The organism is uncultured Acetobacterium sp., from assembly GCF_927416815.1.
In the GTDB taxonomy this organism is placed as follows: Bacteria; Bacillota; Clostridia; order Eubacteriales; family Eubacteriaceae; genus Acetobacterium.
The window spans coordinates 1-57,671 of the sequence record NZ_CAKMJU010000006.1; the positions used below are offsets into that span (position 1 = coordinate 1).

The 57,671-nt window shown below is 43.0% G+C and carries 55 protein-coding genes; 35 read left to right on the forward strand and 20 right to left on the reverse strand.

The window, feature by feature from the left end; genetic code table 11:
- Positions 1-322 precede the first annotated feature (322 nt).
- Entirely contained in the window at positions 323-523 is a 201-nt protein-coding gene (locus tag QZ998_RS16825) for a zinc ribbon domain-containing protein (protein ID WP_366512365.1), read from the forward strand.
- A gap of 312 nt (positions 524-835) precedes the next feature.
- Positions 836-1,603: a DUF4143 domain-containing protein gene (locus tag QZ998_RS00860; RefSeq protein ID WP_296557261.1), complete on the forward strand. Its 768-nt coding sequence runs from the start codon at positions 836-838 to the stop codon at positions 1,601-1,603.
- 89 nt (positions 1,604-1,692) lie between these two features.
- On the opposite strand, the gene QZ998_RS00865 is transcribed toward QZ998_RS00860, so the two are convergent.
- The 9 genes from QZ998_RS00865 to QZ998_RS00905 all read right to left on the reverse strand — a co-directional run bounded on the left by QZ998_RS00865 (position 1,693) and on the right by QZ998_RS00905 (position 8,958).
- Entirely contained in the window at positions 1,693-2,907 is a 1,215-nt protein-coding gene (locus tag QZ998_RS00865; protein ID WP_296557263.1) for an OFA family MFS transporter, read from the reverse strand.
- A gap of 21 nt (positions 2,908-2,928) precedes the next feature.
- Positions 2,929-3,771 (reverse strand): thiamine pyrophosphate-dependent enzyme, encoded by an 843-nt coding sequence (locus QZ998_RS00870; protein WP_296557264.1) that lies wholly within the window; start codon positions 3,769-3,771, stop codon positions 2,929-2,931.
- Positions 3,772-3,773: 2 nt separating this feature from the next.
- Positions 3,774-4,922, reverse strand: coding sequence for a transketolase C-terminal domain-containing protein (locus tag QZ998_RS00875; protein ID WP_296557266.1), 1,149 nt, complete (start codon positions 4,920-4,922; stop codon positions 3,774-3,776).
- Positions 4,923-4,949: 27 nt separating this feature from the next.
- Positions 4,950-5,135 carry a 4Fe-4S binding protein gene (locus tag QZ998_RS00880; RefSeq protein WP_296557267.1) on the reverse strand — a complete coding sequence of 62 codons (186 nt, stop codon included), beginning with the start codon at positions 5,133-5,135 and terminating at the stop codon, positions 4,950-4,952.
- Between the two features lie 15 nt (positions 5,136-5,150).
- A complete protein-coding gene (locus QZ998_RS00885) occupies positions 5,151-5,819 on the reverse strand; it encodes a 2-oxoacid:acceptor oxidoreductase family protein (protein WP_296557269.1) in 669 nt (222 codons plus the stop codon).
- Positions 5,812-6,669: a thiamine pyrophosphate-dependent enzyme gene (locus QZ998_RS00890; protein ID WP_296557271.1), complete on the reverse strand. Its 858-nt coding sequence runs from the start codon at positions 6,667-6,669 to the stop codon at positions 5,812-5,814. Before QZ998_RS00890 ends, QZ998_RS00885 begins: the two co-directional genes overlap by 8 nt.
- Positions 6,669-7,811, reverse strand: a complete 1,143-nt coding sequence (locus QZ998_RS00895) for a transketolase C-terminal domain-containing protein (RefSeq protein WP_296557273.1) — start codon at positions 7,809-7,811, stop codon at positions 6,669-6,671. The genes QZ998_RS00890 and QZ998_RS00895 overlap by 1 nt, the downstream gene beginning before the upstream one ends.
- Positions 7,808-8,389 (reverse strand): carbon monoxide dehydrogenase beta subunit family protein, encoded by a 582-nt coding sequence (locus QZ998_RS00900; protein ID WP_296557274.1) that lies wholly within the window; start codon positions 8,387-8,389, stop codon positions 7,808-7,810. Before QZ998_RS00900 ends, QZ998_RS00895 begins: the two co-directional genes overlap by 4 nt.
- Positions 8,390-8,625: 236 nt before the next feature.
- Positions 8,626-8,958: a DUF2294 domain-containing protein gene (locus QZ998_RS00905; protein ID WP_296557276.1), complete on the reverse strand. Its 333-nt coding sequence runs from the start codon at positions 8,956-8,958 to the stop codon at positions 8,626-8,628.
- Positions 8,959-9,024: 66 nt separating this feature from the next.
- On the opposite strand from QZ998_RS00905, the gene QZ998_RS00910 reads away from it, so the two are divergent.
- From QZ998_RS00910 to QZ998_RS00930, 5 genes are all read left to right on the forward strand, one after another.
- On the forward strand, positions 9,025-9,198 hold the full coding sequence (locus tag QZ998_RS00910) for a hypothetical protein (protein WP_296557279.1): 174 nt from the start codon (positions 9,025-9,027) through the stop codon (positions 9,196-9,198).
- A 562-nt stretch (positions 9,199-9,760) separates the two neighbouring features.
- A complete protein-coding gene (locus tag QZ998_RS00915) occupies positions 9,761-10,006 on the forward strand; it encodes a hypothetical protein (RefSeq protein ID WP_296557281.1) in 246 nt (81 codons plus the stop codon).
- Between the two features lie 247 nt (positions 10,007-10,253).
- Positions 10,254-11,537: a mechanosensitive ion channel gene (locus QZ998_RS00920; RefSeq protein ID WP_296557282.1), complete on the forward strand. Its 1,284-nt coding sequence runs from the start codon at positions 10,254-10,256 to the stop codon at positions 11,535-11,537.
- Between the two features lie 418 nt (positions 11,538-11,955).
- Positions 11,956-13,428, forward strand: coding sequence for an ice-binding family protein (locus tag QZ998_RS00925; protein WP_296557284.1), 1,473 nt, complete (start codon positions 11,956-11,958; stop codon positions 13,426-13,428).
- A 264-nt stretch (positions 13,429-13,692) separates the two neighbouring features.
- Positions 13,693-15,156: an alpha-amylase gene (locus QZ998_RS00930; protein WP_296557286.1), complete on the forward strand. Its 1,464-nt coding sequence runs from the start codon at positions 13,693-13,695 to the stop codon at positions 15,154-15,156.
- Between the two features lie 100 nt (positions 15,157-15,256).
- On the opposite strand, the gene QZ998_RS00935 is transcribed toward QZ998_RS00930, so the two are convergent.
- The 3 genes from QZ998_RS00935 to QZ998_RS00945 form a co-directional block, all read right to left on the reverse strand.
- Positions 15,257-15,484 carry a CsbD family protein gene (locus tag QZ998_RS00935; protein ID WP_296557287.1) on the reverse strand — a complete coding sequence of 76 codons (228 nt, stop codon included), beginning with the start codon at positions 15,482-15,484 and terminating at the stop codon, positions 15,257-15,259.
- A 42-nt stretch (positions 15,485-15,526) separates the two neighbouring features.
- On the reverse strand, positions 15,527-15,667 hold the full coding sequence (locus QZ998_RS00940; protein ID WP_296557288.1) for a lmo0937 family membrane protein: 141 nt from the start codon (positions 15,665-15,667) through the stop codon (positions 15,527-15,529).
- A gap of 411 nt (positions 15,668-16,078) precedes the next feature.
- The gene (locus QZ998_RS00945; RefSeq protein WP_296557290.1) at positions 16,079-18,013 is read right to left on the reverse strand and encodes a diguanylate cyclase; all 1,935 of its coding nucleotides are present in this window, start codon (positions 18,011-18,013) and stop codon (positions 16,079-16,081) included.
- 269 nt (positions 18,014-18,282) lie between these two features.
- Between QZ998_RS00945 and QZ998_RS00950 the strand changes: the two genes are divergently transcribed.
- From QZ998_RS00950 to QZ998_RS00960, 3 genes are all read left to right on the forward strand, one after another.
- Positions 18,283-18,813, forward strand: coding sequence for a DUF2284 domain-containing protein (locus QZ998_RS00950; protein ID WP_296557291.1), 531 nt, complete (start codon positions 18,283-18,285; stop codon positions 18,811-18,813).
- A 66-nt stretch (positions 18,814-18,879) separates the two neighbouring features.
- Entirely contained in the window at positions 18,880-19,365 is a 486-nt protein-coding gene (locus QZ998_RS00955) for a hypothetical protein (RefSeq protein ID WP_296557292.1), read from the forward strand.
- Between the two features lie 217 nt (positions 19,366-19,582).
- Positions 19,583-21,535 (forward strand): FAD-dependent oxidoreductase, encoded by a 1,953-nt coding sequence (locus tag QZ998_RS00960; RefSeq protein ID WP_296557294.1) that lies wholly within the window; start codon positions 19,583-19,585, stop codon positions 21,533-21,535.
- 130 nt (positions 21,536-21,665) lie between these two features.
- Here the strand turns inward: QZ998_RS00960 and QZ998_RS00965 are convergent, their stop codons facing one another.
- From QZ998_RS00965 to QZ998_RS00975, 3 genes are read right to left on the reverse strand one after another with little or no spacing between them, the layout of a single operon-like run.
- The gene (locus tag QZ998_RS00965; protein WP_296557296.1) at positions 21,666-21,815 is read right to left on the reverse strand and encodes a hypothetical protein; all 150 of its coding nucleotides are present in this window, start codon (positions 21,813-21,815) and stop codon (positions 21,666-21,668) included.
- Positions 21,796-22,986: a GGDEF domain-containing protein gene (locus QZ998_RS00970; protein ID WP_296557300.1), complete on the reverse strand. Its 1,191-nt coding sequence runs from the start codon at positions 22,984-22,986 to the stop codon at positions 21,796-21,798. Before QZ998_RS00970 ends, QZ998_RS00965 begins: the two co-directional genes overlap by 20 nt.
- The gene (locus QZ998_RS00975) at positions 22,970-23,374 is read right to left on the reverse strand and encodes a hypothetical protein (RefSeq protein WP_296557302.1); all 405 of its coding nucleotides are present in this window, start codon (positions 23,372-23,374) and stop codon (positions 22,970-22,972) included. The genes QZ998_RS00970 and QZ998_RS00975 overlap by 17 nt, the downstream gene beginning before the upstream one ends.
- Before the next feature lie 354 nt (positions 23,375-23,728).
- On the opposite strand from QZ998_RS00975, the gene QZ998_RS00980 reads away from it, so the two are divergent.
- Positions 23,729-24,829 (forward strand): ATP-binding protein, encoded by a 1,101-nt coding sequence (locus QZ998_RS00980; protein ID WP_296557304.1) that lies wholly within the window; start codon positions 23,729-23,731, stop codon positions 24,827-24,829.
- Positions 24,822-25,583 carry a hypothetical protein gene (locus tag QZ998_RS00985; protein WP_296557306.1) on the forward strand — a complete coding sequence of 254 codons (762 nt, stop codon included), beginning with the start codon at positions 24,822-24,824 and terminating at the stop codon, positions 25,581-25,583. The genes QZ998_RS00980 and QZ998_RS00985 overlap by 8 nt, the downstream gene beginning before the upstream one ends.
- A 249-nt stretch (positions 25,584-25,832) precedes the next feature.
- On the opposite strand, the gene QZ998_RS00990 is transcribed toward QZ998_RS00985, so the two are convergent.
- On the reverse strand, positions 25,833-27,035 hold the full coding sequence (locus tag QZ998_RS00990) for an ATP-binding protein (RefSeq protein WP_296557308.1): 1,203 nt from the start codon (positions 27,033-27,035) through the stop codon (positions 25,833-25,835).
- A 724-nt stretch (positions 27,036-27,759) separates the two neighbouring features.
- Here QZ998_RS00990 and QZ998_RS00995 point away from each other — a divergent pair.
- From QZ998_RS00995 to QZ998_RS01065, 14 genes are all read left to right on the forward strand, one after another.
- Positions 27,760-27,927: a hypothetical protein gene (locus QZ998_RS00995; RefSeq protein WP_296557309.1), complete on the forward strand. Its 168-nt coding sequence runs from the start codon at positions 27,760-27,762 to the stop codon at positions 27,925-27,927.
- Positions 27,928-27,956: 29 nt separating this feature from the next.
- Positions 27,957-28,934: a WYL domain-containing transcriptional regulator gene (locus tag QZ998_RS01000; protein ID WP_296557311.1), complete on the forward strand. Its 978-nt coding sequence runs from the start codon at positions 27,957-27,959 to the stop codon at positions 28,932-28,934.
- Between the two features lie 272 nt (positions 28,935-29,206).
- Positions 29,207-30,700: a hypothetical protein gene (locus QZ998_RS01005; protein WP_296557313.1), complete on the forward strand. Its 1,494-nt coding sequence runs from the start codon at positions 29,207-29,209 to the stop codon at positions 30,698-30,700.
- A gap of 288 nt (positions 30,701-30,988) precedes the next feature.
- Positions 30,989-32,008 carry a hypothetical protein gene (locus tag QZ998_RS01015; RefSeq protein WP_296557315.1) on the forward strand — a complete coding sequence of 340 codons (1,020 nt, stop codon included), beginning with the start codon at positions 30,989-30,991 and terminating at the stop codon, positions 32,006-32,008.
- A gap of 70 nt (positions 32,009-32,078) precedes the next feature.
- On the forward strand, positions 32,079-33,347 hold the full coding sequence (locus QZ998_RS01020; RefSeq protein WP_296557316.1) for a hypothetical protein: 1,269 nt from the start codon (positions 32,079-32,081) through the stop codon (positions 33,345-33,347).
- A complete protein-coding gene (locus QZ998_RS01025; RefSeq protein WP_296557318.1) occupies positions 33,289-33,903 on the forward strand; it encodes a hypothetical protein in 615 nt (204 codons plus the stop codon). Before QZ998_RS01020 ends, QZ998_RS01025 begins: the two co-directional genes overlap by 59 nt.
- Position 33,904: 1 nt before the next feature.
- On the forward strand, positions 33,905-34,771 hold the full coding sequence (locus QZ998_RS01030; RefSeq protein WP_296557319.1) for a hypothetical protein: 867 nt from the start codon (positions 33,905-33,907) through the stop codon (positions 34,769-34,771).
- Positions 34,768-35,541 (forward strand): hypothetical protein, encoded by a 774-nt coding sequence (locus QZ998_RS01035; protein WP_296557321.1) that lies wholly within the window; start codon positions 34,768-34,770, stop codon positions 35,539-35,541. The genes QZ998_RS01030 and QZ998_RS01035 overlap by 4 nt, the downstream gene beginning before the upstream one ends.
- Before the next feature lie 213 nt (positions 35,542-35,754).
- On the forward strand, positions 35,755-36,165 hold the full coding sequence (locus QZ998_RS01040) for a hypothetical protein (RefSeq protein WP_296557323.1): 411 nt from the start codon (positions 35,755-35,757) through the stop codon (positions 36,163-36,165).
- The gene (locus tag QZ998_RS01045; protein ID WP_296557325.1) at positions 36,131-37,003 is read left to right on the forward strand and encodes a hypothetical protein; all 873 of its coding nucleotides are present in this window, start codon (positions 36,131-36,133) and stop codon (positions 37,001-37,003) included. The genes QZ998_RS01040 and QZ998_RS01045 overlap by 35 nt, the downstream gene beginning before the upstream one ends.
- A 1-nt stretch (position 37,004) precedes the next feature.
- The gene (locus QZ998_RS01050) at positions 37,005-39,038 is read left to right on the forward strand and encodes an AAA family ATPase (protein ID WP_296557326.1); all 2,034 of its coding nucleotides are present in this window, start codon (positions 37,005-37,007) and stop codon (positions 39,036-39,038) included.
- Positions 39,035-40,543, forward strand: coding sequence for a hypothetical protein (locus QZ998_RS01055; protein WP_296557327.1), 1,509 nt, complete (start codon positions 39,035-39,037; stop codon positions 40,541-40,543). The genes QZ998_RS01050 and QZ998_RS01055 overlap by 4 nt, the downstream gene beginning before the upstream one ends.
- Positions 40,544-40,968: 425 nt before the next feature.
- Positions 40,969-42,111 (forward strand): GTPase, encoded by a 1,143-nt coding sequence (locus QZ998_RS01060; protein ID WP_296557328.1) that lies wholly within the window; start codon positions 40,969-40,971, stop codon positions 42,109-42,111.
- Entirely contained in the window at positions 42,104-43,213 is a 1,110-nt protein-coding gene (locus QZ998_RS01065) for a GTPase domain-containing protein (RefSeq protein ID WP_296557330.1), read from the forward strand. Before QZ998_RS01060 ends, QZ998_RS01065 begins: the two co-directional genes overlap by 8 nt.
- A 108-nt stretch (positions 43,214-43,321) precedes the next feature.
- On the opposite strand, the gene QZ998_RS01070 is transcribed toward QZ998_RS01065, so the two are convergent.
- The 3 genes from QZ998_RS01070 to QZ998_RS01080 are packed head-to-tail and all read right to left on the reverse strand — an operon-like array spanning position 43,322 to position 46,544.
- Entirely contained in the window at positions 43,322-44,488 is a 1,167-nt protein-coding gene (locus QZ998_RS01070; RefSeq protein WP_296557332.1) for an ABC transporter permease, read from the reverse strand.
- Positions 44,475-45,602: an ABC transporter permease gene (locus QZ998_RS01075; RefSeq protein ID WP_296557334.1), complete on the reverse strand. Its 1,128-nt coding sequence runs from the start codon at positions 45,600-45,602 to the stop codon at positions 44,475-44,477. Before QZ998_RS01075 ends, QZ998_RS01070 begins: the two co-directional genes overlap by 14 nt.
- A 9-nt stretch (positions 45,603-45,611) precedes the next feature.
- Positions 45,612-46,544: an ABC transporter ATP-binding protein gene (locus tag QZ998_RS01080; RefSeq protein ID WP_296557365.1), complete on the reverse strand. Its 933-nt coding sequence runs from the start codon at positions 46,542-46,544 to the stop codon at positions 45,612-45,614.
- A 231-nt stretch (positions 46,545-46,775) separates the two neighbouring features.
- On the opposite strand from QZ998_RS01080, the gene QZ998_RS01085 reads away from it, so the two are divergent.
- The 9 genes from QZ998_RS01085 to QZ998_RS01125 all read left to right on the forward strand — a co-directional run bounded on the left by QZ998_RS01085 (position 46,776) and on the right by QZ998_RS01125 (position 56,502).
- Positions 46,776-47,846 carry a histidine kinase gene (locus tag QZ998_RS01085; RefSeq protein ID WP_296557335.1) on the forward strand — a complete coding sequence of 357 codons (1,071 nt, stop codon included), beginning with the start codon at positions 46,776-46,778 and terminating at the stop codon, positions 47,844-47,846.
- Positions 47,847-47,896: 50 nt separating this feature from the next.
- The gene (locus tag QZ998_RS01090; RefSeq protein ID WP_296557337.1) at positions 47,897-48,520 is read left to right on the forward strand and encodes a response regulator transcription factor; all 624 of its coding nucleotides are present in this window, start codon (positions 47,897-47,899) and stop codon (positions 48,518-48,520) included.
- A 42-nt stretch (positions 48,521-48,562) separates the two neighbouring features.
- The gene (gene cls / locus QZ998_RS01095; RefSeq protein WP_296557339.1) at positions 48,563-50,089 is read left to right on the forward strand and encodes a cardiolipin synthase; all 1,527 of its coding nucleotides are present in this window, start codon (positions 48,563-48,565) and stop codon (positions 50,087-50,089) included.
- Between the two features lie 66 nt (positions 50,090-50,155).
- A complete protein-coding gene (locus QZ998_RS01100) occupies positions 50,156-50,944 on the forward strand; it encodes a carbon-nitrogen family hydrolase (protein ID WP_296557340.1) in 789 nt (262 codons plus the stop codon).
- Positions 50,945-51,181: 237 nt separating this feature from the next.
- Positions 51,182-52,354 carry a leucine-rich repeat protein gene (locus QZ998_RS01105; protein ID WP_296557341.1) on the forward strand — a complete coding sequence of 391 codons (1,173 nt, stop codon included), beginning with the start codon at positions 51,182-51,184 and terminating at the stop codon, positions 52,352-52,354.
- Positions 52,355-52,549: 195 nt separating this feature from the next.
- Positions 52,550-53,818, forward strand: coding sequence for a hypothetical protein (locus QZ998_RS01110; protein ID WP_296557343.1), 1,269 nt, complete (start codon positions 52,550-52,552; stop codon positions 53,816-53,818).
- Positions 53,819-54,101: 283 nt separating this feature from the next.
- Positions 54,102-54,650: a TetR/AcrR family transcriptional regulator C-terminal domain-containing protein gene (locus QZ998_RS01115; protein ID WP_296557345.1), complete on the forward strand. Its 549-nt coding sequence runs from the start codon at positions 54,102-54,104 to the stop codon at positions 54,648-54,650.
- A gap of 218 nt (positions 54,651-54,868) precedes the next feature.
- Positions 54,869-56,017, forward strand: a complete 1,149-nt coding sequence (locus QZ998_RS01120; protein ID WP_296557347.1) for an iron-containing alcohol dehydrogenase — start codon at positions 54,869-54,871, stop codon at positions 56,015-56,017.
- A 77-nt stretch (positions 56,018-56,094) separates the two neighbouring features.
- Positions 56,095-56,502 carry a heme-binding protein gene (locus tag QZ998_RS01125; RefSeq protein WP_296557349.1) on the forward strand — a complete coding sequence of 136 codons (408 nt, stop codon included), beginning with the start codon at positions 56,095-56,097 and terminating at the stop codon, positions 56,500-56,502.
- Positions 56,503-56,680: 178 nt separating this feature from the next.
- Here the strand turns inward: QZ998_RS01125 and QZ998_RS01130 are convergent, their stop codons facing one another.
- Entirely contained in the window at positions 56,681-57,550 is an 870-nt protein-coding gene (locus tag QZ998_RS01130) for a polysaccharide deacetylase family protein (protein ID WP_296557351.1), read from the reverse strand.
- Positions 57,551-57,671: the final 121 nt, after the last annotated feature.

Sequence of the window (57,671 nt, forward strand, 5' to 3'; positions counted from 1 at the left end):
GGATGGACAGGTAAAGGTTTTTCCGGCACGCTTGCCGAAACTGCCGCAGTGATGGCAGATGCTGTCTTACTTACTTAATAGCCAAGGCCTAGTAAAAATCACCATATAAAGCTTCATTACTCGCCTTAACTTTTTCTTGCATTCCCGTTTTATCGCTAATTTTTAGTGCGAAATATTTTTACCTTTCAGGGCTGTTATTTAATGGATAGTGCGCCGTTTCTCTTTGAAGTAACACAGGAAATGTATGAAAAAGTTAAGGCGAGTAATGAAGCTTTATATGGTGATTTTTACTAGGCCTTGGCTATTAAGTAAGTAAGACAGCATCTGCCATCACTGCGGCAGTTTCGGCAAGCGTGCCGGAAAAACCTTTACCTGTCCATCCTGTGGCACTATGGATGCTGATATCAATGCGGCCCATAATATCCGCGACCGGCTCACGGATCCGAATATTCGGCTTACCACCTCCTATGAAAAAGTAAAACTTATTCTTGAAAAACGGCAACCGGCAAAGCCGGCTGCGTAACATAGATAGCAGAACAATCGGTTTTGACCTTTTTAAAACAACACTCAAGGTATTCAGCCATTACAAGCCTTGCTACCTTGACCGGGATGTGAACGTTACGTTCACACCGGCCAGAGGCAATGCTTTACGGAACCTCCGGGGTGGCACCGCGTTACGTTTTTATTCACGGTTGTGGGAAGGCTTCACTCTGATATTCATACCCAGCCAATCAGAGCGGCCACTGGCTCAACCAGGACCTTCTACGGAAGGAGCGAATTATTCATACACCTATCTCTGGCATTGCTTCGGCTTTTGCTATGTTTTGATAGGGTTATGGAACCAGCACAAGACTATGTCGACTCCATTGTTCAGTTTGATGTCTCACGAGTTGATGGTATCGAGAAAAATCCAAATAAGATGTTTGCTTTACTACGATCTTTATCCCGCAATATTTCAACAGAGGCTAATTATTCAGTTTTAATAAAAGATATGGAAGGTGGGGAGAATGAATCAATTTCTAGACCAACGATTCAGTCATATCTGAATGTACTTCAAAGATTGTTTGTTGTGGAAGACTTAGAGGCTTGGAATCCGTCTATTCGTTCTGCTACTCCACTAAGGGTGTCACCAAAGAGACAATTTGTTGACCCTTCGATTGGCATCGCAACATTAGGTATTACTCATGAGCGCTTATTATCGGATTTTAATGCATTTGGTTATTTGTTTGAATCTCTATGTATAAGAGATCTGAGAATCTATGCTGAAGCATTGGGGGGGAAGGTTTATCATTACCGAGACAAGAGTGGTTTAGAATGTGATGCAGTTGTTGTGCTTAGGGATGGACGATGGGGTGCAGTAGAGATTAAACTCGGGTCGAATGAATTTGATAAAGCAGGAACAACTAATGATTCAATCGGGAGAGCGCCTTTTTTTTTGAATTCAGTATTTACTTTTCGGTCTATCGCCAACACTATCAACCGGATTATTCGATTCGCATCTCAGGCAAAAATTTTGGATTTGAAAATGATATCTTGTCGATTCCGTTATATGCGGTGTTTTGTTTATAGGCTTAAAGTGCAGCCTAAGAAATTTACGAAATGATTTGCATAAAGCAAATCATTTCGTAAAACAGAGAGCATTTTATCGTGGGGACTCAGGCCCTTCAAATCATCTCGGTCATATCGGCGTAATTAAGCTTTTACTGGTTTGAAAAAGATGCTAGAAAGAACAATTCCCAATACGGCGAGGACTAGAACCAGATAGAAAACATTCAGATAACTGCCAAATAGATCACGGATAAATCCTGAAGTGCTTACACCTAAAACCGCGCCAATACCGTAGGAGGTGAATACAAAGCCATAGTTTTTACTGTAGTATTTTTGCCCAAAAAGGATCGAAGTGGTAGTCGGTGCGATGGCCAGCCAACCGCCAAAAGTAAACCATAGGAGTGAGAAGGAGATCATGTAGATGACGACTGAACCGTTACCAGCTACCAGCATCAGAACGGCGGCCACAATCATGAGCAGATAAGTAATAACCGTCGTTTTATAGACGCCAATGCGATCGGTAAGCCAGCCAAAAATTGGTCTGCCGATGCCGTTAAAGACCGAAAACATGGCAACCGCCCAGGCGGCCACAGCGGCATCCAGCTTGATGATTTCAATTCCGACCAAACTGGTAATGCCAATGCACATCAAGCCAACCATTGTGCTGATTCCAAAGCAAATCCAGAGGCCCAAGAATTGCCGATTTTTAAGCATTTGCTTTGTGTCAATATCCTCAGTTTGGGGAATAGTTGCATTTATCTTATCGGCAGAAATTGGCTTTTCAGGAAAACGGAAAGGCAGTGCCAAAATAAGAATGACCAAAAGAAAAACGATGCCGATCAGTTTAAATGTTTCAATAGGGCCGTAAAGGCCAATCAAATAGCTTGCAAGAGGTGCCGTAACAAAAGGTGATAGGCCAAAACCCATCAGAATAAGCCCGACGGCCAGCCCTTTTTTGTCAGGAAACCACCTTGCGACCACGGCCATTGGTACGCCGTAAAGAATCCCGACACCGCCACCGGCAATAATGCCGTAGGTAATGGTCAAGGCAGTAATATTTGTTGTGAAGCCGGATAGGATCCACCCCAGTCCAACCAGAATTCCGCCGGCCATAATAACCGTTCGGGGTTTGAATTTTTCAAGAAGCAAACCGCCGACCGGCATAAGCAAGGCATAGGTGGCCAAGAAAAACATGTATGGCAATCCGCTCTGAACCGAGCCGATTTGAAAGGCTTCTTCGAGGGGCTTTCGAAAAACACTCCATGAATAGACCGTACCTAGACAGATGTAGATTAATATGCCCCAAATAATAAATTGCCATCTTAATATGCTGTTTGATGTTTTATTTGCCTGTTCCATCGCGAACCACCTTTCTTGGGATTATTCTTGTAATTTGAGATACTGAGCCGCTTCTGCAGAAATAAACTCATCAAAGGAATAATCGTTTTTTTCTGCGTCTCTTGCCACATGGAGGGTCTGATTCGGTGGGAATTTTAGGTTTGTTGGGCAAGGGGTATAAATTTGAACAAAAGACGGTCCAATTTCCCGGGCGATGAGTATCGCATTGCGGACAGCTTTTGCCAATTTTTGCGGACTTGCTACGGTTACCCTGGCTGCATAGGCACAGCCGGAGGTTTTTGCCAATTCAAGGATGGGAATTTTGGGAAAGCTTTTCCCTTTGGGAGCCATATGTAAAACTTTTCCGGCGGGACTCATGCCACTTTCCTGCCCGCCGGTATTGCCATAAACCTCATTGTCGACCATGATTGTTGCGATTTTTTCCCCTCGAAACCAGGAATGTAGTGTTAAGTCAAGTCCAATATCTACAATGCCGCCATCTCCGACAAGGACGAGAACGTCCTTGTTGTGATCAGGGTGACGAATCGTAAGCATTCGTTTCAGACCCGAAGCTACCGCATTCTGATTTCCGAAGGCGGTATTGGAATAGTTTAATGCAGTTTGAGAAAGTGTGAAAAAAGAACAGCCCGGCGTCCCGACAATGATGGTATCGCGAGGGGCGGGTAAGGATGCGGCAATCAGCCGGATGCCAAGTGCAACACCGCAGCCAGCACAGTGAGGATGTTCCTCAATAATTTCTTTGAATGTGCCAAGTTGATCAATTCCCACGGCCTGATTGTAGGGGCCATTCTCAACTAAATCCAGGTATTCTGGGGGCAGCAAGTCTGCAAATGCAGGGACCGGTTTGAATGTCCAATTCGACATGGTTAATCCTCCTGATAAAGCGCTTTTTTTATTTCAGCTACAATCAATTCCGGTGGCATGGTCATACCACCAAATACTTTTGGACCGGATATCACGCGGTTATTTCTGTCAAGTGTTGCTTTAATTTCCCTTGCCAGCCATCCGCCAGCATTGAATTCAGGAACCACAATCAAGTCAGCGTGGCAAGTCGCGCTAATCAGTTCAGCGGTTGGGAATGGACGAATCACTTTGATCTTAATGAGACCCGCCACGATGCCCTGGTCGGTTAACAATTTTAAAGCTTGACGGCTTTGTGAAACGGCGGTTCCAGACGCGGCAATCATTACTGGAGCATCGGGATTCTCGACCTCGATTAAACCATTGAGATAAAAATCAATCGGTTTTCGGGCTCTTTCGGCAGCAGCAAGTACCTCTTGATGCCAACTTGCATTGGCTGCGTAGCTGATAAAATTACTTTTATTCAATAACGGATCACGGACAATTCTTAAAGGTGGTGTTTCCATATCGAATGCCGGAACGGGAGAAACTGCCGGATTATATTCCGGCAACTTCATGTTTTCCGGCGGAAGCATCACCTCATCGCGGGTATGGGTCACAAAGAAGCCGTCGACAAATACACCTACAGGTAAATGAACTTCAGTACGCTCGGCAATGAGATAGGCTTTTAGAATCATATCGAAAAAATCTTGGGCAGTTTCGGCATGAAGCATGAGCATGCCACTGTCAAGTAGCATGCCCATTTCAATATTTTCGGGTTGGATGGATGGCGGTAGTGAGACACCTCTGCACATGAAAGCGCAAACCACTGGCTGTCTTGCTCCGGCCCAAACTGGAAACATTTCCATGGCGCGTAAGGTTCCCGGTCCGCTAGTCGCTGTGAAGACACGGCCACCGCCAAGAGCCACACCATGAATGCTTGCCATGACTGCGAATTCATTTTCAGCACGATAAAAGTCTTTAAGGAAACCCTGATCATAAAGCTCGCCGATCAGGTGCATGCTTTCGCTTTGAGGTGTGATGGGATAGGCCACAGCCATGTCGATATTGGCTCTTTTGACTGCTTCAGCAACTGCTTCGCTGCCAGTTATGAAAACTGATGCTCTTTCCGCTTCGAACAATAAATGTTTTGCATCAACGATCTGTTGTTTCATGCTTGCACCTGCGTATTCGCTAACATATCAATCGATTGACAGTGCATTTTTGGGACAGTTGGCAACACAGAGACCACAGCCCTTGCATCGCGCCTCATTTACAGAAATTTTCTTATTATCAGTATACCATAGAACATTCGGGTCTGGACAGGCGAAAATACACAGCTTACATCCAATGCATTTCTCGTCATCTACTCTAACTTTTACATACATAATTGACTATACCTCCTAGATAAATTGATGTTCGATGATTTGTAAACGGGCTTCATTGACAACGTCAAGGTTCTTTTCAATTAATTGCGCAACTTTATCATACTTGCCCTTTAAAGCATCATCGAGGGCTGCTGTCGTACCAGAGGCAACAAAATTCCCGCCGCTAAAGCGTTCCTCAAGTGCTGCCTGAAAAGAACATTGTGATACAATTTGTGTAACACCCAACAAACCGCCAAGCATGGACATGTTGGTTGCAAGCTCGGTGCCACCGATATCACTGGCAATTTGAGTTGCTGGGATATAGTAAAGTTTAGCATCAAGCTCGGTCATTTTCCTAAGATCATCGTCACCAAGCGTTAGCGGTTGTTCAGAGTTGACAATAATAATACCGTTACGCTGAAGACCATCATAGAAAGGCATGGTATAACATTTTCCTAGTGTAATTACGTGAGGATGGAAGATCATGATGATATCGGGAAAAAGAATTTCACCCCGCTCATGAATTTTTTCATCAGAAATACGGACATAGCTTTCGGCTGGAGCCAATCGCTTCTCGGCTCCGAAAAAAGGATTGACGGTACTTTTCTTTCCTTCTTTAGTGGCCGCTGATCCCAGAATATGGGCAGCGGTAACAACTCCTTGTCCACCCAAACCAGACATTCGGACGTTGATTTTATTACTCATTTTTCTCCTCCTCAAGACAAGCAAAAAGTTCCTGCGCCTCTTCGGAGACGAACTCTGTGGTTTTATAGGTGCCTTCTTTTTGTCGTTGTTTGATTATTGATATGGTCTCGCTTGGTTTGAATTTAAAGTTTGTTGGACACGGTGCGAACACTTGAACATAGCTAGGGCCTAATTCTCTGGCAGCAAGAATTGCGCGCCGGATCGATTTCGCCAGTTTATTGGGATTGGCTGGCGTAACGGTAGCAACATATGGACAACCGGACTCACGGGCTAAGTTGGGCATTGAAATTTTTGCAAATTTTTTCCCCTTCGGTGCCATATTGAGAACGGCTCCTTCCGGTGACATCCCACTTTCCTGACCACCGGTATTTGCATATGCTTCGTTATCAAGCATGATTGTGGTAATATTTTCCTGCCTGAACCAAGAGTGCATAACCATGTCCAGTCCAATATCAGCGGTTGCGCCATCTCCGGCAATCACAACAACATCTTTCACCTGATCTGGAAAACGCAACGATAAGGCCCGCTTTAAACCTGAAGCAACGGCATTCTGATTGCCAAACAGAGAATGAATATTATGGATGGCCACTTGCGGGAAGGCTAGTGCACTACAGCCTGTGGAGCCAACAATGATGGTATCTTCTGGATTTGGCAGCGCAGCCAGAATCAGTCGTAATGACAGCGCCAGACCACACCCGGCGCACAAGGGATGTTCTTCTAATAGCTCCTTGTATGTACCCAGGTCCAAAACACCTTTGTTACTGTGAAACGGACCGTTTTCGATCAGTTCCTTATATTCGGCCGGCATGATATCTTCAAATGCTGGCGAGATCTGAAATATACGCTTCATTATTCTGAACACCTCCTGATTTCATCGATAATTAATCCGGGTGGCATTGTCATGCCCCCGTAAACCCGTGGCCCGGCAATAATTTTAGTGGTATCCTCAACGACTGACTTAATTTCGCGGGCAAGCCATCCAACGCGATTAAATTCAGGGACAATAACATACTTGGCATGTCGCACAAGTTTACGTATTTCTTCTTCTGGAAAGGGACGAACGCTCTTGATTTTCACAAGACCGACATCCATCCCGCTATTACGGGCGGCAAGCATTGCTTCACGTCCCTGAGAGACAGCTGTTCCAGAAGCGATAATTAGAATTTCAGAATTGGGATATTCGGTTTCAATCAAATCGCCAAGATATTGTTTGATATACTTTCTCGAACGCTCAGCGGCAGCAAGAACCTCCTGCTGCCAGGAAGCATGCGCTGCATAGCTGATAAAATTGCTCTTCATTACAAAGGGATCTCGCATTTGACGAAATGGCACATTCTCCATGTCCATAACTGGCACGGGGGCACTATAGGGATTATAGGGTGGCAGTTTCAAGTCAGCTGGTGTGATCTCGACGTTATCTCGGGTGTGGGTGACAAAAAATCCATCGACAAATACGCCTACCGGAATATGAACATCAGTTTGCTCAGCAATCATAAAGGCACTAAGAATCATATCGTAGACATCCTGGGAGTCTTCGGCATGAAGCATCAGAATTCCGGTATCTAGCATACAGGACATCTCGATCGTATCGGGCTGTATTGTCAGCGGTGAATTCACACCTCTGGTCATAAACGCGCAGACGATTGGTAGTCGTGCTCCCGACCAGGTTGAAAAGGCCTCAAAAGCTCTTAGTGTTCCCGGTCCTCCGGTTGCCGTAAAAACCCGTACCCCGGCCATTGCGGCACCTGCGACAGACGACATTACAGCAAACTCGTTCTCGCCTCTGAAATAATCTTTGATGTAACCTTCGGCGAAAAGATCACCAACAAGGTGCATACTTTCTGATTGCGGGGTAATGGGATAAGCAATTGCCATCTCGACATTTGCCCTACGAATGGCTTCCCGTATGGCTTCGCTGCCAGTAATGAATTGTGTCTCTCTTTCGGATTCAAACAAAATTTGAATTGGATCTGCTATTTTTTGTTCAATCATTTCTGCTCATCCTTTCGCTTCCTGATGATTTCTGTAAGCTTGATGATTTGCAATAATCCGACGTCGCGCATCGAAATCATCGCATCCTCATGTCCGGCTTCGGCACAAAGTGCAACAGTATAACAGTCGGTACCGCCGCGGATGATTTTTAGGGCAACATTTGCATAATGACAATGGACACCAATAAATACACAGACATCAATCTTATTATGCCAAATTGTCAAGTTCGGATGGTTGGGATTAATCTCGACTTCCGGATTGATCATGGGATACTTTGGTCGATAATCGGGCATGGGAATAATTTTTGCCCCCGCCAATTCGGCCAGGTCTTTGACAGCTTGTGCCTTTTCAGCAACACCATCTTTCCACGCCCAGAGCAGCAGGGGGCCGGGAAAGAAAACTGGATTCTTGGCATTTAAAAGTTTATCGGCAATTTTTTCCAGCGCATCATCGGCTAAAACACAAGATCCTTCAATTAATGCAAAACCCTGATCGGGGAGCATAACTCCCATCGAGGCAGCAGCAGGCGGTAGGTAACCCTCTGGTCCATTAAGAACCTGGTATTCATTTGATAACATTTTTCGTATCCTTTCTATTGATACTATTTTAATTTGGATGGCCTTACTTCATGTTTGCAAATGATCACGGCGGAGTTTTATTTAAAAATTCTCACAGTGATTTTAAAAGCTACTTACGCGGAGAAGGTTTCCAATTAAAAAACAAAAAAACCGGTACCAACTGCTATTGCAGTTGATGCCGGACACACATGTAACTGATAGAAAACTACCATTTAAAGTCTTTCCAACGAATTATTTTATTGAATGTCACGATCCATCACAAATACAAAGATACGCTCACCTGTTTTTGTGCTGATGTCGGTATGTAGACTAACGACACTGGCGCCGGTAATCCGGTTGACGATTTCCTCCAGATCAGGACGCCCCTGTTCAACTAATTGCCTGCGCAATGCTTTGACCAAAGCCATCCCTTCCGAACTTTTTGATACAGCCAGCTCGGCACGAGAAAGTACGCCGCAGAGAGAAACGATTACCATATTACGGATAATATCCGTTCTGGCTTCTGTTGGTCCTCGTCCTTTGTATTCTTTTTCCCATTGAATCAAGGCTTTTGTGATTTCGTCTTCCATCTGTCCTTTTGTATAAATTATGAATTCCCCCTATTGTTACTTCAATTAAATTAAAATTTAATTTAGATGAGTATACTAGAAGATGATACAGAAGTCAACAATAATTTTGATGACAGACCTGATCAAAGGGGGATGTACTTAAATTTATCTGATTATAAAGCATTAAAATCTGACTGGAACATGGTTGGAAAAGATTTTAAGGAGGCGACAAAGATATATGAAGAATATCGAAGAAGATAGAACTGATGAAGAGAAAAAGCCGAATTAGATGTTATTGATGATCCTGAAGAAGATTGTATTTGGGACGAAGAATTAGGAGATATATCTAAAGAAGAGTTGATCTCTATTACAAGGTGCGGTGTTTTGTTTATAGGAGTTTCAGTGTAATGTAAGACATTTAAAGAAATGGTTTGCATTTTTATAATACACTTTCATCTGAATGAAAAAGCCATAATCTCGCAAATGCTTGAGGTTATGGCTTTATTTTTCTTGCACAAGGTTCTCCTCATTTGGACAACAACACCAAGAATCGATACACCGACATCTTCGGGGCGGTAGGTTTTGGGGGAGTACTCGGGATTATAAGGTTTGAGGGTAAGCGATCCGAACAGTTTGATTTTTGCGGTGTCCGGATTAGTTTCTATCTCGGTGCATTCCAAAATGCTACTTAATAGATACATTGGCAATATAAATCTACTTTGCTGCATAAAAAATGTAAATATAGCATCGGATGATTAAACACGACACAAGGGGGTACATAATTAGAATAATAAAAAAATCTTAATTAAAGGAGGATTTAATCATGGCAGATCCAAAAGGTAGAATTGATCAAGCCAAAGACAAGACCGTCGGCGGAATAAAGGAGGCCGCTGGGAAAGTTACTGGTAACGAAGAGTTGGAATTAAAGGGTAAGGTTCAGTCATTAAAAGGTGACGCAAAAGGAAAAGCGATCGATGCCGGTGATAAGGTAGACGATGCAAAAGAAGGCGCAGCAGGTAAGGTCAATGACTTTATCGATAAAAAGAAAGACCAAAAAGAAGAAAAGTAAAAGGACTAGGCATAAGGTATAAGAAAGCAACTTTTGCGAGATTGTTTTCTTATACATTATAAAACAAAATAATGAAAAAGGAAGTCCTGATTTTCGTTCTTTAGGAACCGAATTTATTAGAATTTGTTGATGCTAATGGTGTTTTACGTATTCACAATTATGGTTAGAGTGTCAAAATCAATATACTGTATGCTTAGTGACTTAAATTTAGTTTTGACACCTCAACCAATTATTGAAAGGAAAAAAAATGGATCCGATTCAAAATACTACAAATAATTTATGGAATTCCTTTAATACGGCTTTGCCAGGGGTAATCGGTGCAATTGTCTTATTGATTATAGCAATACTGGTTGCGACCCTGGTAAAATTTCTAATTAACAAGGGTTTACACGCAATAAAATTCAACGAAACACTTGTAAAATGGAAGGTAGCGGCAACGGCGGAGGATGGCTCCCGACTAATCAAGACGATCGCCAAAATATTGTTTTATTTAGTATTGTTGTCGTTTGTTCCAGCCATTCTAGTACGTATTGGCCTAGGTCAAATTTCTGCGCCAATCATCAACATGTACAATAACTTTTTAGCTTTCCTGCCTAATTTATTTGCGGCGATTGTGATCCTTGTTATTGGCTATTTTGTAGCAAGATTTGTTAGAGAATTAGTTCAAAACGTGCTGGAAGCAATTAACGTTGATCGCTTTATCAACAAATATACGGTCGATGAAGATACCACGCCACAAGAACTGAGAAAACAAAAAAATACGATCGCAAAAGTCCTTGCTAATACAGTTTTTGTGATTATATTAATACCAATCGTCACAATAGCTTTGGAAACATTAAGAATCGCTACGCTTTCGACACCAATCGTAAATGTGTTAAATCAGATTCTAACGGCGCTGCCTTTTATTGTCGTCGCGGTAGTTATACTAGTTGTCGGTGGATACATTGCCAAAATTGTCGGCAATTTAGTTGAAGGTTTATTGGATAATTCTGGTGTAAATAAATATTCAAAGTACCTGAATATGTCTGGGACGGCAAGTATTACAATATCTGAATTAGTGGGAACAATCGTCAAGGTTGTGTTGATGACCTTCTTTATCGTGGAAGCAATCAATACACTTAATCTGGAAGTTTTAAATACAATCGGGATAGCGATTATTGCTTATTTACCATCGGTTCTTATTGCCATCATTATTATTGGCGTTGGAGTTTTTGGCGGAAATGCGCTTTCGGTATTTATTAAAAATACAACCGGCAGTGCTTTAACCGGTGAATTAGTGAAGTATATTATTTATGTCTTGGCTATCTTTATGACATTGGATCAATTGAAGTTTGCCTCTACAATTGTAACGACCACCTTCTTGTTTATTATCGGCGGTTTATCAATTGCCTTTGCATTAGCATTTGGCCTTGGCGGAAGAGAATTTGCCAAATATCATTTAGCTAATTTAACGAAAAAAATTGATGAGGAAAACTCAAAAACCGGTACAAAAAACCCAACTGATGAACCTACAAAGTTGAAAATTACATAAAAATTTTCCGTTCATCGTCCTTGTGGGTTGCACCCAACTGAAATGCTTGATATGACGTGAAACAAAGCTCTATAGAAATCTGCTGCGCAAGTAGCAGGTTTCTTGTTTATACATCGATCAGAAGCGGAGATTCAAATGGCTGAAACAATGTTGAGTCACCTAATAGGCATTAGTCTGTTTAGGTTGAGTTTTCTTTATTGAAAGAGGTGTTTATGGGTTATTTTCAATAAAAATGAAATATAGTAGATTAGCATGATATGATGCTTTGCAATGAAGGGAGTAAAAAAATAATGTCCGGGAAAGTTAAGATAGTTTTCTATCATAAAAAAGTGGGATAATCACTGTCTTTTCATGTTGGCAAGACTAAAATACAAGACTAGAATACTAGACTAAAATACAAAATTCTAAGGAGAAGAAAATGAAAAATTTAAAAAAAAGTAAAGCCTGGTTATTCGTGACCATGCTGTTAGTTGCTAATTTATTTCTGGCTGGAAACGTTTTTGCACAGGAAGATCAGGTTAGTAACGAGGTAACAAGTGACGTTGGGGTTACCTACCAAACCCATGTTCAAAATCAAGGTTGGCTCAGCTGGGTCTCTGATGGCGTAATCTCAGGGACAGAAGGTCGGGGTCTTCGGATGGAGGCGCTAAAAATTCAACTGGTTGATGCGCCTGTCGATGCCAGGATTGAATATAGTGTCCATGTGCAAAATGTCGGAGACCAGAGCGTTCGAAAGGATGGCGAACTGGCCGGTACTGAAGCTCAGGGCTTACGTTTAGAAGCAATCACCATTAATCTGATCAATATGCCTGGGTATTCGGTTGAGTATCGTGTCCATATTCAAAATCAGGGCTGGACCGAGGGTTGGCTTGCTGATGGCGCATTAGCAGGAACCAGAGGAAAAGGTTTAAGATTAGAAGCCGTGCAAATCAGAATCATCAAAACCGATGTTATCGTTCATCCGGAATCGATCAGCCTGGACAAAGAAACCGCCAGTCTTTTAGTTGACGAGACAGAAACACTGACAGCAACCGTCTTACCAGCGGATGCTACCAATAAGAGTGTCATCTGGTCATCTGACAATGATGCCATCGCTACGGTTGATGAAAACGGTATCGTTACTGCTGTGAGTGCCGGAATCGCCACGATCGTGGTAACAACAGTCGATGGCGGTCTGACTGACAGTTGCATCGTCACCGTCGAAGAAACACCAATCCCAATCGTGACCGAGCCGGTCAACCTTGGGACAGCTGCTAATTATGCAATCTTAGCAAAAACAGGCATTTCAACAGTGCCAGATTCTGCCATTACCGGCGATATCGGTGTCAGCCCAATTGAAGCCGCTGCCATTACCGGATTTTCGCTGACCGCTGATGCCACAAACGTATTTGCGACTTCGCCACAAATTACTGGCAACGTATACGCAGCAGACTACGCCGCTCCAACTGGTGAGAACCTAACAACAGCAGTAGGCGACATGGAAACGGCCTACACCGATGCGGCGGGAAGAGCGATCAATTATACGAATGTATTCACCGGAGACCTCAGTGGTCAAACACTGACAACAGGCGTTTATAAATGGGATAACGATGTTTTAATAAATTCGGATCTTACCCTTGCTGGCGATGCCAACGATGTTTTCATTTTCCAAATTGACAAAGGAATCACTCAAGCTAGTGATACAAAAGTTATTCTAGCTGGCGGCGTACAAGCCAAAAATATATTCTGGCAGGTATCAGAAACCGTTTCAATTGGAACCGGTGCCCATTTTGAGGGAATTGTCCTTGCCAAGACAAACATCGCTCTAGAATCTCAAGCATCGATCAATGGTCGCTTATTGACCCAGACAGCTGCAACCTTGATTCAGAACACCATTGTAGCACCTGTCTAAATCAGCTGCGAATACAGTGATTTAGAAGAAAAGATAAAATGTTAAATAATTTTAGTCGAGCCTTATAATTTGCTCCCTTCGTGCCAGACCGTTTAAAAAACGGTCTGGCTATGAAGGGAGTATTTTTTATTGAAAACTTAAGGATGATATTATTTTACGTCGTTTTGGGTATTAATTAGTTATAGGGAAAAATTGCAAAGCAAAAGCGAAAATTTTCTTGGTTATGTAGATGTTACATAGCGAATAAGAATACGAGGGGTTATAATGAGCAAAAATGGAGCAATGATCCAGTACTTTGAATGGTATTTACCAGATGATGGTAACCATTGGCAAAGACTGAAAGAGGATGCAAAACACTTAAAAGAAATCGGCATCAGCTTAGTCTGGATGCCCCCGGCAACAAAAGCAACCGGAACCAATGATGTTGGTTATGGGATCTATGACCTGTACGATTTGGGCGAATTTGATCAAAAGGGCGCAGTGCGAACAAAATACGGAACCAAGGAAGAATACCTGGCAGCGATTAAGGCGCTCCATGATCAGGGTATTTTGGCAATTGCCGATATTGTCTTAAATCATAAAGCCGGCGCAGATCAATCGGAAAAGTTTCCGGCCTATGAAGTCGATCCCGATGATCGACAGAAAAAAGTTTCCGATGACTATCAGATTGAAGGCTGGACAAAATTTGTCTTTCCCGGCAGACAGGGCAAATACTCCGAATTCCAATGGAACTGGACCCATTTTTCAGGCGTCGATTTTAATCAGGAAAATGGCAAAAAAGCAATTTACATGATTAAAGGAATTGCCAAAGGTTGGGCTGAAAATACCGAGGTTGACACGGAATATGGTAATTATGATTACCTGATGAATGCCGACGTGGATTATGATCATCCCGATGTAAAAGATGAGGTGAAAGGCTGGAGTGAGTGGTACATCAATGAAACCGGCGTTGATGGTTTTCGCTTGGATGCAGTTAAACATATTGAAGGCGAGTTTATTGATGCGTTTATCAAAAACATCCACGAAAAAATAGGGGGTAGCTTTTATACGGTCGGGGAATATTGGGAGCAGAATTACCCAGTATTGGAAAATTATATTGAGGATACCACATACAATGTCGATTTGTTTGATGTTGCATTGCATATGAAATTCTCAGAGGCCAGTCACTCGGGAAATCGTTTTGAGATGAGTAAAATATTTGACAATACCTTGATGGAAAAAAATCCCACCAAGGCGGTAACATTTGTCGATAATCATGATTCGCAACCCGCACAAGCGCTGGAATCTTGGGTTGAAGATTGGTTCAAGCCGCTCGCCTACGGCATGATCTTGTTGCGCGAAAACGGGTTTCCCTGCATTTTTTATGGCGACTATTATGGTATTGGTGGAGAAAATCCAATTCAGGGTAAGCAGGAGTTAATCGATACGCTGTTGTTTTTACGGTTGAATTATGCCTATGGTAAACAAAACGATTATCTTGATCATCCCAATTGTATCGGCTGGACCCGAGAGGGAGACGAGGAACACGCTGGCGGGATGGCAGTTTTGCTGACAAATAGTGATGCGGGTTATAAGGATATGTACATTGGCAAGCAACATGCAGGAAAAGAATATCGCGACTATTTAGGGAATCGTGACGAAACAGTAACCATCAATGAAGATGGCATCGGCACATTTTTTTGTGCCCCAGGATCGATTTCAGTCTGGACACAAGAGCAGTCAAGGTGATCATCAAAATAAGATAAATTACAAGCTTAAAAAAAGTGCCGCAATCCAGCGCATTGCTGGTTTGGGGCACTTCTTCTATGAATCGCTGTAGCTTGCTATCTTATTTGTCTTTATCGAGGGTATCATTGATATTTTCGGCGATATCGTCGGTTATTTCGCCGACCTTGTCAACCATATCGATGGTTTTTTCTTCGAGCTCACCCTTTTTATGCTGGATCTTACCCTTTAACTCCAGCTTTTCGTTGCCAGTTACTTTTCCAACTTTTTCCTTGACGCCGCCGACCAGCTTATCTTTGGTCGCTTCGATTTTACCTTTTGCATTTGACATACTTAAACCTCCTTGAAAATTTTACTTGGTTAAAATCTTATTCTATCGACGCCGAATAAGATTAAGAATTACTACGATGACCGCGAGTACCAGCAGAATATGAATAAACCCGCCAAATGTATACGAGGTAATAAACCCCAACAACCACAAAACAACGAGAATAATTGCAACAGTCCAAAGCATTTTTTTCACCCTTTCTTTTTTTGTTCAATTGATAAAATGGTGCAATAATGCCATATAATTGATAGCTACTTAGATGTCTTATCTGGAATTACCTTTTCCAATTACCATGCATTGAAATGAATTTTGACCAAACATAACATCTATACTTAATAATATATACCCGGGATAATGTTCCCTAAACATATAAGTAAACAATTATCACGAATCCCAGAAGAGCTTTGTGGCTCAGGAGATTAATAGCAACTTGATATGAAGGGTCATGTTTTTGGTGATCCAGTGTTGCGGGTAACGGCAAAAGACCCTGCCGGCAAAGCGGCAGGGTCTTTTGGTAGCAGTCATTTAATGTACGGATCAATTGCAAGATATTTTCGTAACGGGAATTATTTTGTTTTTGAGCAAGGGCAGGAGCCCTTAAACTGGGTTGTTCGGGGAAGCAGTATCTTCATAAACAACCTGGTTGCGGCCATTTGTTTTAGCAAGATAGAGGGCTTTGTCAGCAATCCTGACGAGGTCTTCATGCTGGTAATGGTGATCAGGCAACAAGGTGGCAACCCCGATGCTGACGGTCAGGTAGTTGCTAACCTGTGAGGCTGCGTGGGGAATTGCCAGGGCTTCAATTTTTTTAAGCAGGCGGTTGGCATTTAGGATCGCCTCTGCTTTTCCGGTTTCAGAAAGGAGTACAATAAACTCTTCGCCGCCATAACGAACGACCATATCGGTGGGACGAGACAAGGCCAGGCGAATGGTGTTGCCAATTTTAATCAGGGTCGCATCGCCGGCGACATGGCCATACAAATCGTTGTAGTTTTTAAAATAATCGACATCAATAAACATCAGCGAGAGCGGATGTTGTTTTCTTAAACAGCGCTGCCACTCTAAACCGATGGCTTCATCATATTTCCGGCGGTTCCACAGTTCGGTCAGAGGATCTCGTAAGGAGAGCCGCTGCAGTTCCAGATTAATCTGCTCCAGTTCCAGATTTTGCTGTTCAACCTTGGCATTCGATTCGCTGAGCGCTTTTGTCCGCTGGGCGACCAGTTCATCGAGATGATCGTTCATTTCAATCAGTTTTTCGCCCATCACGGTGCGGTATTCCAGCGATTCCGAGAAGGTTTTGGCCAGCAACAGCGAATAGAGAACCGCAAAGATTAATTGTCCGGTTGAAGAGTTGGCATCGCCCTGAAAGATCATTCTTAACAGCGGTGGCCAGCTGTCGTTGATCCAGGGACTTAGGGTAATGATATCCATCAGACTGGTGCTAGTCAGGATCAGCCCGCCTAAGATGATCAGGCCGCTGTGTTTTTCGCGATGACGAGTGATTTTAAGCAGCGTAACCAAGAGATAGCCGATCAGAAAAATTGTCCAGATCTGGTACAGCGGGTTGATCGCGGTATAAATATTGGTTGGCGCTAAAATCACCACTGCAGCATAGGCAAGACTAATAACCACCACCAGTTTGGCCAGTTTGATATCGAAGTAGTCGGGTAAAATAGCCCGGAAAAAGAGTAGGATCAAGGGCACTCCCAGATAATAGGTCAGAGTCTGGATTTTTCGGGAGATCATAAAGTTAAGCTCCGGCCAGGCAAAGTACAGGAAAGACTCGCCAATCATTAAGGTGCGGATCGCTACCAGAATGCAAAATAGTCCAAAATAAAGTGGTGCCCGGTCTTTTTGGCGAAAGAAATATAGCGCCAGATGATAAACACCCATCATCATCAGGGCGCCAAACAGGAACAGATTATAGCCCAAACCATTATAACGGAGCGCCTGCAGCTGGGTCTCGCCACCGAGCAGGATGCTGTTTAGCAGCCCACCGCTAGGCATATAAAAATTGGACAGCTTCAGAACCACCTGATTGTCGCCCTCCAAGGCTTCAAAGGAGATGATCTGGGGCAGATATTGCGGTACCATAGCCTCGCGGGTGGTACCCAGGGTACCGGCGCTGGCAATTAGCTGGCCATTGACAAAGAGCTGATAGGCGGTACGGACCTTAGGGATTTTCAGTGCCAGGATTTCATTTTTGGAAGCTGTAAAGGTCAGCGCGTAGGTGGCATAACCAGTGCCGGGAAGCTTTTTACCATCGAGTTCATATTTGTTCCAGGACGATGGAAATGATAGATAACCGCTGAGAGCGCCCTGATCCAGATCGGCCGGTTCAAGAAGCTGATTCCAGTAAAAGGCCCATTGGCCGTCCAGGGGAATAATTTCATGCTTAATATCGCTGGCGGTTAAATCAAGACGGCCCTGCTCAGCCTTTTTTGTGATTTCTAGCGGTTGAGAAGAACAGCCTGCTAACAAAAAAAGTATCAAGATAGTAAGCGGTAACAGGATGCTGCGCTTAACCATGGGCGGACTCCTTTCTGGTAAAATCAAAATTAACCCGGCGTCTGTATTGACCGCAAAATCAGATGGAGGCGTGATGGTCACGCCTCCATGCCGGAAGGTTTTTTAAATTTGGAGGTTCGGAGGACATTGTTTCATGCCCTGATGTATTGCGTTCACGATTGTTTCATTATACAATAGGATCATCAATCCAGTCAAATCAGTTTTGGGTAATACCTGGATCAAATTGGTGTGGCTGTGATAAAATACATAAAAAATGAGGCAAACAAATAATGACAAGAGAAAATATCGAAAAACAAATTACTGAATATCCGATTTTTGAATATGCATTTTTTGATCCGTCGGAAATCAATTTTTATCCGGCCGTCCATACCATCTGCCAGCTGGAATGTCCGCAATACGGAAACTCCTGGTCCTGTCCGCCGGCGGTGGGAACCTTAGAAGAGTGTCAAGCCCGTTGTCTGGACTATCAGCATGCCTTTATTTTTAGTACCATTTCCGAGGTCAATGACATTCTCAATATGGACGAAATGCTGGCGACCCGATGTGAGCATTTAGAAATTGTCGAGGCAATTAAAGCCAATGTTTTTGGTAAGTATGATAACAAGCTGATTCTCACCGCTGAATCCTGTGCCGTCTGCGAGGAATGCGCCTACCCGGATGCGGCGTGTAAGCATCCGGAAAAAATGTACCCCTGTGTTGAAAGTCATGCCATCTCAGTGACCGATATCTGTGAAAAGCATCAGCTGTCATTCTTAAATGGCTATAATGTGATTACCTGGTTTGGGATGATCTTTTTTTAGAAAGTAGTGACAAGAAGCCCGCGGCTGGTCAGAATTTTTCAAATCGTTAAGGAAAGAGGAAAGAAGATGGATTTATCATTTTTAGGGATTGAGAGCAATCCCATCACCGTTTTTAGCCAAGCAGACAAGGCTGCTTATTTAAGCAATCCCGATGAGATTGATGGCGGTATCCGGGAACTGGTCGATGCCATTAATGCCATTCCGGTGTTTTTTTCGATGAGTGCCTGCCAGGGCTTCCTGATCGAGGAAGAACGGGAGCAGCATTGCCCGGAAAGCTATGTCGACTTTTATGTAATTGATGAGCAGTACCCGCTAGCCAGGCTGCTGCTGGGATCGCTGGCCAGTAAATTTAATGCCAGCATCGATTGCAAGGTGGTTTTTGAGGCCGATTTTGAGATTACCGCCGAGGATGAAATCATTGCTAACGGGATGGTCAAGCTGCGCCACAGCATCGAACTCTATGAGCTGCCGACAGCGCTAATGAAGACTACCTATCAGGAAATCGTCGACCATATCCGCAAGTTTGGCGAAGCGATCAAGCAAACGGACTAAGTTTGGTTTGATTTTTGCATATTGTTACAGTTATTATTGAAGCAGTTAGCGCTAAGCATTGATGGTTATTAGGGTGTCAACAGTGATTTTTCCAAATTTACACACAATATGCCAAATGGAAGCTCATTCTAAAGTCAAGATATTGTATGCTAGCTGGCTTGATTTGAGTTTCGACACCGCAACCATGTATCTTTAAATAAAATTCAGGGGGAAAATGATGGATAAGCAGGTCAGGGCTTTATTTGAACCATTCACAATCAACAATCTGGAACTGAAAAACCGGCTGTTTATGCCGGCGATGGCAATGCTGGCAGTCCGCGAAAACGGCGCTTACAGCAAAGCGGCGAGCGCTTTTTACGTGACCCGCGCCAAGGGCGGGGTGGGGCTGATCATTACCGGAGCCAATGCGGTAATCATTTCTAGCGCTAAACCGCTAGTCTGCAGCGTGCCGACCCCATCATTTGAGCCGCAAGCCTATATCGCTGCGGGGCTCGCCATGACCGGGCAAATCCATGCCCAGGGGAGTAAGGTTTTTGTTCAGCTAGCCGCCGGTTTGGCAGGAGATGCTCCGCCGGAGCAAAGTAAACCCGGTAGTGCGATGACCACCGCCGAAATTACGGAGTTAGTCGGTGCCTTTGCCGACGCGGCTAAAATTGTTAAAGCCGCCGGCTTTGACGGGGTTGAAATCCAGACCGGCTATTTGCTGGATGCTTTTACCCTGGCGCTTTACAATCAGCGTGGTGATAGCTATGGCGGGGCACTAGAAAATCGCTTCCGGATTGTTAGCGAAATTATCACTGCTATCAAAGACACCTGCGGTAGCGACTTCCCGGTGATTTTGCGGATGGCCATGAAGAGTTATCTTAAAGCCGGGCGACAGCAGGCACTGCCCGGTGAAGAATTTGCCGAACAGGGGCGAGATTTAGAAGAAGCCCTGGCCGCCGCCGTCATCTTAGAAGCCGCCGGCTGTGACGGTTTTGATGTTGAGGCGGGCTTTGGTTCATTTGATAAAAGTTCATACTGGAAATATCCGCCAGTCTATTTTGATAAGGGAGTTTACCTAAAATTGAGTGAAGCCCTTAAAAAAGTCGTCCAGGTGCCGGTGTTGGCGGCTGGAAAAATGGATGATCCCGATCTGGCCATTGAGGCGCTAAAAAAAGGCATGCTCGATGGAGTCGGTCTGGGTCGGCCGCTACTGGCAGATCCCGAACTGCCACAAAAGTTGAGTCATGGTCAGATAGACGAAATCCGCCCCTGTCTGGGTTGTAATGACGGCTGTCTGGCTCAGCAAATTGCTGGCGCCGAAGCCTCCTGCACCGTTAACCCGGCCTGCAACCGGGAATTGTTATCCGAGATTGAGGCGGCTCAAAGCCCGAAAAAGGTGGTCGTCGTCGGGGGCGGTCCGGCCGGAATGGAAGCCGCCCGCGTCAGTGCCTGGCGTGGCCACCAGGTCATTTTGTTTGAAAAAAGTTATCGCCTCGGCGGCAAGCTTAAATACAGTAGCAAGCGGATCTTAAAAGATGTCGATGAGCGCCTGATCGCCTGGTATGAGCGGCAGTTGGCAAGCTTAAAAGTTGAGATCCGCCTCGATGAACCGGCCACCGCCGAAAAAATAGCGGCGCTTAATCCCGAGATCCTATTTATTGCCCAGGGTTCCCAAGCCAGGCAGCTTAACTTCCCGGGGATGGACAGCGAAAAGGTAACCAATGCGATTGATGTGATTACCGACAAAACCTTTGTCGGACCACGTTGTCCAGCCATTGGCGGCGGTCTGGCAGGATGTGAGGCAGCCCTGCATCTGGCCATGCACCGTCACAAGATGACGATCGTCGATTCCGCCCCAGATATTTTAACCGCCGGGATTCCCCTGGCACCAGCCAACAAACAGATGATTAAGGATCTGCTGGTCTTTTATCACAGCCAAATGATTACCGGTGCCGAGCTTAAAGCGGTTACCGAAGAAGGTGCGGTGATTGAGAAAAACGGTCAGGAACAAGTGCTGCCAGCCCATCATGTAATGATTGCGGTCGGCTTTGATCCAGCCCCTTCCTTTTATGAAGAATTAAAGGATGTTTATCCCCAGGTTTATCATATTGGCGACAGCCAGACGATCAAAAATATCCGCGGCGCCATCTGGGCGGCCAATGAAGTCGCCGGCTTGATCGAATAAAAGTAGTTGATCAAAAAAATAGCATCAAAAGGATAAAAAACTGACAAGTAGACAAAAAAAGGCCTTGTCTCTGCCCTGGCAAGCCGCTGCTGCCTGCTCTGGGAGAGTGCCTATCCCCCAGTAAAATTGGCTAGCTGCTTTTTAATAGCAAGTCAACCGACGCCTGGGTCTTATTTGCCGGCGGTCGTTTTACGATCGCCGGGCTGGTGCTGATTGCGGTGGCCTTGATGATGGGCGAAATTGGTATTTTTTGATCCGTTTCAATACGAATTGAGTTCAATAACGCATTGATTTCTGCCGTTATTTTTGGCTATGTACAATGCTTTATCGGCCTTTTTATAAGCTGTGTCTAGCCAATCGGTATCTGAATAAAGCAGCTCTGAAATTCCAAAGCTAGCAGTAATTCGGATTTCATGTCCATCGATTAAAAACTTGTTGTTTTCTATGGCCGTTCTTATACGTTCGGCTACAGGAACACCATCTTGTCCAGGTGTATTATGGAGCATGATGATAAATTCTTCACCCCCCCAACGCGCAACGATATCAATGTCTCTTAGTTGGTCTTTTAAAATTAAGGAAAATGCTTTTAAGAGTTCGTCGCCTGCTGGATGACCATATTGATCATTAATATACTTAAAATGATCAATATCAACAATCATAATACAAACATTGGATTGAGAGCGCTTCATTTCGAGCAGCGTTTTGTTAACAATTTTTTCGAATTCTCTTCGATTAAATAAACCGGTTAAACTATCATAAGCAACCAAATGGGTTAATTTTTCATTGGCTTCTTCTAACATTTTCTTTTGTAAAGTAAGTTCCGTGTTTTGTTGTTCGATTAAATGTCTTTGGGAAAAATCTTTCGTATAATACTGCCACAATATATTGGATAGTGCAATGCCGATGGCGATAGATGTAAGGCCATTGACGCGGTTTGATGCTAATACTAATGGATCATACTGTGCCAATGCAATTGAAAAATAAAAAAACAGGTAAGCGAATAAAAAAATAGGCACGGATACTAAAGGTTGCAATAATAATGCGAGTGCACTGATTGTGCAAACCACTAAAAAAGGTGTTATGCTTGTAGTAACGAGTTGATCTAGTGCAACGATTGTAACACCGATAGCCATCAGCATAAATATATAGAAATACTGTATGATTTGCATCCTTAGTATGGTTGCCCGGTTCTTTTTAGTTAAATAAGTGATGGTGAGGCAAGTAAAAGTAAACAAGATGATTAGAGCGCCGTGGGATGAAATAATGCCGATTCGCCATATCGATTCATCTTTGCTTTCGGTCATTACAAAAAATAAAAAGTAAATGATATGCAACATACTGACTAGAATTCCAATCAGGGAAATTCGCTTCATTCTTCTAAAATTGGTGATCAAAGCCTCAAGATTTACGTCATTATATTTTATCAATGCTTTTTTAATATTTTGGATCATAAGATACCTCTTGATCCCCGATGCAAACCTGTCGCTTGCGGTTGCTTTGATTGTTGGTTGAAATTTCAATCGGCTTGGCAACCGGGCTGGTCAGCCCCCATTTATTGAGCAAGGCCAAGCCTGTCAAAAGGCCGTATTGATTTTTAGTAGCGCTGAGATATTTTCGCCGGATCACATCCGCGGGATTGAGTGGCGATTGACCAAAGATGGTTTTTTCAGGGATATCGCAAATACCCTTTTGAAACCGTCTGATCGCGCTGGTCTTAGCCATCCGCGACAAGGATTTTCTCAACGCATCCCCGGAAATTTTGTTAATATTTCCCATATTAGATAATAAAATAGGGGTGTTTGATTTAAATTCAAATTTAATTTGCGTTAGTGTCAGCATGGTTATCACCTCACCTTTATTATAGTTGGATTGAGAAAGAACGGCAAGTAATTATGAAAATAATGCATGAAAATGTGACATGTTAACTGCGATACGAAAGCAAAAGGCCACGAAAAATGAGGATTTAGCTACTTTCGATATATCGAAAACTTTTGCTTGAAAGGCCAATAATTTTCGATATATCGAAAAAATATGGGTAGCCTGATTTGTCGTCCAGGCAGCCAGGCGGTGAGGGAGTTTCAGAAAACATAAAAGACAGGATGCCGTAAAAAAATTACAGCATCCTGTCTTTTTATGTTTTCATCCACTGGTCAGTGGGGTATAATTTAAGTAAAGAGAAGAGGTGAGGTCGAAATGCTTAAAAATTTCAAAGTAAAAGGATTTAAAAACTTTAGTGAACAGATTGAGTTGGATTTTTCCGATGTTCGCGACTATTCCTTTAGCAAAGACTGCATTAAAGACGGTTTTTTGAATAAAATTATTATTTATGGAAAAAATGGGGTGGGGAAATCAAATATTGGGCTTGCTATTTTTGATCTGACAACACACTTGACGGATAAAAATGTCACCCCGGGATTGTATGACTATTACCTAAATGCCGATAATGATACCGGTTTTGCAGCGTTTCAATATGTGTTTAGGATTGGTGATTCGGAAATTGAATATTATTATCAGAAGAATCATGAACAGGTGCTTCAATTTGAAGAAGTCAGGATTGACTCAGAGATTGTCTTTTCTTATGATTTTTCAAAAAAACAGGGAAATCTGGAGGGGCTGACAAAAAGGGTGCCAACGTTAAACTATGAATTCTTAAATGATCATTTTTCGATCTTAAAATATGTTGTTAGCAATACCGCCGGTGAAGCGATCAGGCCATTAAAAGAAATGGTGCGCTTTGTCAATAACATGCTCTGGTGTCGCAGTCTGGATGAAAATCGCTATATTGGTTTTAAAAATGACAGCAAGGATTACTTTTCATTTATTTTAGATCATGACCGTCTCAGCGAGTTTCAAAGCTTGATTAACCGCGCAGGAATCGACGAACAGCTGGAAATCAACGTTGATCCCGATGGGCAGGAACGGTTATATTTTAAGCGCAAAAAACCATTGCCATTTTTCAAAACTGCATCTAATGGCACAAAGGCTTTATACACCTTATACTACTGGTTGTCGGCTTCAAAAGATCTGAGTTTTCTGTTTATTGATGAGTTCGATGCATATTATCATTTTGAACTTTCCGAGATGATCGTCACCTTATTGGAATCGATGGATGGTTTTCAGACCGTGCTGACCTCCCACAACACGAATCTCTTAACGAATCGAATGATGCGTCCGGATTGTTACTTTGTTTTGACACCCGATCATATCACATCACTGGCCAATGCCACCAAAAGGGAATTACGGGAAGGCAATAATCTGGAAAAACTCTATGTAAGTGGTGAGTTTAATGGATGAAGCACCAAAAAAGAAAATTCTCGTACTGGTTGAAGGGGAAAAGACCGATGTCCTGTTAATGAAAAAAATAATCAGCAGCTATCCAATTCTTGATGATTACCGGATTATTTCTTATTGTACCAATATCTATGCATTATATCAGGAAATGATGACAGCTGGGCAGCAAGATTTTGAGGCAACTGATATTTTGCTAGTCCTAAAATCAAGAGAGAAGAGTGATGAAAAGAGAAAGCTATTTGATGAAAAGTATACCGATATTTTGCTGGTATTTGACCTAGATCCTCAGGATTCGCGTTATAATCGCGATGTTTTGCTGGCATTACAGAAATATTTTTCAGACTCTTCAGATATGGGAAAACTATACATCAACTATCCGATGGTTGAAGCCTTTTATCATCTGAAATCAATCCCGGATGATGATTATTATCATTGTATGACTACGTTATCTGAATTAAAAAATAAAAAGTATAAATTAAGGGTTCAGAAAGAAACTTTGGGAAGCGATTATCGAAAATTTGCTGTATCCAGGGATCAAATTACGATTGTGATAAGACAAAATATGGCAAAAGCCCATGGGCTCCAAAGTGATGAGCGAATTGACTGGTCTTACACTGGCGTAACCCAAGAGATAGATCATCTAAAGGTGTTACAGCTTCAATTGGCATTGCTGGAAAAAGAAGAGCAGATTCATGTATTATCAACCTGTGGTTTTTTTATCGCCGACTATAATCCGATTTTTCTAGAAATTACATAGGGATATTAATCCTAAATCAGTACCAAGGTCACGCCCAGTACCGCCACCCCGAAGGTCAGCACCAGGCTGGTAAAAATCGACTGGCGATTGTCAATATTGAAGCTGGTCGCCGTGGCGATTTCGTTATTGGCTTTGACATATCAGTAGGACGGGATAAAAATGGCGGCGATCAGCATTAACTAGGTCAGCACGGTAAAACTGATGTTGCCAAGAATCATCTGGGAATTTATGCTTGCGGTATCGTCAACTTTAATCTTGAAGCAAAAATTTTATGATATTTAAATGTTGAATGCCGTTTCGGCTGCGGTCGAATTCATCCATGGTCAGTACGAACTTTGGGTAATTATCCGGGATGGCTTCTAAAGGAGAAAATTCTCTTTCAACTGTTGATTCTTCGGCTAAAATATAGGCAACCTGGTAATATATCCGTTCGTCGCCCCGATCCGCCACAAAGTCTACTTCTGTCGTTGATACCTTGCCAACTTTTATGGTATACCCTTTTCTTAAAAGCTCCATATAAACAATATTTTCCAGAACTTGCTGGACATCCTTTTCATTATTTCCATAAATGACTTCTCTAAAGCCATGGTCTGTCAAATAGATTTTTTCGGGAAACTTTAGCACCTGTTTGCCAATGATATCCTCTCTTTCGACAAGATGAGAAAAACACGCTGCTTCACAATAATTGATATAATTATAAACTGTTTCCTGAGAGAGGCTTCTTTTTTCATTCTTTAAAAATCTGATCATCGACGGTACCGAAAAGGGGTTGCCGATATTAACCATCATAAACAGCAGAATACGCATCAGTAAATCAACATTTCTAACCTTGTTTCGGGCAACAATGTCTTTTAGTACGACGGAATCATAAATATCTGATAAATACTTTTTTTGCGAAGTCTCATCAATGCCAGATTCATAGATAAAAGGCATTCCACCCATGCGGAGATAGTTGCGAAATAGATTCTGTAGGTCATTATCGTTATGCTTTTCCTTGCTAATTTCACAAACTTCCTTGAAAGAAAAAGGATAGATGTTAAATTCTACATACCGTCCACCCAGATAAGTGGAAAGTTCTCCGGAAAGCAATTTGGCATTTGAGCCGGTGATGTAAATATCAATATCAAAGTCAACGAGAAATGCATTGATTGCTTTTTCCCAGCCATCAACTTCCTGAATTTCGTCGAGAAACAGATAGGTCTTACTCATCGGGTTGATATGTTCTTTGACATAATCATAGAGCTGAACGGCCTGATTTTTTAGTAGCCATTCTCCTGATTCCAGATTGATTGAAATAATCTGATTCATTCCAACGCCTGCATTCATTAATTCCGTCTGGATAAGATCTAACATCACTGATTTTCCACATCTTCGGATTCCAGTTAAGACCTTAACGACATTCTGATCAATAAAAGGTCTGATTTGCTGTAGATAGGCTTCTCTTTTTATCATAAAAGGTACACTTCCGATCTATTTTATCTTATTATTATATCGAATAAAACCATGATTTCAAGCAAAAGTTTTCGATATATCGAAAACTTTTGCTTGAAATGATAATTATTTTCGATATATCGAAAATAATTTAATTTTTAACGATCCAAATATAGCTTTTGGGTGTGGGAAAAGCCAAGGTGAGTAGCGTATTTTCAACGACAATGTGATCTCTGACAACAACATGGTTTTAATGTATAAAAATGTGACGGTTATCAAGCACTTATAAAGATAGCTTTTCGGTTTTTAAGATGAAATTAGTGAAGAGGATGAGGCGTTTCTCGCAAAATGAATTCAAATCTTTGACATATGTCAAAGATTTTTAAATAGTGAGAAAAAGGCATAAATTTACCCAATAAATGATTTGAAAACGTTATAAAAAGGCGTATAATAAAAAAGTATGGTTTATTGTAGAATAAGAATCCGATTATCTCAGGTGATGTTTCATTGAATGAAGACCGCGATTGAAAATATCCGGGGCATTCTAGTTGATTAATTCGGTATTTAAGAAATATAGGTATTAAATAGTGGCAATCGCAGCTGGTGAGTAAACGAGACTGATTGCTGATCGAAGATTTAAGCGACGCAGATAAAAATCGATAAGTGATGCTTGCGGACAATAACTGTCCAGGCTAATTCGGTATAATCATGGTATCAAATTTATCCATGAAAAAGGGGAATGACGATGTTGTTTGAGAAAAAAGACCCGAATCAGAAAAAGAAACAGAAACAGAAACAGAAACAGAAACCACTATGTCAGATCTGCCACCAGAATCCGGCCACAACCACCATTCCCGGGCCGCTGGGGCCGGTACAGGTGTGTAAAAGCTGCAAAAAAAATGTGCGCATCTAGAGTGGCGTTTAGAAAGGGGGAACAGTAGAATGGTATCACAACATGATGAAAAGAAAACCGCCCGGATCTTGGCCATTTATGATCAGATCATCCGCGGTGAGATCGTCAATAAACAGAAATGGGCCGAAAACCTGGGTGTCAGTGATAAAACCATCCAGCGGGATCTCAAGGAAATCGAAGAGTATCTACAAACACTTTATCCCGAGAGTGAGGTTGCCTATGACCGCAAGCGACAGGGACACCGGCTGTTTCGGGAAGGTAGTATGGCTCTGTCGGATCACGATATCTTTGCAGTCGCCAAGGTGCTGCTCGATGCGCGGGCTTTCAGCCAAAAAGAAATGGAAGAAATCCTCGATCATCTACTGCGCCTGTCTTATAACCGCAAGGCCATTGAGCTGGCCATCGGCAACGAACGCCAGTTTTATCAGCCGGTCAAACACGGCCAGGACTTAATTGAACGGATCTGGTTTTTTAGCCAGAGTGTTCAAAATCAGCAGGTGCTGGATGTCCAGTATCAAAAGCAGGATGGCACCGTCAAAGCCTATAAAATTAATCCCCTGGGGCTGCTGTTCAACGAGTATTATTTTTATGTGATCGCTGAGATCAACGGTAAGGAGAACCCCGTTTCACTGGTGTTCCGGCTCGATCGTTTTCTCAATTACGCCTTTTGTGAGGGCGATCAGCGTTTTACGATTGACTACGGTAGCCGCTTTAAAGAAAGCGAATTCCGGGATCGGATTCAGTTTATGTACACTGGTACACTGACCACCATCCGCTTCCGCTTTTCTGGCCCGTCCCTGGAGGCGATCCAGGATCGGCTGCCCACCGCCAAGGTAGAGAAAACCGAAGCCGGCGTCATCACTCTGTCAGCCCGGGTCTATGGCGAAGGAGTCAAGAAATGGCTGCTCTCCCAGGGGGACTGGGTTGAGGTCATCAGCCCGCTGAGTTATCGCAAAGAGATGGTGGAGATGATTGAGCGGATGCGGGGGAAGTATGGGGAGGAATAAATAATGAATTCAGATTGTGTGAGGCATCAATGATAGTAACAATTATCTATAGTCTCTATGTGAAAAAAAGTCAAATAGCATACAACGGAAATGAAGTGGAAAATGACAGTCTGCGTAAGTATTTTAGCAATATAAAATGAAGAATGGCCTTGACGGTGCCTGTGAAAGCTCCGAAAAAGCATGCAAGTTTTAGTTATTGACTTCCAAGATCATTTGTAATTATTAAAGAAAAAATACGTGATTTCCCTGTCACTTATTAAGGAGAAAGAAGGATGGAAAATTCATCTGTTGATAAGGTTAAAAAGGAAAAAAATAATTCGAATATCGCAGATGTAGTATCTTTGGGTGCAAACTCAGAGATGCTCAATCAATATAGTGAAGCAGGCAAACAATTCAAAGTAGCTTATGACGGTATTGACCACGAAACCGGCCAAAAGTTACACCAAGGATTAAAAAGCATAGCTGGGAGTAAGGTTAATCCTGATTATACCAACCAAAATATTAATCAGCAGGCTGGTTATTCTGCTGAGGTTTTAGATACTGCAAAACAAAATGCCAAAAATATAAAAAATGGAAGTTCTGAACGAGCATCACGAACTGATGATTTAGGCAGAGTAAATGATACTAAAGCCGACCAAGTAATACTTGATGAATTTGGAAATATCAAATCAGGTTCTGAAGTCCAGATGAAATTTCTAAAAGATTCTAAGACGTTTGTAAATAAGGTAAAAGGAAAAGATTATTCAGCGCATTATTCTGATGGAAAATACAGCGTTCCCGCAGATCAGTATGATTCGATCAAGGCAGGTTTAAAAGAAGAAATAGCGAAGCTTGAAAAACAGCAATTAACACCTGAGAAACAAGAACAGCTTAACTACTTGAAAAAAGTAGAAAAAAACCTAAAAAAATCTGAAGTTTCGAAAACAGAAGCAATTCAAGCGCGCATAAATCCTGAAAATGTTACAATCAAAGAAATCGCAAGAGTATCACATGAAGCAGGTGTTAATGCGGCGAAAATTGGTGCTGGTGTCGGTGGTGGTATTTCGCTGATATCAAATACTTTTGCAGTGATTAAAGGTGAGAAGGATGTTGAAGAGGCGATAACAGATACAGCGATAGACAGTGTCAAGGCTGGCGCAACAAGTTATGCTACAGGATTTGCAAACACTGGATTAGCAAGCGTTATGAAGAATTCCTCAAAGGAAATTGTACGCTCACTTGGGAAATCAAATGCACCAGCGTATATTATACAGACGGCAATAACAACGGTTAAATCTCTTGCACGGTTATGCAATGGTGAAATTAACATGAACGAATTTTTTCAGGAAATTGGGAAAAATGGCACAATGCTTATGGTATCGGCGCAAGGTGCGATTATTGGACAGCTACTTATCCCAATACCAGTTGTTGGTGCATTAGTTGGAGGATTGGTAAGCACGCTTTTGGGAAGTGTAATATATGATTACACAATAGGAATGAAAGTATTAAGCGAGGAAATAGATGCATTTTCACTGCAACTCAACAATGAAATAATGCTGCTAAAAGAATATCAGGCACGGCTCATGAGTTTAGACATAGATAAATTCAAACGCGAGACTGATAATTTTAATGTTGTTGGAGAATATATCAGCAAAGATCACAGTGCGGAAGATTTCAATCTAATGTTAAAATCAACCTATAAGTATCTTGGAATACCTTGTCCATGGGGAGAAGGTTCATTAGATGAATTTATGCAAAATAAAAGCGCGGTATTAACCTTTGGATAAGTTTAAGTGTGATTGTTGCGGTGCTTGTTGTCGCAACATTGACAAATCGTTCTATTTTGCCGCTATGGATAAAGGTGATGGGGTTTGCAAATATTTAAATGAGGACACTAATCTTTGTAGAATTTATGAACATCGACCATTATTATGTAATGTTAACGAAGCTTACAGAATACACTTTGAAAAGTATATGAGTATAGAGAAGTATCAACAAGAGAACTATAAAGCTTGTAAATTATTAAAATCAATAACTAAGTAAAAAAAGAAAGAAAGAAAGAAAGAGGTATTACGATGGCAATTCCTATTATTCTTGGAATCGGAGCTGCAATAGCAGCGGCTGGAGGAATCGGAGCAGGTATTAATGGTGGTCTGAAAATGAAAGATGCAAATGAGACGATGGCATTAGCAAAAAAACGCCACGACAAAAATGTCGAATGTTTTGAGTCGGCAAATGTATCGACAAGCAAGGCAATGGATCAAGTCGGCAAAACCGAGCTTAAAATTCTAAATGATTTTGAAAATTTTTCAGTAACGTGGGAAAAAATTCAAAATAAACCTGAATTTCGTTCTTTTGACAATGGTAATATTAGAATTACGAAGTATTCAGCTGATGAATTGAGCAAGGTATCTGTAGGTGCCGGAGTGTTGCTTGGAGGTCTTGGCGGTGCTGCAGTTGGTACAGCAGGCGGGTTTGCAGCTGCCGGAGCAACAACCTCGGCAGTAATGGCGCTTGGCACAGCAACAACAGGAACGGCTATTTCTACGCTTTCTGGCGTTGCAGCAACAAATGCTACTCTTGCTGCAATAGGTGGCGGTGCAATTGCGGCAGGTGGAGGAGGAATGGCTCTAGGAGCAACGATTCTCGGAGCATCAACACTTGGTGTTGGATTGCTTATCGGTGGCGCAGTATTCTCTATTACAGGAAATTCTATATCAGATAAAGCTGATAAAGCGTATGACCAAATGAAAGAGGAAGAAAAAATTATTAATGAATTATGCACTTACCTTGGTGATTTAGAAGTTGTCGCAAAAAATTACCTAGCTACATTAAAAAGAGTCAATAAGCGTTATCAGGAATGGTTCGGTAATTTAAAAGCAACGATAGACTCCGGTAAAACTAACTGGAATGATTTTTTACCAGAAGAGCGTTTAAACGCTGAAAACACAGTTCTTGCTGTTGGATTGCTTTACGATATGTGTAAAGTTAAACTAGTACTTGCTTCGGAAACGGATAATGAAAAGAATTTGATAAATTATGCCGATTCAAATACAGCAATAAGTAAAGCTGTTGCTTTCTTGGAAGCGAAATAAACAGCAAATACTTTAGAGGACACAAAAGGACGGTGGTTCTGCGTAGAAAAGATGCGGATAAACTGAGCCAATGATTAAAAGCGAGGATAAGGATATGAATTCAGAAAAACTGATCAAAGACAAGCTTGCTAATTTAGCTAGGGAATATCAAACAAAAATTGATGCTGAGATCAAAGTGATTGAAGAAAAACGACAATCCCAACCTACCGGTTCCGGTTTTTTCGACAAACTTAAAGCGACCGGTAATGCGGCATTGGAGAAGGGGCAAACAGAGTTAGTTAAACGGAATTATCCAAATGTATCGATTGTTCCAGATATTCCCGATCAGTTATTGTTGAATGCAGCAAAGCAGTTTGAACAGGAGCTCGATTCAAAATTGATGATCGGCATGATCGATACCTCTTTATTGAGAAATGGCACAAAAGGCTATTTTTTTACCGGCGAAAAGATCTATGTAGTTGATAGCGATGGCAAGAAAATCATTGAAATGGTGGCAATAACAGATGCTATAATGAGTGAGATTGATTTAAACCAGGGTAAAGAAGACGCAGAGCCGAATTTCCAGCCTGCTGTACGTGTCACATTGAAAAATGATGATGAAGTAATATTAAGAACAGTGCCATTAGAGCCGGTTTTCAATATTTTAAAATCGCTTAATGCGGTATCATTAGTATTTGAAGAGTCTGATCAACGGGTTAAGCAGGAAAATTTAAGTGATTTGGGAAAAGTGTGTTTTATTAAGGTTGCTATAAATTATCTAATGGCCGATGATGGTTTGATCGATTCAGATGAATATGCATCACTGATTTCTCTGATATCAATGTTCATCTTGAATAAAGAACAACTTGATGAACTGAGGGATTATCGCTTAAATAATGCTCAAATTCAAAACACAAAATTACTTTTAATCAAGCTGATGAAAGAAGTGCCAACAGGAAGTAGAGAAGCAATTAGCTTGAATCTTTTGGATAGTCTATTATCATTGCGAAAAGAATCTGTTGAAAACTGGAAAGAAGATCAGGCCTTGAATGAGATCAAGGATTGTTTAAAGATTTCAAATGAAAAAGTCGCATTTCTGGTGAATAGTCTAAAGAATGAAATTCGGATCGAAAGAGAACGATTATCAGATGATAAGGTTGCAGAAATCGTCAGTTCTACATTGGCAACGGGTTCAGCGATTGGGATTCCCTTTGCAGCATTAGCTGCAACCGGTGCAATTACCGGTTTCGGCGGGGCTTCAGGGGGCTTATTTGCACTGGCTTTTGCATCTACTGGTAGGCATGATCGTTGGTATTACCGCGATTGGTGCCGCCAGTTTTGGTGCATACAAGGGGATTAAATATCTGACTGGGAGTAAAAGCGCTGAAAAGTATTTATACCGGCAGGCAAAATTGCAAAGTGCATTAGTTAGTCAACGTAAGTCAACAAATATGCTATTGCAAGATATTAACTGGCTGACAGAAGGATTAGAAACAATCATGGAACTGAAAGATCAGGTGATTGACAAGAATACCAATTTACAGATCCAATTTGATCAGCTAAGAGGTTTTGTTGAAAAATTGCAACGGGTATCAAGTGCCGCAAAAGTTTCGGAACAAAGGCGGGTTAATGATGAACGAGAATTATTGTTAACAAAGCTACCAGATCTTCTTGATCTTCATAAACTGGACTTGCTTTTAAAAAGATCGGTTGATTGGGAAAATGAAAGAGGATACATTTTGGTTATATATGAGGAAGTCGACGGTGAACATCTAATAAAAACAAATCTCAAGGTAGAAGATTATGAAATCCCGCTCGAAATTTTGGAAAGATTGGGGTATTTTAAGACCGCATCAGATCTGGAAAGTACAGCAAGAAAAGGTCTGGAAAAATTGAGAGAGCAAGTAGGCATGTGAGATGGTGCGTAAAAATTTAAAATTGGAAGAAATTGATGAATTGGTTGAAGTCGTGGCAGTCAACCGGGATCTTTTACAAAATGCGAGTATTCACTTAGATCGAAATCAGGATCTCTTACTAAACTCCAAAAGTCAGATGGAAAAAACGCTCCAAGATGATAAGTTTAGTGAAAACCAGGCATTTTTGGATTCGCTTGGTAGTCTGGAAAATTGCCTGTCAATGAACAATGATCAAATCGACGCATCATTAGATCTAATGAGTGGTATTGAAAACTCATATATTTATCAATCAGACAATAGTGGTAGCATGTGTAAACCGCTTGAAAAACTGGAAATCATGGATCAAAGCGACAATTGGTTTAAGGTATTAAATCAATCAAGAGCCTATGCACAGAGAAACAACATAGACTTAAGCAATCCCTATGATCAGCTCTTCTCAAATTATGATAATGTTCACATCAGACATGAGTTAATTGAAAAAATGGAAATATCCCTTCTGGATGGCACTGATTACGCGATCGCAGCCGGGGCGGGAATAATTGCCGGGATTGTGGATGCGGTTTTTGTTGGCACCATCGGTACGAGTGGCAATGTTTCGCCATTGCAGGGGTGGACCGATAAACAGTATGCCAATATTGTGAACGGGTTTGCAACAAACTACCGCACTTCTGATCAGATCAATAAGCTGGATCTCAATAAAATGGGAGCCAAAGAGTATAACGAAGCCAAAGAGCGAATCCTAAAAAGTGCCAAGGGAAGGATCATAAAAGTAATATTAAGTATTTGGAAGACCGATTCAGAGTTCTTTATGACACAACCGGTGGGAATAATTCGAAATTGGCAAATGGGTCAAAGATCAACGGCATGAACACAGGCAATCACCATATCCTTTCGCTAAGCCATGATCCTGGGCCATTAGGACTTGTTTTTTCAATCATCGATCAATTGACGGGTAAAGCAACTTTTATTGATGTTGATGGAAATATCATCAGAACAGTAACAGAGAACATTAATAAAATAAACGGTCAGGAAGTTAAAGGCATTATTGATGCAGCACACAATTGGTTTGGTCATTGTCTGTCTGATATTTCAGGTTCAACCTCAACTAAAATTGGCAATCGGGGCTCTGGCTTGCCAGCGCCATTTTATTCACTGTTTCAGAAATGCCAATTTGGTTCAATTCCCATTGATTCGAAAAATACCAGCGGGACGATTGCCCAGCTTACAGAAAAAATGTTCAAAGAAGGTTACGATGTCAGGGCATTTTCGGCCCAGCTTATTCCTGTCATTATATATGAAGCGATTATCCGGATGTTCTGGTTTTTTAAGCAGCATTTTTATTATGGCAAAAGAATCAGTGAAAGCATGCCGTTTGGTGGGAATAAGGATTTACAACGGATGCTCTTTGTTGCGGCGGCGTCTTTTTCAGCTATTGATGTTGGACATGCGACAATTAAAGCAGGAGGTGCGGAGCCAATTACTTTTTTTATGACGTTAAATTATCCAGGACTATTAAACTTTGGTTTTAAAGCATTTCAAAATCTGAGGAATGAAGTTGCTCAATTGAAAAAATTGGATGAATTTGATGCTGATATTCAAGCTGAGTGGGATCGCTTGATTGTTATGGGGAATATCTGAGTTGAGCCGCTAAAGAATTTCAGATGGGGACTTAGAAGTATTGACGATGCAGGTGACTGTAATCTCTGACAGCAGTGTGACGAGTCGATTTTGTATTAGTCAGTCTTTTGGGTATGAATTTAGAATCTTGTCATGCAAGAAACGATTTGCAAGTCAATTTACTGTAAAAAATGCGGATAACTAATTTTGATGCAGACCATAAAGGACAGTACGATGAATACGATTAAAAAAATAAACGAAAAAATTGAAAATGTTGAAACGAATGCTGACATTGAAGAAGCGTATATAAAATCTTTGTTTTATTGGGACATAAAAAATCAAGAGCCTTCATGTGTGAAAGGTAATGTTGCACATGAAATTGTGTCTTACTTTTATTCAGATGAAACTGATGAAAAAATCAATTGGATGACAATCGAGAAGAACGAACCAATCTATATTGAAGAATTAGGAATTCTAATTCCTGATCTTCCTAAGTTTGATCCTAAAAAATATTATAGCTTTATGATTCAAGATAACTTGATAATCCCAGTTAGGGTAAAGAATAAGAAGCTCAGAGGTTTTAACAGAAAAGAAACACAGGAGGAAATGTATGGCAAAAACAATCAAATTCAATCTGATTCTTGATGGACACCCAGTCAGAAACCTGGAAGGTCTCCAGGCGCATTTTTCAATTGAAGATATGCTGATGTATTACAAAAACGGTTTGCTGTTGCGTTGGCTCGATGTCCGGGAGTATCGGTCCCAGCATGATGCGGTCAAAATAATACAGAAGACAACTGATCAGGAAATTATCAGTGAATTAATTAAGATTTTTGAACTGGAAATGGAAGAAAGCTCAATCGAGAAGGCGATTGCAATATATGCTCATCAGGAAGAAACAAGATGGTTAAATGAAGAATACCAGAAAAATGCTTTTCAGAAGAATCAGATCATACTGGATTATCATAGTGGTTACGATGCCCTGATCGAACATATGATCGAAAACATGGAGAATATGGCTTTACTAAAAGCGGATGTGCTTATTCTCGAACAGGAGTACTTGGGGTTATTTATTCTGGATCACGTCGCATTGTTTGAAAAACTTAAAAATTATGCGCCCAATGCAGTTTTTGCCGTATTAACCCGCAATGCTTTTCGACCTTACTGGATTGGTGAAAGAGCTGATGATAAGATTTTTTTGTCGATTAAGAATGATTTGCTGCCGATTGACACAGTAAAAGGAGTAATCGGTGATGATTTAAAAATTATCAAACGTAATACCCAGGCCATGTGGGATCCGATTGAGCGACCAGAGGTTGAGGTAATGGTTTTGAGAATCGAAAATAATACCTTTATAAAAAATGCCGGCGAGTTTTCTGAAAAACTTGGTGCGTCTGACGTCAATAATCAATTTTTAAAACTGAAGGGTCTTGAGTATCAGTGTAATGATGAAAAATTAGAACTTTTGTATATGGAGGTATAGCATGAAAAACAGTGCAAGAGATTTGCTGGCCTCTTATGTTGATGCCCTTTATCCGATTATTTATATCGATCATTTTGATTTCAAGGTTATTGATGAGATTATTGCTGATATCAGTCAAAGCCGAAAAGTGATTGAGTTTAATAATGGCCTGGGAATCATTGACTTTAAAACAAAAGCGATCAGTAACGAATGTGACTTGTTTCAATTCTTAAAGCTGGTCATGGATGATGGCTATGACGATTCCATGTACATTGTTTTAAAGGATATCCATCAGCAGCTTGATAACCCAGAGATTATTTCGCTGTTAAAATACATCGCTGAGCGAAATCTTTATAATGATGATTATCATGCAACTATTTTCATTGTTTCAAGTAAGTTGGTTATTCCGGAAGAATTGGAAGATCTAATTACGGTCTTTGATATGCCAGTTCCTACCGTTAAGGAAATAAGCGAAATCATGACAGTCTTTAAAAATGATTTGTGCATTGATATGTCAGAAGATGTGCTCAATGAAATCGCATTTTCCTTTAAGGGGTTAAATGAGTTTCAGATCAAGCAGATTCTTAATCTGGCCTATCAGGATGGTGGTTGCATTGATTCAGATGATAAGCAACTGATATTAAGACAGAAAGAGCAGTTGATAAAAAAAGCTGGCTTGTTGGAAATGATCATCATTGACGAGACGATTGAGGACATTGGCGGTCTAGAAAACCTCAAGGAATGGCTATACCGAAAAGAGCTGATCTTCAGCCAACTCGACAAAGCGGTCAAATGTGGGGTCGATGTTCCCAAAGGGATTATGATTGTCGGGATGCCGGGATGTGGCAAGAGTCTGGCAGCAAAAGCGTCGGCCAAGCTCTTTGATATTCCGCTGGTGCGACTGGATGTCGGTAGGCTGATGGGTAAGTACATTGGTGAGTCGGAAGAAAATATGCGTAAAGCATTAAGACTTTCGGAGGCGATCAGTCCCTGCGTGCTTTGGATCGATGAGATTGAGAAAGCTTTCTCGGGAGTTGGAGGCACTGGCGGCGGCAGCGACGTTACGACGCGATTGTTTGGGCAATTTCTGACCTGGATGCAGGAAAAAGAAAATACGGTATTTATTGTTGCCACGGCCAATGATATTTCCAAGATCCCTCCAGAATTTTTGCGAAAAGGTCGATTTGACGAATTGTTTTATGTTACTTTCCCCAATGATGAAGAACGGCGAAAGATTATTGAAATTCATCTGAAGAAACGAAATAAATGGAATCGGGATCTGGATATTATTACAATTGTTAAAGTAACCGATGGCTACAATGGCGCTGATCTGGAAGCGATTGTCAAGGATGCCATTGAAAGTTGTTTTATCGATGGCCGGGATCTGCTGACAACCGATGACTTGAAGACAGCCCAACAAAATATCAAATCGATTTCAAGTACACTGCAGCAACGGATAAAAGAAATTCAGGAATCGGTTAAGGAAATAGACTTGAAACCGGCAAGCCGGAATGATGGCAGTCGGGCAGTGCGGCCAAGCAGAAAAATACGGAATATAGATGGGGAACGAGATAAACATACTGAAAAGATTGACAATGAAAGTAATAGAGCAAAGAATTTTGAGAAATTGAAAAAAGGGAATGCCGGGACGACTAAAGAGACAAAAAATAATTTTGAGGATTTAGAAACGATTCGAAAAAAGCTAAAAAGAATAATAACAAGATCGGAGTGGAGAACGAAATTAAATGATGAGAATTCATATTGCGATGACGATATTATATACGAAGAGATTGTTCATATTGAAACTGAGAGATTGTTGATTGGTGATAGAATTTCACATTTAGAAAAAGTAAAGAAGGTTTTAGGGGAAGCAGAGTTTGCTGCGGATTTCGAAAATATTGAAGAAATCCGGGGAATAGGAAGTCAAATTGATGAACTGTTAGGACGACAGAAAAGGCTAGAAAACAAGATAAAAATTGATAAAAAAGAATACTTGAAGAATAATTCGACAAATATTATTAGTTCTCGGAGCTTTTTTAAAGGGTTAAGCAAATGAATAAAGAAAAAACAGAATACGAATATGATTTTTCTGAACGGTTGATTTCAGAAGATGAGGCGAGTGCGGTTTTGGCTATTCAGAAAGAATTTCTGGAAAGCTATATAACATCAAAAGATGAAATGGAAGACAAGGAGTGGTTGCCACTGGAAATGGCGAAACAGCTACCGGAAAGACCGAGAGAACGAATCAATGAAATGAGTAGGGAAATTATTGATTCGTTGATCGTTACAGAAAATAAAAACAAAGCTCTGAAGCAGGCTGTTAGTAACGGTAGAAGCAAAGAGAGTTGGTTGGCAGCGTCATTGAAAGAATCGACATCGTCGATGTCAGCTCAGGAAAGTGCAAAATACCTGCAGCAATTGGATGATGCTGTAAAAAAGGCTAACGAAGCGATGTATGATACAATTACAACAAAGGTTGGGCAGCCAAATTTGATCATGAATCTGGATGGTTTTATTGCAGAACAGCATCATGCCAACAGCTTTAATCTGAAAGCCCAGTCAACGGGTAGCGATTTATATGCTGAAGCACTCAAGCCAAAGCCAGGTGAAATCTATAAGAAAAATTCTGTCGATATTGTGATAAAAGACAGTAGTGGAAACATTGTCAGCCGTTATCAGGCGAAATACGGAGCAAATGCTGAAGCGACAATTGCATTAATTAAGAAAGGCGACTATCGTGGTCAGCAGTTGCTTGTTCCGGAAGAACAGGTGGAAGCGGTGCAAAAAGCCTTTCCGGATCGGAAGGTTTCCGCAACGATTGGGGAAGGTGCAGTCAAAAGCAAACCACTAACAAAAGATGAGGCCAAAGAGCTTCAGGATAAGGCGCAAAGTAAGAACTGGTTGGATGCTGACTGGAATGATTACGTAGCTAAAGATATTGCTATGGGAATTGGCAAACAAGCCGGATATGCCTGTTTGCAGGGGGCGGCTGTTGGTGCCGGAATGAATATTGCCACCAAGGTATGGAAGGGCGAACCCATTGAAGGCGAAGAAGTACTGGAAACGGCAATCAAGTCTGGCGCCGACTTCGGGGTTAAAACGGTAACCGCCGGAGCCTTGAAAGTTGCTGCCGAGAAGGAACTGATCAGGGTGATACCGAAAGGCACACCGGCTTCAACACTGACGAATATCGCTTTTGTAGCGGTTGAGAATGTTAAAACAACAGCAAAAATTGCTTCCGGTGAATTGACCGTTCGGGAAGGTCTTGATGAAATGCAGCAAACAACAATTTCTTGTGTAGCTGGAATTGCGGCGTCAGCAAAAGGGGCTGCTATTGGGGCTGCCATCGGAACCGTTTTGGGGCCGGTTGGTACAGCTGTCGGCGGATTCGTTGGAGGAACCCTTGGTTATATGGCAGGTTCCGGTGTTAGCAAGGCTGTGGTAAAAGGAGTGCAGAAAATTCGTGACACTGCCAAATCTTATGTTAAATCGGCAGTGGAATCTGTTAAATCGACTGTCTCCAATCTTGTTTCAGGTTTGATGGGCATACTTGGTTTTTGATAAAACCGAGATAATTTATTTAATAACGTTCAAAGCATTGATTACAAAAGCGCCTACTAAGCAGGTGCGATAAATAAGCTGTAATAATTCCTGTAAAGCAACCCTGAAACTGAAAAAACGATTAAATATGCTCCATCAACTAAAACCGCTTCGGCGGTTTTTTATTTCCCGAAATCCTCAAAATCATTTCAAATCTCCGATACCCTCCCAATTACTGTCCACCCACCTATCATATAATAATCTCAAGCCAGCGGTGGGTGATACTACTGATCATTGGCGCCATTGTGCTGCTAGCGTCCCTGATTTTTGGCGGCAACAGTGATGACGCAGCGGCATCAGACGAGAACGAAGCAGCCGCTCAAGCATCAGTGAAATAAGTCGGCTGGCGATAATAAGAAAATGCGAACAGCAAGGGAGGAAATCAAATGGGAGTCGAATTTAAGGCGGATGCCTTTGATTATGAAGCGGAGTATGAAAAAATCAAGAACCAGGTGGTCAAGCCCAATATACTATTGTGCGGTGCCACCGGAGTGGGGAAAAGCTCCTTGGTCAATGATATCTTTGGTGAGAACCTGGCTGCCGTCGGGGCCGGAGAACCAGTGACTCGGGGTACCCATCGCTATGAGGGCGAAACCGTCACCATTTATGACAGTGAAGGCTATGAGATCGGTAGCGATCGGCAGGCCCACTACCGGGAGGAAATCATCGGCTGGATCGACCGCCAACGCCGGGAAGACCCGGAGGCGGTGGAAGACCAGATTCATCAGGTCTGGTACTGCATCAGTGCCGCCAACAAGCGGATCACCGATACGGATTTTATGCTGATCCGGGAGATCCAGGACAAAAAGGTGCCGGTGGCCTTGGTATTTACCCAGGTGGATGGGGTTGAAGCAGGGGAACTTGAAGCGCTGCAGCGTACCGCCCGGGAAGAACTTTCAGCCATTGCCCTCTTTACCTATGCGGTCACGGCGGATGAGCAGGTTCAGGTCTTGCTCAAACCCTATATCCAGAAGGCGGCGCTGATCGATTGGGCGATTGCGGTATTACCGGAATATCTCCGGGAGGGCCTGATTATTGCCTTAAGGGGGTGCATTGAGAAGAAACGCGATCATGTCACCCAGCGTGTGATTCCCAAATATACCGTGGCAGCGGCCGGAGTGGGGGCATCACCGATTCCTTTTTCGGATGCCATGGTACTGATGCCCATTCAGATGGCCATGACCCTGCACATATTCAATGTTTATGGGCTGTCCAAACTCAAGGGAACAGCGGCTTCACTGCTGGAAACGCAGATTTTGGCGCAGGTGGGAAAAGTAATGGCCGGTACCTTGGTTGGTAATCTAACCAAGCTGATCCCGGGTTTTGGTACGGCGGCGGGAATGATTATCAATGCCGGGGTAGCCTCATCCATTACGCTGACACTGGGACTGACGGTTTCCAATCTTTGTTTTAATTATTCCCAGGCGGTACTGGCGGGGATTTCGGTGGATGAGGATGAATTTTTCGGGACGGATGCCTTTAATAATATTTTTGATGTTGCCATGAGGAGGGTAAAAAACAATGGATAAGAAGCTGAAAACAAATGTTTTGATGATTGGAAAATCGGGTGTTGGCAAAAGCAGCCTGTTAAACTATATCTTCGGGCTGGAGCTGGAAAAGACCGGAACCGGCCGGCCGGTGACCGCAGAAGGGCTTTACCAGCATGCCTACGACTGCGGAGCGGCTTTTACCATCAACCTCTATGACACCTGGGGGCTAGAAGCCAATCAGGCGGAGCGCTGGAAAGATCTGATTATGACGGAGGTCAAACGTCATGACTGCGACCATATCGCCGAGTGGTTTCACACCATTATCTATGTTTTTTCGGCCAAGTCAGCCCGGATCGAAGGCTTTGAAAAAGCCATTATCCGGGAGCTGATCGATCAGGGCAACCGGGTGATGACGGTGTTATCACATTGCGATCTGCCCAATGTGGATGGAGCCATCCATGAGATGGAAGCCATTCTGCAGGAACTGGGTATTGAGCGGCGCAATATTGTCCGAGCCTGTTCAGTCTCGAAAAAACTGCTGGGCGGGATTGTGACCGAGCCTTTTGGGCTAGAGGATGTCATCCACAATATTCGGGAAAATCTGTGGCAATCGATCTGTCTCAAGGTGCCGGGGAATGTCCTGGCTCATGCACAGTTGCTGCTGGAAAAGTGGCGCAACGACGTGTATGACTATATTGAGGAAACGGTGACGGTTTTTAATGCCTCATCCCAGACCACCGTGAATCGGATCAATGATTATGCTGGCCGCTCGGTTGAGGCGGTTTATGAGGCGATTGGCCAATATGGCGAGGAGAAAATGGCTGAGGCCATCACCTATTATTGCCAGCTGGCCAATCAGCTGAGTGCCCTGGCTGGGGAGCGTACCGGCAAGCCGGAATGGGGTCGGTTCACTGATTTTGATTTTTCCCGGGATCGGGTTGATGTGGTCTGTGAATTGCTGGCCAATGTGGTGGTCGGCCTGATTCCTTTTGCCGTTTTTTTCCTGCCTTCCATCAACCGGGATAATCGGGTCCAGGAGTTTAAAGATGGCATTGATGCCAGTTACAAGCGGATTCTTGAAACCCTGAGCCATGAGGCTCAAAAGCTGGGGGTTCAGTTGCTGCTGATGCAGGCCGCCTGAGGCACTCTGCCACCAACCCAAACCCATAAATAAAAACAGGCCCAAGACAACCCCATCCTTGTCCCGAACCTGTTTTTTATTTTACCCAAGATAATCTAGGCTACTAATCTAGGCTTCCACCCGTCGTTGCTTAATCAGCACCAGGGTTACCGCCAGTACCGCTACCCCGAAGGCCAGCACCAGCACCATGCTGGTAAAAATCGACTGGAGATTATCGGCATTGAAACTGACCGTGTTGGCGATTTCGTTATTGGCTTTGACATACCAGTAGGTGGGGGTAAAGCTGGCAATGGTCAGGACATTGCTGCCCAGTAATTCCTGGGGGACAAAGACCCCGCCGATAAAGCTGCTGCCGAGAGTGAAAACATTGGCCACTGCCGACATCGCTTCGCGGCTCTTAACCAGATTGGCGATCAGATAGCTGATTGACAGGGCTGCCAGCGTAAAAACAAAGGAGTTTAACAGCAGTAACAGGCCATGGGTGGTAAACATGTAGCTGCCATATAAGAAAAAGCTGGCCGAGATCAGCAGCAACCAGGTCAGGGTGGCAAAGCTGAGATTACCGAGAATCAACTGGAAATTCATATTGGCAGAGCGGATTGGGGCACAGAGGTTGCGGCGTTTGAGATCGGTGTTGTTAAAAACCAGCATGACCATCGAGACCCCTAGAATTAGAATGGCAAACAGCGAATAAGAAATATAATTAAAATAGTAGCCAGATTTTTGTGCCCGAGCAGACAGGGAGCCGTTGCTGATCATTGTCACCGTCGTTTCTTTGGCCAGATCCTTTTCTAAATAGTCAACCAGCTCTCCCTGAGACAGACCAGGCAGATAGGTGGCGTAGGCTTGGGCGGTGTTTAAATATTTATTAATGAGCAGATCCATATAAATGTTGCTGCTGGAATCAGGCACGGTGGTTTTTTCCACCTGAGTCGCCTGGCCACTGAGCATGGCTTGGGTAAAGCCGGCTGGCACCCGCAGGATGTAGCTGACTTCGCGGAAGAATAGGGCATCCTGGAGTTTCTGGGATTCGTCGGGAAGATCGACCAGGTTGGCATTTTCACCCAGATAGGTTTGAAGACCTTTCACCAGTTGCGAATCACCATCTTCATTAATAAAGGCGATATTAATCTTAGTCTTGGTAAAGTCGGTATCCTGAGGCGGATTATAGGTGGTGTTGAGCAACAGCGCCAGCACCATAAAGACGACCAGATAGATCAGGATCTGGGATCGGTTATGCTGGATGATGCGAAAAAAAGCTTTATAAACTTGCATAGGTCTGTCTCCTTAAAACAAAATAGGTAGTCGCGCTAAATAACAGGGTGAAGCCGCACAGCAGCAGGATGTTAATAAAAAACTGGGTTGGGGTATTGTAGTAGTATAGCGCATAAAAGCTGTTGGTAATCAGGTTGGCGGGGTTGAGGTAGCCGAGAATCGGCATCTTGGTAGCGACCAGATATTTAATATCAGCGCTCATCATCCCAGCCAAAAAGCACATTGTCATGGTCGAACCAATCAGGATACCGGTAATAATGCCCTCGCTTTTTTTAACGATCGCAGCGATAAAGGTACCAAAGGTTACACCGGTGAGACTGCCGATTACACAGGCCAAGGCGATATAGCCAAGCTGGTCACCGAAACTGATCCCCAGGACGCCGACGATAAAGGCCAGTAGAAGTAGTAGTTCGGCCAGCTGAATGGTGGTAGCCGCGAGCATCGATGACAGGAAGACCGTCAGCTTATTGGTGGGCGCAGTATTGATTCGGGCACCGACATCAGAAAGATTGGCCTGAATCGCGATAACTTCATTCACTCCCAAAAAGCCGCCATATAAACAGGTCATTGCGATCAGCGTATAGAAGAAATGGACAGTCGTATCGGGGCTGGACTTACTGGCAGAGACAGCGCTAAGGTAGTCAGTCCGACTGTAAACACCAGCGATCGTGCCACTTTCTAGCGCTGCCGGATTCTCGCTGATGACGGTCATAAGGGTCGCCGAAGATTGCAGAAAGTCATCCAGAAAACCGCGGATAATGGTCTGATTCAGGCCAGAGCGGTTGACCATCAGCTTAAGCTCGGGGTCGAAGATGATATAGCCATCAATCTGATTCTCTTTAAGTAGTGCATCGGCTTCTTCAAGGGTCGTCTGACTGACGACAAAAAGATCATCCATCTTGCTAAGGGCATCTGAAAAAGCCGGGTTGGCAGTCAGTGCATCATTTTGAACCAGTGCCACATTGACCTTGATAAACTTCTCGGTACTGTAAATATTGGAAAAGGCCAGATTAAACAGGATCGCCAGTAAAATCGGAAACATCAGGGTCCAAAACATCAATTCGCGATTGCGTAAGATGCACTTGAGACGATAAGCATAATTAAATAAAAACATTATGACCTCCTAATCTCTTAGCTCTTTGCCAGTGATTTCCAAAAAGACGTCGTTTAAGGTGGGTGGCTCGGAGTAGACTTTGCCAATTGCAATTTGTTGTGCTTTAAGTTGATCCAGGATCACAATCAGATTATTTTTACCGCGGCTGGATGTCACCACCAGCTGATTGTCGGTTAATTCGGCTGAGATAATATCGGGGATCGCTTTGATCGCTTCAAGATCGAGATCCTCGGCGTTGAGCAGTTCGAGGTTGATATGCTCGCCTGATTTGATCATCCTTTTGAGTTCTTCATTGGTGCCCATGGCAATGATCTTACCCTTATCCATGATCGCGATGCGGCTGGCAATCTGTTCAACCTCTTCCATGTAATGCGAGGTATAGATGATCGTGGCGCCCTGTTGATTGAGTTTCTGGATACCTTCTAGAATACTGTTGCGGCTTTGCGGATCGACTGCGACAGTCGGTTCATCGAGAATGATCAGCTTGGGTTTGTGAGCAATCCCGCAGGCAATGTTGAGCCGCCTGAGCAGCCCGCCGCTAAGTTTTTTAGGCAAGAATTTGGTAAAATCATTGAGGCCGACAAAATCAATGGCCTCAGCGACCAGTTTTTTGCGGGTCTGCTTATCAGAAATGTAAAGACCACAGAAATAATCGATGTTTTCATAAACCGTCAGTTCATTAAAGACCGCGACGTTTTGCATCACCACGCCGATATTGCGTTTGATCGCATAGGCATCCGGAGCCATCGGCTGATCGTAAATTTCAATGCTGCCCTTATCATATTTAAGTAGCGACAAGATGCAGTTGATAGCGGTGGTTTTACCCGAACCGTTAGGACCGAGTAGCCCCAGAACTTCGCCTTCTTGTACTTCCAGATTAAAGTGATCCAGAGCGATTAGATCGCCGTAGCGCTTGACCAGATTTTTAACATTAATAACCATCATTTTCTCTCCTTGTATGTGTGCGCTTAACCCAAACATGAGGGAAACAGCGTTTTATTTGTTGTTGGTTTTATTTTACCGCGGCGGAACTTATTTTGCTAGTGATAGAGCTCCTGATTAGGTATGACAAATGTCACCATTTATGTTAAAGTAGTGATAAATATCCGGTCGCTGGCGACGATATTGATGAGCACAAAATTTAGGGAATGATTCTGATAAGGGCAGGTAATGATGAATAAGCTAATTGATAAACTGATTATTTTTGGGTTCTGTCTGGCCTTATACCTGACCACCGTTGATAAGCTACTGCTGATTGCCCCGGTGCTGGTAGCAGTGATTTTTGGGGCGGCTTCAAGCTATGTCAAAGAAGGACCGGTAACGGTGGCTTTGTTTGTTGGCTATCTGGTGATCTGCTTTATTGAGCCGGCTTATCTTCTGTTTGTACCGCTAATTGGCTATGACGTTCTGATTTCTCGCTACAAATGGCTGTGGACGTTGGTGCTGCTGCCGGCAGCAACGGGCTTCGCCGAACTGAGCGGCACCGCGGTGGTGCTGATTCCGGTTTTTATGCTGGTGGCCTATTTACTAAAAAAAAGAACCCTCTCCCTGACTACCTTAAAACAGCAATACAATGCCCTTCGGGACAGCAGCAGGGAAGCCGCCTTGCAGCTTGAAAAAAAGAATAAATTACTAATGGAAAAGCAGGACTACGAACTCAACCTGGCCACCCTGAGTGAACGTAACCGGATTGCCCGCGATATTCATGACAACGTCGGCCATATGTTGTCACGGAGCATCCTCCAAACTGGAGCGCTACTGGCAATTAGTAAAGAAGCCCAGACTCGTGAAGGCCTGCTTCAAATTAAAGAAACCCTTTCCGAAGCGATGGACAGTATCAGAAGCAGCGTCCACGATCTCCACGATGAGTCGCTTAACTTGCAGGTGGAACTACAGACACTGATTAAAAATTTTGAGTTTTGTCCAGTCAAATTTGACTATGATGTCGAAATGGCGCTCGATAAAGAAGTGAAATATTGTTTTGTGGCGGTGGTCAAGGAAGCATTTTCGAATATCATCCGCCATTCTAATGCCACCGAAGTAGTCCTGATTGTCCGCGAACACCCGGGGCTGATTCAGCTGGTGGTACAGGATAACGGCACCACCAGGGTAAAGCCGGACAATTCCGGGATTGGCCTTAACAATATCAGCGATCGGGTCGCGGTGCTTAATGGCAATGTCCATATCTCGGCTGAGCGGGGCTTTCGGATCTTTATCTCGGTGCCAAAAAATCAATCATTTTAATAGAAAGCAGAAAATAGAAAATAGAAAAAAATAAAAGTACCGGAGGAACCATGAAAATACTTGTTGTCGATGATGACCGGCTAGTTTGTGCTTCGCTAAAGACGATTATCGAAGCCCATGGCGATATTGAAGTGATTGGCATCGGCCACAATGGTCAAGAAGCGATTGCCTTATACCAAAAACTCAAACCAGATGTGCTGCTAATCGACATCCGCATGGCGGTGATGACCGGGCTCGAAGCCGCGGCAATTATCCTAGCGGCTGACGAAGCGGCGCGGATCTTATTCTTAACTACCTTTTTAGATGACGAATATATTATCAAAGCCCTTAAACTAGGGGCAAAAGGCTATCTGATTAAACAGAACTTTGAAAGTATTGTGCCCGCATTAAGAGCCGTCCAGACAGGGCAAAGTGTTTTTGGCGCGGATATTGTAACAAAGATACCTGCTTTGATACACAGTGGTGAACCCAAGCGGGAAAATGGTCTTTCGCTTAGTGACAAGGAAATGGAGCTGATCGATCGGGTCGCCCAGGGGCTTAGCAATCGCGAGATTGCCGAGAGCCTCTATTTAAGTGAAGGAACCGTCAGAAATCGGATCAGCGTTATCTTGGAAAAGCTGAATCTCCGCGATCGCACCCAGCTGGCCATCTTTTTCTATAAAAACTTGGCTTGAGGGACTGCTATATAAATAGAATAGAATGAAAAAGAGGTAAAAATGAAAAGTTCATCGGATCATTTTCAAAGTTTGTTCAGGTTTTTAGTCAATATCGTTTTGATACTATTGCAATTGAGTATCATCGGATTGATTATTTTGCAGTTTTCTGAAGATGCACTGTATGGTTATTGGCTGGTTGAGGGGTTGGCCGTTCTGGTCGTGCTGAATATTGTCTATCGTAAAAAGACCGCCGCCTATAAGATTTCCTGGATTATTTTTGTGCTGATTCTTCCGGCGGTAGGGATCGTCCTTTATTTTATCTGGGGACGGCATCGGGTGCCGAAAAAATTTCAAAAAAGATGGGATATTGTCAATCAACGCACCTTTTTAACAATCCCACAAAATCAGGCCGTTTTTGAATCCATTGATGACAAGGGGATCAAAAAACAGGTCGAGCTGGTTCATCGGCTGGGGGATCTGCCGGTTTGGAATAATACCAAAAGCAAGTATTTAAAACTGGGAGAGGAGATGCATCGGGCCAATCTGCAAGCGATCAAAAGCGCCGAGAGATTTATTTTTCTGGAATACTTTATTGTCACCGGTGGAAAAATGTATGACGAGCTAATGGCGGCCCTCTATGAAAAAGCCGCCGCCGGGGTAGAAATCCGGATGATGGTCGATGAGATGGGCAGTTTATCAACCCTGCCCAAAGATTTTTACAAGAATTGTGCCGCCCATCAGATTAACAGCATTCCCTATAATCCTTTATCGCCATCACTGTTTAAATTTATCAGTTTTCGCGATCATCGTAAAATGACGATCGTCGATGGCCGGGTCGCAATTACCGGGGGGATCAACATTGGCGATGAATATATCAATGAAAAAGTCCGCTTTGGCCATTGGAAAGATATGGCCATCCGTCTTGAAGGTGAGGCGGTTTTTAGCCTGACGACGATGTTTATTAATATGTGGGATTATTCTACCGGGGAGGTCTCCCAACTGGAGGACTTTAAGGCGACCACTGCGCCGGTAGCGGCAAATGAACTGGTGATGCCCTTTTGCGATGGCCCGATGAACCCCCGAAATCCGGCCGCCAACATCTACATGAAGATTTTTGCTAACGCCAAGGATTATCTTTATATCACCACCCCCTATCTGATTCTCGATACCGACTTGACGAATTGTATCTTGCTGGCCGCCCGCAGCGGTGTCGATGTCCGGATCATTACCCCGGGCATACCCGACAAGAAGCTGGTTTACGCGACCACCCGCGCCTTTTACGGGGATCTGCTGGCAGAGGGGGTGCGGATCTATGAATATGCCCCAGGCTTTGTTCATGGCAAGGTTATGGTGACGGATGATCAGGTCGCCATTGTCGGATCGATCAATATGGATTATCGCAGTTTGATCTGGAATTACGAATGCGGCACCTGGATCTCCGGTTCACAGACGGTGCTCGATATCAAAGCCGATCTGCTCGAGTGCATCGCGGTCAGTCGCGAAGTATGTTATGCTGAATGGGAAAAAATCTCGTTTGTAAAAAAAGTTGGGCAAGCGGTGTTAAGAATCATGGCACCATTGATGTAGTCAAAATAGAGCGGAAATAAAGAAGAAATAAAGAAGAAATAAAGAAGAAATAGAGAGGAGATTTTGATGAAAATATCTGCAATCCAAATGAATGTGGTCTTAAAAAAGCTAGAAAGCAATTATCACAATGCCGAGGTCTTAATCCGCAAGGCCGCCGCAGCCGGGGCTGATGTAGCGGTACTGCCGGAAATGTGGAGCGGCGGATTTATTACCGATGGTCTCGACGAGCGGCTAGCCGATCTTGATGGCAACCGGGCCAAGGCGTTTTTAAGTCAGTTGGCGGCGGAACTAAAGATCAATATTGTCGGCGGGTCGGTGGCGACAAAAAAAGCCGGGAATTATTATAATACCACTTACGTGACCGACCGCCAGGGATACATTATTGCTGACTACGACAAGGCGCATCTGTTTAGTTTTGCCGGCGAGGATCAGCGTTTTAGGGCGGGAAATCAACTGGTCACCTTTAGCCTTGACGGGAATCCCTGCGGGATTATCATCTGTTATGAGATCCGTTTTCCCGAGTGGGCTAGAAAACAGGCTCTGGCTGGGACGAAAGTGCTCTTTGTCCCGGCCGAGTGGCCGCTGCCCCGGGTCGGCCACTGGCGGGTGCTCAACCAGGCTCGGGCGATTGAAAACCAGATCTTTGTGGTTGCCGTCAACGGCTGCGGCGCAGCCGTCAAGGATCAGCAGAACGCCGGTAATTCATTAATTATTGATCCCCAGGGAAAACTGCTGGCCGATGCCGGTCCCGAACCCCAAGAAAAGCTGATCTTTGCTAGTCTCGAGCTGGCCGATCTGGATCAAGCCAGAAATAATATGACCGTCTTTAAAGACCGCAGAAGTGATCTTTATTAGGAAAGTAAAGCAATCAAATAAAAAGCAATCAAATAAGAAAACAGCAAAGACTCGTTACCAGATGGCGAGTCTTTTTTGATGTTCAAATATAATCGAATAAACCGTTTAAAATCCTTACGCCAGGGTATGATGACGATAACAGTTAGAAGCGACGGTTTTGGGGTTGCCTGGCTTGCGGAATTGAGCTTTAGAGCGATCAAATGGTTAGGCGAATCGATTAAAAAAGGAGGCTAAAAAATGATTCGGATTGGAAAACAAGTCTTCAGCTGGCTGATCATTTTAAGTATCGGTATCAGTCTACTGCCAATGGCAGTGATTGCGGAAGGACAAAATCAGGACCCCGGAATGTCTCAAAAGCAAGCAATTGAAGTAATTGACGAGAGTCAGAACTTAGATCTTGGCGAGGATCTATCGGAGATATCAACGGACAGTATTCATTCCGGTGATTACTGGTATGATATTATTGCTGGTGGCATCAGAATTGTATCCTATGCTGGAAGCGGTGGCAATGTCGATATTCCAGCGACCATTGATGGTAAAACAGTATTGGAAATTGGTAATGATGCCTTTAACGGAAGAACAAGTTTAACTGGTATTAATTTGCCCAACAGTGTCAAAAGTTTGGGGATGCGTTCCTTTTATAATTGCCCCAACCTTGATTCGGTCTTTTTAGGTAATGGCTTGGTGACCATCGGAAATGGTTCCTTTTGGGGGGCGAAATCCTTAACCAGCATTATTATTCCCCATACAGTTACCGCTATTGGCTATGCCGCCTTTACCAACTGCCCAGCCCTGAAAAAAATATCTTTCTTCAACAATGCAACAAGTTTTGACGGTCAGATTTTTGGGCTGGTACCAGAAGTGACTATTTTTGGATATCCCGGTTCCACCGCTGATTCCTATGCTTATGCTAACTTGAGACCCTTTGTGAGCTTGCCGTCCTCCTATGTGGATGTCTATTATTCCACCCACGTTCAGAATGTCGGCTGGCAGATTTCAAAAAAGAATGGCACAATCAGTGGCACCGTGGGACAGGGTCTAAGATTGGAAGGGATCAAAATACTGGTTGATAACAGCGAAGTCAATGTCGTGATCCAGTACCAGACCCATGTTCAAAATATCGGTTGGCAACCGATGGTCAGTAACGGCGCAATTAGCGGCACCACCGGACTAGGCCTGCGCCTGGAAGGGATAAAAATTGAACTCGATGGTGTCGACGTCGGTAAATATGACCTTTACTATCGTGTCCATGCCCAGAATTACGGTTGGCTGGACTGGGCCAAGAACGGAGCCAGTGCCGGAACCGAAGGCAAGGGTCTGCGCCTGGAAGGGATTCAGATCATCATAGTGCCGATCGACTCGGCTGCTCCGGGAGCAACGGCGGTGCCCTTTGTCAGCAGTCAGATTTGAATTAGGCAAAAAACGATGACCAGATGAAGCAATGCAAACGGCTAACAAAAAAAATAAATTTTTAAAATTTTTTTAATAATTGTGTTAGTCATAATAAAAAAGGGTAAAAAGAGTAGTGTAAACTATAACTGTGTAATTTCACACCAATTGTGGGGTGATGTACACAGAACAACTCTTGAAAGGAGGAATAGTGAAGTGAAGAAAATGTCGAAAATGATGGCTTTGTTGCTGGTAGTGGTAATGGTGTTGATGCTTGTACCTACGTCAGCATTTGCCGAAGAAGTGGTGGAAGAACCGACCCTAGTTGTATTAGCAGTTGAGGGTGCGCCGGTTGATGAGGTGTTAAACACTGCAGTTGAAGAACCAGTGGCTGAAGAACCAGTAGCTGAAGAACCAGCAGCTGAAGAACCGGTGGCTGAAGAGCCAGCAGTTGTGGAAACCGAAGCGTATGAGCCAGTGGCAGCAGAAGAGCCGGTTGCAGCAGCTCCCGTTGCTGAAGAAGCTGCAGTTGTGACAGCAGCAGCTGAAGAAGGCACCATTGAAGTTAAAGCAGTTACATTAGGCTTATGGCGAGATGCCGTAACATTTATTGATGTGCTACTTAACACTGTTGGCGCTGACTACTCATATGATGCAATCACCAATGCACTGACACTTAACAATTTTGTTGGAAAACAAGTTGTTGCAACGGATATGGGCAGTAATTTTGCCATGATCCTCAGTGGCATCAACGTGATCGCAAATGATACCGGTAGTGCAATTGACGTAACCGGTGATCTGACTATGGGCGGACCTGGCGAATTGACTGCTATTGGATCTACAAGAGCTATCCATGTAACAAATGGCGATCTTGTCCTTAATGATGGCGACTATGAACTGTTCGCAATGAACAACGTTGGCGATGTTACTGCAGTTGAGGTCACAAACGGCCATTTAATCATCAATGATGGTTGGATTGATGCGACAGCAATCAATACCGGAACTGGCGGAGCCTATGGTCTCTGGGCTGATTATGATGTTGCGATCAATGGCGGCGATATTGATGTCATTACCGAATCAATCAGCGGCCCAAGCATGGGTATTGGCGCTGGCGATGATGTCTTCGTAGATGGTGGATATACAACTGTCCGTTCTAGTACTCAAACAGGCATTGCAACTGCATTATATGCAGGTAGCTGGGTTGTTATCCGAGATGGTATCCTTGATCTTTGTGCTATGGGCGGCGTTGATCCTTTAGCTATTTATGGCGCTGAAGGCGTTTGGATCAGTCCTTGCTACGGTGATGTCGATCTTACCGCTTCTTGTTTATATTTAGAACCATATTGCGGATATTGCTGGCATACATCAGACAATCCTAAAACTGGTACTCAGGACATGGGACAAGATGCTTTAATGGCTACAATGGCACTATTGGCACTGATGGGTATGGCATATCTGATCAGCAAAAAAGAAATCAAAGCATAGACACGATTCACAAAAGAAATGCGGTGCAGCAGACTAAAACTAAAGTTTTTAGCTGACTTCATTTGTTATTAAAAAAAGAACTCCAATTTCTGATGGCTTCCTAAAGGAAAGCCCAGAGAAAGGAGTTCTTTTTCGTGTTACAAAAGATAGCCAGTATTATTTTAACCCAAATTGGTAAAATATTTCATTGACAGCGATTACGGAGATAGATAAGATTAACAATAACAAATAAACCGGTGATTAATCTTGGCAGATTCAAAATATTTAATGTAGAGGGATAGCAATGGATGCAAATGATCGAACAAAAGAACGGTTGGCCAAGGGGATAAAAACGCTGATGGTCAATAAACCCTTAGATAAAATAACCGTTAAGGAAATTGTAGATCAAAGTGAATTAACACGACAGACATTTTATCGCTATTTTCAGGATAAATATGATCTGGTTAATTGGTATTTTGATAAGTTGGCACAGCAATCAATCAAACAGATGGGGATCAGCCTGACTTTAGAAGAAGGATTGACTAAAAAATTTGCCTTTGTTCGAGCCGAAAAAGATTTTTTTGCGGCGGCCTTTAAATCCAGTGACTGCAATTCTATTTATGATTATGATTTGAATCTGATTAAGGATTATTATACCAATCGGATTGTTAAAAAAACCGGGAAACCACTAGAAGCGGATGATCAATTTTTGTTGGAGATGTATTGTCAGGGATCCATGGATATGACCTTTAAATGGGTTACCGAAGGGATGGTGATGGAGCCGGCTGAGTTTGCTAAACTGCTGATCGATGCGATTCCGGAAAAGCTCAGACAATATCTGTTATTTTTGTAGATGGAGCTATTATATATAGAAAGACCAATTTTTATCTGATGATCGGAGACATCGGACAAAGGTTGGTTTTTTTAGTTTCAGCCAGGTTACACTTTGGGAAAATTGTCACTTATGTGACACTTGCTGGTTAGTGTCAATTGAATCGACATAGAAATTTGATAAAATTAAGAAAGAAAATGTAACTGTTTACAGTTGCAAAATATTTGGAGGTACTTTAAATGGCAAGAACCTATTATTTTCCACCAGTAGTAATCATGGAACCCGGTGCAATCGAACTGATTGCAGGGGAAATCAAACGCATGAACGTCAAAAAAGCCTTAGTTGTAACCGATGAGGTCCTGATCGAAGCAGGTATTGTAAAAGAAGTATTAGACGTCTTGGATGATGCTGAATTGGCTTATGTCATCTTCTCAGATGTTAAACCAAACCCAACGGTTGCTAATGTCAACGCCGGTTACCAGGCATTACAGGATAACGCTTGTGATTATGTCATTAGTATCGGTGGTGGATCACCTCAGGATACCGCTAAGGGCATCGCCATTCTGGCAACCAACCCCGGCGATCTTCGCGATTACGAAGGGATTGGTAAAACCGCCAATAAATCGTTGCCCATCGTAGCCATTAATACGACAGCTGGAACCGCTAGTGAAGCGACCATTAACTATGTTATTACCGATGAGGATCGTAAACTGAAAATGGTTATTGTTGATCCGAATTGTCTGGCAGCGGTTGCTGTTAATGACCCAAACCTGATGGTTAAAATGCCAAAATCTTTGACCGCGGCTACCGGTATGGACGCCTTAACCCATGCCGTTGAAGGATACACCACCGCTGGTGCTTCCCGATTTACTGATTTATTTAACCTTGAAGCGATCAAAGCGATTTCTAGCAGCCTAAGAGCAGCGGTTGCCAACGGCGAAGATGTCGATGCCCGGGATGGCATGGCGTATGGTCAATTTGTAACCGGTATGGGCTTCTCAAACGGTGGATTGGGAATCGTTCACTCGATGGCACATCAGTTAGGAGGCTTCTATGATCTGCCTCATGGTGTTTGCAACGCCATTCTGCTGCCTTACGTCGTAGCCTATAATGCCGATGCAGTTGGCGATCGTTTAGCCGCAGTTGCACAAGCAATGGGTGTTGATACCGCGCACAAAAGCAAAGCAGAAATCAATGAATTGGCGATCGAAGCAATCAAAACATTATCAAAAGATGTTGGAATTCCATCGGGACTCGAAGAAATCGGCGTTAAAGAAGCAGATTTCAGTGAATTAGCGGATCTGGCACTGGCTGATATCTGCACCGGCGGAAATCCTAAATGCCCAACTAAAGAAGATGTGATTGCCATTTACAAGGCGGCTTTCTAAACCTAAGCAAGATTAAATAATCCAGTTTTAAGTGAACTTGTGAAAGAGGGGCAAACTAAAATTTGGAGGATGAGAAAATGACAACAACCGGAAAATTATTAGATATGGCAAAAAAAATGGCCGATGCGGCGGCAGCAAAAGCAATTGAAATCGATGTTCCAATGGTTATTGCAATCTGTGACAAACATGGTAACCCAGTGCTTTTCAACCGGATGGAAGATGCCTTGTTGGCAAGTATTGATATTGCAACAAACAAAGCTTACACAGCAGCGGCATTAAAATGCGGCAGCCATGAAGTGGCGGAAGCATCTAAAGAAGCAGGGCCATTATTTGGTCTGGCTTCCTGTGATAAGGGTCGGATGGTTGTTTTTGGCGGTGGAATGGTCATTAAAGAAGATGGCGTGATTATCGGTGCAATCGGCGTTAGTGGCGGAAGCGTTGCAGAAGATATGATCGTGGCCCAGGCTGGCTTAGACGTTCTCTAGAAAAATAGGTTCTATTGTCTAAATGAAGAGGATCTGTCCTAATTGGATAGATCCTCTTTTGTGCGATTATTTTTTAAAAGTCAGTTAGCGACGCAAATGTCTTTCCCGCGATTTGAGAAAATCGCGAAATTGCTTTATGGTAAAAGGCTCATCGATTGTCATTGGGAAGATTATTTTTCTAAAGCTCAAAATGTCGGGGATAGTGATAATCCTTTTCCATCGGTAAAAAGACATAACCTTCGGCCTGAAGGGTTTCGATCACTATTGGCATCGCTTTGCGGCTCGATTCTTTGAGCTCGGCATGTGACAAAACAACTGAGACATCATATTTGCGGCAGCCTTCAATAATTGTCTGGGCAATCACATCAGCGGGCGGCGGCTCAGCACAGCCATCACCGGAGGAGACATTCCAGTCACTGTAGTTCCAACCGCGGCTGACAATCCCTTCGACACAGGCCTCACTAGAATTAGTCGAGCCTCCGGGAAAACGGAAGACGTGGCTGGTTTCGGTTTGGCCGGTTATCGTTTTGTGAAACTGATCCAGCGCATCAACATCGGCAAAGAAGGCTTCCGGGTTATCATAGAGACTGTAGTCGTGGCTGCTGGTATGATTGGCCAGGGTATGACCTTCATCAATAATCCGACGATACATGGCTGCGGCATTTTCATTGTCGTGAAGGGTTGTAAAGAAGGTGGCTTTTACATCATAATCATAAAGGATATCGAGAAGCGCACCGGTATTGGCACTAGGACCATCATCGAAGGTTAGAAAGACGACCTTGATGCCGGCGGTGTCACCACTTCGCAGACGTGACTTGATATCAGCAAGGGGATCATCATCAGTATCAGAAGCGGGGGGATCGGTTTTGGTAATCGCACTGGGATAATTGTTTACCTTGGCCGGCTCTGATTTTGCCCCATTGGCTTGCGATGAATTAACCGTCTCAGACGTTTGGGCGACTTGTTTATGGGAATGGAAAGCGGTGGCTATTTTTGATGTTAAAAAAAACAATGATAGCGGGATCATCACCAAAAGCGTAAGACTCAAGACAGAAAAGGTCAGGAATCGGGGCAAGTTTTTTATTCTTAATTTTTTAGTGGATTTCTTTCGCATTGCTACCTCAATCATCACAAATCAGGTCAAAGCTACCAGCTTCATCTGCGGCAAC

Bases quoted from the DNA above. Each gene is read 5' to 3' on its own strand.
- QZ998_RS01045 (WP_296557325.1), top strand. From the start codon at position 36,131: ATGGCAAAAACAATCAAATTCAATCTGATTCTTGATGGACACCCAGTC.
- QZ998_RS00950 (WP_296557291.1), top strand. From the start codon at position 18,283: ATGACAAGAGAAAATATCGAAAAACAAATTACTGAATATCCGATTTTT.
- QZ998_RS01125 (WP_296557349.1), top strand. From the start codon at position 56,095: ATGACAACAACCGGAAAATTATTAGATATGGCAAAAAAAATGGCCGAT.
- QZ998_RS00920 (WP_296557282.1), top strand. From the start codon at position 10,254: ATGGATCCGATTCAAAATACTACAAATAATTTATGGAATTCCTTTAAT.
- QZ998_RS01000 (WP_296557311.1), top strand. From the start codon at position 27,957: ATGGTATCACAACATGATGAAAAGAAAACCGCCCGGATCTTGGCCATT.
- QZ998_RS01100 (WP_296557340.1), top strand. From the start codon at position 50,156: ATGAAAATATCTGCAATCCAAATGAATGTGGTCTTAAAAAAGCTAGAA.
- QZ998_RS00875 (WP_296557266.1), bottom strand. From the start codon at position 4,922: ATGAAACAACAGATCGTTGATGCAAAACATTTATTGTTCGAAGCGGAA.
- QZ998_RS00860 (WP_296557261.1), top strand. From the start codon at position 836: ATGGAACCAGCACAAGACTATGTCGACTCCATTGTTCAGTTTGATGTC.
- QZ998_RS01115 (WP_296557345.1), top strand. From the start codon at position 54,102: ATGGATGCAAATGATCGAACAAAAGAACGGTTGGCCAAGGGGATAAAA.
- QZ998_RS01005 (WP_296557313.1), top strand. From the start codon at position 29,207: ATGGAAAATTCATCTGTTGATAAGGTTAAAAAGGAAAAAAATAATTCG.
- QZ998_RS00905 (WP_296557276.1), bottom strand. From the start codon at position 8,958: ATGGAAGACGAAATCACAAAAGCCTTGATTCAATGGGAAAAAGAATAC.
- QZ998_RS01080 (WP_296557365.1), bottom strand. From the start codon at position 46,544: ATGGTTATTAATGTTAAAAATCTGGTCAAGCGCTACGGCGATCTAATC.
- QZ998_RS00900 (WP_296557274.1), bottom strand. From the start codon at position 8,389: ATGTTATCAAATGAATACCAGGTTCTTAATGGACCAGAGGGTTACCTA.
- QZ998_RS01040 (WP_296557323.1), top strand. From the start codon at position 35,755: ATGAATACGATTAAAAAAATAAACGAAAAAATTGAAAATGTTGAAACG.
- QZ998_RS00895 (WP_296557273.1), bottom strand. From the start codon at position 7,811: ATGATTGAACAAAAAATAGCAGATCCAATTCAAATTTTGTTTGAATCC.
- QZ998_RS01015 (WP_296557315.1), top strand. From the start codon at position 30,989: ATGGCAATTCCTATTATTCTTGGAATCGGAGCTGCAATAGCAGCGGCT.
- QZ998_RS01020 (WP_296557316.1), top strand. From the start codon at position 32,079: ATGATTAAAAGCGAGGATAAGGATATGAATTCAGAAAAACTGATCAAA.
- QZ998_RS01060 (WP_296557328.1), top strand. From the start codon at position 40,969: ATGGGAGTCGAATTTAAGGCGGATGCCTTTGATTATGAAGCGGAGTAT.
- QZ998_RS01065 (WP_296557330.1), top strand. From the start codon at position 42,104: ATGGATAAGAAGCTGAAAACAAATGTTTTGATGATTGGAAAATCGGGT.
- cls (WP_296557339.1), top strand. From the start codon at position 48,563: ATGAAAAGTTCATCGGATCATTTTCAAAGTTTGTTCAGGTTTTTAGTC.
- QZ998_RS00970 (WP_296557300.1), bottom strand. From the start codon at position 22,986: ATGATCCAAAATATTAAAAAAGCATTGATAAAATATAATGACGTAAAT.
- QZ998_RS01030 (WP_296557319.1), top strand. From the start codon at position 33,905: ATGGTGCGTAAAAATTTAAAATTGGAAGAAATTGATGAATTGGTTGAA.
- QZ998_RS01120 (WP_296557347.1), top strand. From the start codon at position 54,869: ATGGCAAGAACCTATTATTTTCCACCAGTAGTAATCATGGAACCCGGT.
- QZ998_RS00930 (WP_296557286.1), top strand. From the start codon at position 13,693: ATGAGCAAAAATGGAGCAATGATCCAGTACTTTGAATGGTATTTACCA.
- QZ998_RS00890 (WP_296557271.1), bottom strand. From the start codon at position 6,669: ATGAAGCGTATATTTCAGATCTCGCCAGCATTTGAAGATATCATGCCG.
- QZ998_RS01035 (WP_296557321.1), top strand. From the start codon at position 34,768: ATGAACACAGGCAATCACCATATCCTTTCGCTAAGCCATGATCCTGGG.
- QZ998_RS01085 (WP_296557335.1), top strand. From the start codon at position 46,776: ATGAATAAGCTAATTGATAAACTGATTATTTTTGGGTTCTGTCTGGCC.
- QZ998_RS00925 (WP_296557284.1), top strand. From the start codon at position 11,956: ATGAAAAATTTAAAAAAAAGTAAAGCCTGGTTATTCGTGACCATGCTG.
- QZ998_RS00910 (WP_296557279.1), top strand. From the start codon at position 9,025: ATGAGTATACTAGAAGATGATACAGAAGTCAACAATAATTTTGATGAC.
- QZ998_RS00915 (WP_296557281.1), top strand. From the start codon at position 9,761: ATGGCAGATCCAAAAGGTAGAATTGATCAAGCCAAAGACAAGACCGTC.
- QZ998_RS01050 (WP_296557326.1), top strand. From the start codon at position 37,005: ATGAAAAACAGTGCAAGAGATTTGCTGGCCTCTTATGTTGATGCCCTT.
- QZ998_RS00975 (WP_296557302.1), bottom strand. From the start codon at position 23,374: ATGCTGACACTAACGCAAATTAAATTTGAATTTAAATCAAACACCCCT.
- QZ998_RS00985 (WP_296557306.1), top strand. From the start codon at position 24,822: ATGGATGAAGCACCAAAAAAGAAAATTCTCGTACTGGTTGAAGGGGAA.
- QZ998_RS00945 (WP_296557290.1), bottom strand. From the start codon at position 18,013: ATGGTTAAGCGCAGCATCCTGTTACCGCTTACTATCTTGATACTTTTT.
- QZ998_RS00880 (WP_296557267.1), bottom strand. From the start codon at position 5,135: ATGTATGTAAAAGTTAGAGTAGATGACGAGAAATGCATTGGATGTAAG.
- QZ998_RS00870 (WP_296557264.1), bottom strand. From the start codon at position 3,771: ATGTCGAATTGGACATTCAAACCGGTCCCTGCATTTGCAGACTTGCTG.
- QZ998_RS01090 (WP_296557337.1), top strand. From the start codon at position 47,897: ATGAAAATACTTGTTGTCGATGATGACCGGCTAGTTTGTGCTTCGCTA.
- QZ998_RS01055 (WP_296557327.1), top strand. From the start codon at position 39,035: ATGAATAAAGAAAAAACAGAATACGAATATGATTTTTCTGAACGGTTG.
- QZ998_RS00935 (WP_296557287.1), bottom strand. From the start codon at position 15,484: ATGTCAAATGCAAAAGGTAAAATCGAAGCGACCAAAGATAAGCTGGTC.
- QZ998_RS00865 (WP_296557263.1), bottom strand. From the start codon at position 2,907: ATGGAACAGGCAAATAAAACATCAAACAGCATATTAAGATGGCAATTT.
- QZ998_RS00955 (WP_296557292.1), top strand. From the start codon at position 18,880: ATGGATTTATCATTTTTAGGGATTGAGAGCAATCCCATCACCGTTTTT.
- QZ998_RS00995 (WP_296557309.1), top strand. From the start codon at position 27,760: ATGTTGTTTGAGAAAAAAGACCCGAATCAGAAAAAGAAACAGAAACAG.
- QZ998_RS01025 (WP_296557318.1), top strand. From the start codon at position 33,289: ATGATCGTTGGTATTACCGCGATTGGTGCCGCCAGTTTTGGTGCATAC.
- QZ998_RS00990 (WP_296557308.1), bottom strand. From the start codon at position 27,035: ATGATAAAAAGAGAAGCCTATCTACAGCAAATCAGACCTTTTATTGAT.
- QZ998_RS00940 (WP_296557288.1), bottom strand. From the start codon at position 15,667: ATGCTTTGGACTGTTGCAATTATTCTCGTTGTTTTGTGGTTGTTGGGG.
- QZ998_RS01105 (WP_296557341.1), top strand. From the start codon at position 51,182: ATGATTCGGATTGGAAAACAAGTCTTCAGCTGGCTGATCATTTTAAGT.
- QZ998_RS00980 (WP_296557304.1), top strand. From the start codon at position 23,729: ATGCTTAAAAATTTCAAAGTAAAAGGATTTAAAAACTTTAGTGAACAG.
- QZ998_RS01070 (WP_296557332.1), bottom strand. From the start codon at position 44,488: ATGCAAGTTTATAAAGCTTTTTTTCGCATCATCCAGCATAACCGATCC.
- QZ998_RS00960 (WP_296557294.1), top strand. From the start codon at position 19,583: ATGGATAAGCAGGTCAGGGCTTTATTTGAACCATTCACAATCAACAAT.
- QZ998_RS00885 (WP_296557269.1), bottom strand. From the start codon at position 5,819: ATGAGTAATAAAATCAACGTCCGAATGTCTGGTTTGGGTGGACAAGGA.
- QZ998_RS01075 (WP_296557334.1), bottom strand. From the start codon at position 45,602: ATGTTTTTATTTAATTATGCTTATCGTCTCAAGTGCATCTTACGCAAT.